This window comes from Streptomyces sp. V4I2, from assembly GCF_030817655.1.
In the GTDB taxonomy this organism is placed as follows: domain Bacteria; phylum Actinomycetota; class Actinomycetes; order Streptomycetales; family Streptomycetaceae; genus Streptomyces; species Streptomyces plumbiresistens.
This window is the reverse complement of the sequence record NZ_JAUSZM010000003.1, coordinates 9,072,715-9,129,606: the sequence shown is the minus strand read 5'-3', so window position 1 is coordinate 9,129,606 and position 56,892 is coordinate 9,072,715. Positions and strand designations below refer to the sequence as shown.

49 protein-coding genes, 1 tRNA gene and 1 pseudogene (2 of these 51 cut by a window edge) are annotated in these 56,892 nt (G+C 70.8%); 16 read left to right on the top strand and 35 right to left on the bottom strand.

Features of this window, described 5'->3' with window-relative positions; all coding sequences use genetic code 11:
- From QFZ76_RS42625 to QFZ76_RS51975, 5 genes are all read right to left on the bottom strand, one after another.
- A protein-coding gene (locus QFZ76_RS42625) for an NtaA/DmoA family FMN-dependent monooxygenase (protein WP_307678696.1) crosses the window boundary here: on the bottom strand, positions 1–1,067 show its 5' portion. The gene continues 301 nt to the left of window position 1, outside the view; the window shows 1,067 of its 1,368 coding nt (coding positions 1–1,067); the start codon lies at positions 1,065–1,067; the stop codon falls past the left edge of the window.
- 20 nt (positions 1,068–1,087) lie between these two features.
- Positions 1,088–2,329: an LLM class flavin-dependent oxidoreductase gene (locus QFZ76_RS42620; RefSeq protein WP_307678695.1), complete on the bottom strand. Its 1,242-nt coding sequence runs from the start codon at positions 2,327–2,329 to the stop codon at positions 1,088–1,090.
- A gap of 76 nt (positions 2,330–2,405) precedes the next feature.
- Positions 2,406–2,507 (bottom strand): putative leader peptide, encoded by a 102-nt coding sequence (locus tag QFZ76_RS51980; protein ID WP_373464565.1) that lies wholly within the window; start codon positions 2,505–2,507, stop codon positions 2,406–2,408.
- A gap of 189 nt (positions 2,508–2,696) precedes the next feature.
- Positions 2,697–3,563, bottom strand: coding sequence for a glutathione S-transferase C-terminal domain-containing protein (locus QFZ76_RS42615; protein WP_307678694.1), 867 nt, complete (start codon positions 3,561–3,563; stop codon positions 2,697–2,699).
- A 122-nt stretch (positions 3,564–3,685) separates the two neighbouring features.
- A complete protein-coding gene (locus tag QFZ76_RS51975; protein ID WP_323186290.1) occupies positions 3,686–3,808 on the bottom strand; it encodes a putative leader peptide in 123 nt (40 codons plus the stop codon).
- Between the two features lie 461 nt (positions 3,809–4,269).
- On the opposite strand from QFZ76_RS51975, the gene QFZ76_RS42610 reads away from it, so the two are divergent.
- Complete coding sequence (locus tag QFZ76_RS42610) at positions 4,270–4,557, top strand: DUF1905 domain-containing protein (protein WP_307678693.1); 288 nt, start codon at positions 4,270–4,272, stop codon at positions 4,555–4,557.
- Between the two features lie 34 nt (positions 4,558–4,591).
- Here the strand turns inward: QFZ76_RS42610 and QFZ76_RS42605 are convergent, their stop codons facing one another.
- From QFZ76_RS42605 to QFZ76_RS42570, 8 genes are all read right to left on the bottom strand, one after another.
- On the bottom strand, positions 4,592–5,857 hold the full coding sequence (locus QFZ76_RS42605; protein ID WP_373464564.1) for an aminopeptidase P family protein: 1,266 nt from the start codon (positions 5,855–5,857) through the stop codon (positions 4,592–4,594).
- Positions 5,858–5,933: 76 nt separating this feature from the next.
- A complete protein-coding gene (locus QFZ76_RS42600) occupies positions 5,934–7,226 on the bottom strand; it encodes an alpha/beta fold hydrolase (protein ID WP_307678691.1) in 1,293 nt (430 codons plus the stop codon).
- Entirely contained in the window at positions 7,223–8,044 is an 822-nt protein-coding gene (locus QFZ76_RS42595) for an ATP-binding cassette domain-containing protein (protein ID WP_307678690.1), read from the bottom strand. The genes QFZ76_RS42600 and QFZ76_RS42595 overlap by 4 nt, the downstream gene beginning before the upstream one ends.
- Positions 8,041–8,925, bottom strand: a complete 885-nt coding sequence (locus tag QFZ76_RS42590; RefSeq protein ID WP_307678689.1) for an ABC transporter ATP-binding protein — start codon at positions 8,923–8,925, stop codon at positions 8,041–8,043. Before QFZ76_RS42590 ends, QFZ76_RS42595 begins: the two co-directional genes overlap by 4 nt.
- Positions 8,922–9,911, bottom strand: coding sequence for an ABC transporter permease (locus QFZ76_RS42585; protein WP_307678688.1), 990 nt, complete (start codon positions 9,909–9,911; stop codon positions 8,922–8,924). Before QFZ76_RS42585 ends, QFZ76_RS42590 begins: the two co-directional genes overlap by 4 nt.
- Positions 9,911–10,864, bottom strand: a complete 954-nt coding sequence (locus QFZ76_RS42580; protein WP_307678687.1) for an ABC transporter permease — start codon at positions 10,862–10,864, stop codon at positions 9,911–9,913. Before QFZ76_RS42580 ends, QFZ76_RS42585 begins: the two co-directional genes overlap by 1 nt.
- Positions 10,865–10,871: 7 nt before the next feature.
- Positions 10,872–12,557, bottom strand: a complete 1,686-nt coding sequence (locus QFZ76_RS42575; protein WP_307678686.1) for an ABC transporter substrate-binding protein — start codon at positions 12,555–12,557, stop codon at positions 10,872–10,874.
- An 88-nt stretch (positions 12,558–12,645) separates the two neighbouring features.
- Positions 12,646–14,511 (bottom strand): glycoside hydrolase family 127 protein, encoded by a 1,866-nt coding sequence (locus QFZ76_RS42570; RefSeq protein WP_307678685.1) that lies wholly within the window; start codon positions 14,509–14,511, stop codon positions 12,646–12,648.
- Positions 14,512–15,138: 627 nt separating this feature from the next.
- Here QFZ76_RS42570 and QFZ76_RS42565 point away from each other — a divergent pair.
- On the top strand, positions 15,139–15,717 hold the full coding sequence (locus tag QFZ76_RS42565; RefSeq protein ID WP_307678684.1) for a hypothetical protein: 579 nt from the start codon (positions 15,139–15,141) through the stop codon (positions 15,715–15,717).
- An 869-nt stretch (positions 15,718–16,586) separates the two neighbouring features.
- Here QFZ76_RS42565 and araD read toward each other — a convergent pair.
- From araD to QFZ76_RS42530, 7 genes are all read right to left on the bottom strand, one after another.
- Positions 16,587–17,294, bottom strand: a complete 708-nt coding sequence (gene araD, locus QFZ76_RS42560) for an L-ribulose-5-phosphate 4-epimerase AraD (protein ID WP_307678683.1) — start codon at positions 17,292–17,294, stop codon at positions 16,587–16,589.
- Between the two features lie 32 nt (positions 17,295–17,326).
- A complete protein-coding gene (gene araA / locus QFZ76_RS42555; RefSeq protein WP_307678682.1) occupies positions 17,327–18,844 on the bottom strand; it encodes an L-arabinose isomerase in 1,518 nt (505 codons plus the stop codon).
- Between the two features lie 48 nt (positions 18,845–18,892).
- Positions 18,893–20,575, bottom strand: coding sequence for a ribulokinase (gene araB / locus QFZ76_RS42550; RefSeq protein ID WP_307678681.1), 1,683 nt, complete (start codon positions 20,573–20,575; stop codon positions 18,893–18,895).
- A gap of 102 nt (positions 20,576–20,677) precedes the next feature.
- Positions 20,678–21,697, bottom strand: a complete 1,020-nt coding sequence (locus tag QFZ76_RS42545; RefSeq protein ID WP_307678680.1) for an ABC transporter permease — start codon at positions 21,695–21,697, stop codon at positions 20,678–20,680.
- Positions 21,694–23,289 (bottom strand): sugar ABC transporter ATP-binding protein, encoded by a 1,596-nt coding sequence (locus tag QFZ76_RS42540; protein ID WP_307678679.1) that lies wholly within the window; start codon positions 23,287–23,289, stop codon positions 21,694–21,696. The genes QFZ76_RS42545 and QFZ76_RS42540 overlap by 4 nt, the downstream gene beginning before the upstream one ends.
- A 2-nt stretch (positions 23,290–23,291) precedes the next feature.
- Complete coding sequence (locus QFZ76_RS42535) at positions 23,292–24,431, bottom strand: substrate-binding domain-containing protein (protein ID WP_307678678.1); 1,140 nt, start codon at positions 24,429–24,431, stop codon at positions 23,292–23,294.
- Positions 24,432–25,059: 628 nt separating this feature from the next.
- Positions 25,060–26,091, bottom strand: coding sequence for a substrate-binding domain-containing protein (locus QFZ76_RS42530; protein WP_307678677.1), 1,032 nt, complete (start codon positions 26,089–26,091; stop codon positions 25,060–25,062).
- A gap of 597 nt (positions 26,092–26,688) precedes the next feature.
- Between QFZ76_RS42530 and QFZ76_RS42525 the strand changes: the two genes are divergently transcribed.
- Both QFZ76_RS42525 and QFZ76_RS42520 read left to right on the top strand, forming a co-directional pair.
- Positions 26,689–28,152: an arabinofuranosidase catalytic domain-containing protein gene (locus QFZ76_RS42525; RefSeq protein WP_307678676.1), complete on the top strand. Its 1,464-nt coding sequence runs from the start codon at positions 26,689–26,691 to the stop codon at positions 28,150–28,152.
- A gap of 648 nt (positions 28,153–28,800) precedes the next feature.
- On the top strand, positions 28,801–31,422 hold the full coding sequence (locus tag QFZ76_RS42520) for a LamG-like jellyroll fold domain-containing protein (RefSeq protein ID WP_307678675.1): 2,622 nt from the start codon (positions 28,801–28,803) through the stop codon (positions 31,420–31,422).
- A gap of 209 nt (positions 31,423–31,631) precedes the next feature.
- Here QFZ76_RS42520 and QFZ76_RS42515 read toward each other — a convergent pair whose 3' ends face one another.
- The 3 genes from QFZ76_RS42515 to QFZ76_RS42505 all read right to left on the bottom strand — a co-directional run bounded on the left by QFZ76_RS42515 (position 31,632) and on the right by QFZ76_RS42505 (position 33,681).
- On the bottom strand, positions 31,632–31,796 hold the full coding sequence (locus QFZ76_RS42515; protein WP_373464441.1) for a hypothetical protein: 165 nt from the start codon (positions 31,794–31,796) through the stop codon (positions 31,632–31,634).
- 275 nt (positions 31,797–32,071) lie between these two features.
- A tRNA-Pro gene (locus QFZ76_RS42510) sits at positions 32,072–32,145 on the bottom strand.
- Between the two features lie 93 nt (positions 32,146–32,238).
- Positions 32,239–33,681, bottom strand: a complete 1,443-nt coding sequence (locus QFZ76_RS42505) for an MFS transporter (RefSeq protein ID WP_307678674.1) — start codon at positions 33,679–33,681, stop codon at positions 32,239–32,241.
- A gap of 284 nt (positions 33,682–33,965) precedes the next feature.
- Here QFZ76_RS42505 and QFZ76_RS42500 point away from each other — a divergent pair, with 284 nt between their 5' ends.
- Positions 33,966–34,544 (top strand): TetR/AcrR family transcriptional regulator, encoded by a 579-nt coding sequence (locus tag QFZ76_RS42500; RefSeq protein ID WP_307678673.1) that lies wholly within the window; start codon positions 33,966–33,968, stop codon positions 34,542–34,544.
- Positions 34,545–34,643: 99 nt separating this feature from the next.
- Complete coding sequence (locus QFZ76_RS42495; RefSeq protein ID WP_307678672.1) at positions 34,644–35,585, top strand: alpha/beta hydrolase fold domain-containing protein; 942 nt, start codon at positions 34,644–34,646, stop codon at positions 35,583–35,585.
- A gap of 174 nt (positions 35,586–35,759) precedes the next feature.
- Here the strand turns inward: QFZ76_RS42495 and QFZ76_RS42490 are convergent.
- From QFZ76_RS42490 to QFZ76_RS42455, 8 genes and pseudogenes are all read right to left on the bottom strand, one after another.
- Positions 35,760–36,397: pseudogene (locus tag QFZ76_RS42490) on the bottom strand (Ldh family oxidoreductase); the annotation flags it as partial.
- Between the two features lie 303 nt (positions 36,398–36,700).
- A complete protein-coding gene (locus tag QFZ76_RS42485) occupies positions 36,701–37,651 on the bottom strand; it encodes a catechol 2,3-dioxygenase (RefSeq protein WP_307678671.1) in 951 nt (316 codons plus the stop codon).
- Positions 37,648–38,760, bottom strand: coding sequence for a 4-oxalomesaconate tautomerase (locus QFZ76_RS42480; RefSeq protein WP_307678670.1), 1,113 nt, complete (start codon positions 38,758–38,760; stop codon positions 37,648–37,650). The genes QFZ76_RS42485 and QFZ76_RS42480 overlap by 4 nt, the downstream gene beginning before the upstream one ends.
- Positions 38,757–39,461, bottom strand: a complete 705-nt coding sequence (locus QFZ76_RS42475) for a 4-carboxy-4-hydroxy-2-oxoadipate aldolase/oxaloacetate decarboxylase (RefSeq protein WP_307678669.1) — start codon at positions 39,459–39,461, stop codon at positions 38,757–38,759. Before QFZ76_RS42475 ends, QFZ76_RS42480 begins: the two co-directional genes overlap by 4 nt.
- Positions 39,458–40,207: a PIG-L deacetylase family protein gene (locus QFZ76_RS42470; protein WP_307678668.1), complete on the bottom strand. Its 750-nt coding sequence runs from the start codon at positions 40,205–40,207 to the stop codon at positions 39,458–39,460. The genes QFZ76_RS42475 and QFZ76_RS42470 overlap by 4 nt, the downstream gene beginning before the upstream one ends.
- A 171-nt stretch (positions 40,208–40,378) precedes the next feature.
- A complete protein-coding gene (locus QFZ76_RS42465) occupies positions 40,379–41,029 on the bottom strand; it encodes a GntR family transcriptional regulator (RefSeq protein WP_307678667.1) in 651 nt (216 codons plus the stop codon).
- Between the two features lie 126 nt (positions 41,030–41,155).
- On the bottom strand, positions 41,156–41,866 hold the full coding sequence (locus QFZ76_RS42460; RefSeq protein WP_307678666.1) for a response regulator transcription factor: 711 nt from the start codon (positions 41,864–41,866) through the stop codon (positions 41,156–41,158).
- A gap of 53 nt (positions 41,867–41,919) precedes the next feature.
- Positions 41,920–42,426, bottom strand: coding sequence for a MarR family winged helix-turn-helix transcriptional regulator (locus tag QFZ76_RS42455; protein ID WP_307678665.1), 507 nt, complete (start codon positions 42,424–42,426; stop codon positions 41,920–41,922).
- Between the two features lie 324 nt (positions 42,427–42,750).
- On the opposite strand from QFZ76_RS42455, the gene QFZ76_RS42450 reads away from it, so the two are divergent.
- From QFZ76_RS42450 to QFZ76_RS42440, 3 genes are all read left to right on the top strand, one after another.
- Positions 42,751–43,788 (top strand): zinc-binding dehydrogenase, encoded by a 1,038-nt coding sequence (locus QFZ76_RS42450; RefSeq protein WP_307678664.1) that lies wholly within the window; start codon positions 42,751–42,753, stop codon positions 43,786–43,788.
- A gap of 93 nt (positions 43,789–43,881) precedes the next feature.
- On the top strand, positions 43,882–45,261 hold the full coding sequence (locus QFZ76_RS42445; protein ID WP_307678663.1) for a sensor histidine kinase: 1,380 nt from the start codon (positions 43,882–43,884) through the stop codon (positions 45,259–45,261).
- Positions 45,262–45,392: 131 nt separating this feature from the next.
- Complete coding sequence (locus QFZ76_RS42440; protein ID WP_307678662.1) at positions 45,393–46,874, top strand: MFS transporter; 1,482 nt, start codon at positions 45,393–45,395, stop codon at positions 46,872–46,874.
- 68 nt (positions 46,875–46,942) lie between these two features.
- On the opposite strand, the gene QFZ76_RS42435 is transcribed toward QFZ76_RS42440, so the two are convergent.
- Complete coding sequence (locus tag QFZ76_RS42435; RefSeq protein WP_307678661.1) at positions 46,943–47,455, bottom strand: hypothetical protein; 513 nt, start codon at positions 47,453–47,455, stop codon at positions 46,943–46,945.
- Positions 47,456–47,496: 41 nt separating this feature from the next.
- Here QFZ76_RS42435 and QFZ76_RS42430 point away from each other — a divergent pair, with 41 nt between their 5' ends.
- The gene (locus QFZ76_RS42430; RefSeq protein ID WP_307678660.1) at positions 47,497–47,628 is read left to right on the top strand and encodes a hypothetical protein; all 132 of its coding nucleotides are present in this window, start codon (positions 47,497–47,499) and stop codon (positions 47,626–47,628) included.
- Here the strand turns inward: QFZ76_RS42430 and QFZ76_RS42425 are convergent.
- Positions 47,618–48,622 (bottom strand): LacI family DNA-binding transcriptional regulator, encoded by a 1,005-nt coding sequence (locus QFZ76_RS42425; RefSeq protein WP_307678659.1) that lies wholly within the window; start codon positions 48,620–48,622, stop codon positions 47,618–47,620. The genes QFZ76_RS42430 and QFZ76_RS42425 overlap by 11 nt on opposite strands.
- Before the next feature lie 109 nt (positions 48,623–48,731).
- Here QFZ76_RS42425 and QFZ76_RS42420 point away from each other — a divergent pair, with 109 nt between their 5' ends.
- Positions 48,732–49,895 (top strand): Gfo/Idh/MocA family protein, encoded by a 1,164-nt coding sequence (locus QFZ76_RS42420; RefSeq protein WP_307678658.1) that lies wholly within the window; start codon positions 48,732–48,734, stop codon positions 49,893–49,895.
- A gap of 122 nt (positions 49,896–50,017) precedes the next feature.
- Entirely contained in the window at positions 50,018–50,683 is a 666-nt protein-coding gene (locus QFZ76_RS42415) for a hypothetical protein (RefSeq protein ID WP_307678657.1), read from the top strand.
- A gap of 38 nt (positions 50,684–50,721) precedes the next feature.
- Here QFZ76_RS42415 and QFZ76_RS42410 read toward each other — a convergent pair whose 3' ends face one another.
- Complete coding sequence (locus tag QFZ76_RS42410) at positions 50,722–51,756, bottom strand: LacI family DNA-binding transcriptional regulator (RefSeq protein WP_307678656.1); 1,035 nt, start codon at positions 51,754–51,756, stop codon at positions 50,722–50,724.
- 123 nt (positions 51,757–51,879) lie between these two features.
- On the opposite strand from QFZ76_RS42410, the gene QFZ76_RS42405 reads away from it, so the two are divergent.
- From QFZ76_RS42405 to QFZ76_RS42390, 4 genes are read left to right on the top strand one after another with little or no spacing between them, the layout of a single operon-like run.
- Positions 51,880–53,046 carry a phytanoyl-CoA dioxygenase family protein gene (locus QFZ76_RS42405; protein ID WP_307678655.1) on the top strand — a complete coding sequence of 389 codons (1,167 nt, stop codon included), beginning with the start codon at positions 51,880–51,882 and terminating at the stop codon, positions 53,044–53,046.
- Between the two features lie 15 nt (positions 53,047–53,061).
- Positions 53,062–53,838 (top strand): SDR family oxidoreductase, encoded by a 777-nt coding sequence (locus QFZ76_RS42400; protein ID WP_307678654.1) that lies wholly within the window; start codon positions 53,062–53,064, stop codon positions 53,836–53,838.
- Between the two features lie 59 nt (positions 53,839–53,897).
- Positions 53,898–54,902 (top strand): Gfo/Idh/MocA family oxidoreductase, encoded by a 1,005-nt coding sequence (locus tag QFZ76_RS42395; protein WP_307678653.1) that lies wholly within the window; start codon positions 53,898–53,900, stop codon positions 54,900–54,902.
- On the top strand, positions 54,899–55,921 hold the full coding sequence (locus QFZ76_RS42390) for a Gfo/Idh/MocA family protein (protein WP_307678652.1): 1,023 nt from the start codon (positions 54,899–54,901) through the stop codon (positions 55,919–55,921). Before QFZ76_RS42395 ends, QFZ76_RS42390 begins: the two co-directional genes overlap by 4 nt.
- 64 nt (positions 55,922–55,985) lie before the next feature.
- Here QFZ76_RS42390 and QFZ76_RS42385 read toward each other — a convergent pair whose 3' ends face one another.
- Positions 55,986–56,892, bottom strand: partial view of a Gfo/Idh/MocA family protein gene (locus QFZ76_RS42385; RefSeq protein ID WP_307678651.1) — the 3' portion only. 122 nt of this gene lie beyond the right edge of the window; only the last 907 of its 1,029 coding nucleotides appear in the window; the start codon falls outside the window, past its right edge; its stop codon occupies positions 55,986–55,988.

Sequence of the window (56,892 nt, the reverse complement as noted above, 5' to 3'; positions counted from 1 at the left end):
TCGCGCCACTCGCAGGCGGTGGCCAGCGGGTCGCGGTACATCCGCACCTGGGCGCGGCCGCGGGCGATGTGGTGCTCGCCGAGGTCCGGGTCGATGTCGGGGAGCGGGCCGTCCGGGTCGTACGAGGACAGGTCCCGGTTCCAGACGAACTCCAGGTGCTTGAGGGCGGTGGCGCCGCTGACCTGCTGGCGGCGGACGTGCCTGGCGATCTCCTCGGCCTCTTCGTCGGTGTCGCCGAGGACGAAGCTCGCGGCGGGCAGGATCTTGAGCTGGTCGTGGCTGCGGCCGTACTTGGCGAGGCGGTTCTTGACGTCCGTGTAGAAGGCCTGGCCCGCGTCGAGGGTGGCGTACCGGCTGAAGATCGCGTCGGCACTGGAGGCGGCGAACTCGCGGCCCTCCTCGGAGTCGCCGGCCTGGAAGACGACCGGCCGGCCCTGCGGGGAGCGCGGGACGTTGAACTGTCCGTGGATGTCGAAGTGTTGCCCGGTGTGCACGAAGGAGCCTGCCTTCGCGTCGCGCAGGAAGGTGCCGGTGGCCTGGTCGGCGAGGATCTCGTCGCCCTGCCAGGAGTCGAAGAGCTCGTTCGCGGTGGCCAGGAACTCCTTCGCCCGGGAGTAGCGCTCGTCCTGCGGGAGGAAGCCGCCGCGGCGGAAGTTCTCGCCGGTGAAGGCGTCCCAGGAGGTGACGACGTTCCAGGCGGAGCGGCCGCCGGAGAGGTGGTCGAGGCTCGCGAACTGGCGGGCGACCTCGTAGGGCTCGTTGAAGGTGGAGTTGATGGTGCCGGTCAGGCCGAGGTGCTCGGTGACGGCGGCGAGCGCGGCCAGGACGGTGAAGGTGTCGGGGCGGCCGACGACGTCCAGGTCGTAGATCCTGCCGCCCTGTTCGCGCAGCCGGAGTCCTTCGGCGAGGAACAGGAAGTCGAACTTGGCGCGTTCGGCGGTCCGCGCGAAGTGGGCGAAGGAGCCGAACTCGATGTGGCTGCCGGCCGCGGGGTCGCTCCAGACGGTGGTGTTGTTGACGCCGGGGAAGTGGGCGGCCAGATGGATCTGCTTCAGGGGCTTGCTCATGGGTCTGCGGTCCTTCCGGCTCAGGCGATGGGGGTCCCCCCGGGCTCGAGCGAAGCCGAGAGCCTGGGGGAGTAGCGGTTGGCGGGGCGGGCCAGGCCCAGCAGTCCGCGCAGGGTGTCGGCCTCGTAGGCCCGGCGGAAGGCGTCACGGCGCTGGAGTTCGGGGACCAGGCCGCGGGTGATCGCCGGGAGGTCGTGGCCGAGGACGGCGGGACGCAGCCGGAAGCCGGTCAGGCCCGCCGACGCTAACTCCTGCAGAAGGTCGCCGAGTTGGGCAGGCGTCCCGGTGAAGATGCGGGCGTCGCTGGTGTACGGCTCCCCCGCGAGGGCGTCGAGCCGGTCCCGGCGGGCGGCGGCCTCGGCCGGATCGTCGTCGAGGAAGACCACCAGGTCACCGAAGACGTGCAGGAGTTCGTCGGCGCGGCCGGCCGCCGCCTGCTCGGCGCGGATCTCGGCGACGATCGCGCGGGCCTGGTCGGTGTCGTGCGGAGTGACGTGGCCGACGTCGGCCGCCCGGGCCACCAGGCGGTACGGGACGGTGTCGTGCGCGAGGGCGCTGACCAGTGGCTGGCCCTGCGGCGGGCGGGGCGTGATGGAGGGACCCTTGACGCTGAAGTGCCTGCCCTCGAAGTCGATGTAGTGCAGTTTGTCGCGGTCGACGAAGCGGCCGGTGGCGACGTCCCGGATCTCCGCGTCGTCCTCCCAGCTGTCCCAGAGCCGGCGCACGACCTCCACGTAGTCGGCGGCCTCGTCGAAGAGGTCGGTCAGCAGGCCCCGGGCGCCTGGGCTGTCGTAGGCGTCGATTCGGGGGATGGTGCGGCGGCCGAAGTGCGCGGCCTCGTTCGGGCGGGCGGTGATCTGCACCCTGAGGCCCGCCCGGCCGGTGCTCACGTAGTCGAGGGTGGCGATCGCCTTGGAGATGTGGAACGGCTCGGTGTGCGTGACCACCGCGGTCGGGACCAGACCTATGTGCCGGGACAGCGGGGCGATGCGTGCCGCGATCAGCACGGCGTCCAGACGGCCGCGGACCTGGTCGGTGCGCTCGTCCGGTTCGATGGGGCGGGAGGACTGCGGGCCGAGGCCGTCCTCGATGGTCACGAAGTCGAGCAGACCGCGTTCGGCTTCCGCGACCAGGTCGGCCCAGTAGCCGGCGGTGAACAGCTCGCGGGGACGGGCCACCGGCTCGCGCCAGGAGGCCGGGTGCCAGCCGGTGCCGTCCAGGGCGACGGCGAGGTGCAGGGAGGAAGAGGGAGACGGGGACACGGGTGGGTGCCTTCCTGAAGGGTCCGTACGGGATCACCGGCCCTCATCGGGGAGGGCACGGGTGGCGGGCGACGGGTCAGGAACAACAGAGCGCGCCGGCAACGCGCTGCAGGTCGATGTGCGGCCGGGAATGGAGGAGGACACAGCGGCGCGGGTTCAGGACACGGGGGTGGGGCATGCGGGGCATGTCCTCCACCTCCGTCCGGTGCGCCGGGGTCGTCGTGCACGTGTAGTCGTGCACGTGTCGTTGTGCACATGTCGTCGTGCACGTGTAGTCGTCAGTCACAACGGCCCGGCCATGCGGTCTGTTCCGGGTCCGGCGGCTCTTCTCGAGGAACGGTCAGGCGCTTCGGCTCTCAGGGCACGGTCAGGCACTCCGACCGGCGTGGCCCGCCCAGTCCAGGATCTGTACGGCCGATCCGGCGGCCTCCAGGCCCTGGCAGTGGGCGTGGTGCCGGCGGGCGATGCCGTCGAGGTCGAGGTGGACGCCGAAGGCCGGGTGGGCGGCCAGGCGGCGGGCGTAGGCCCAGAGGACGGGGTGGTCGGCGATGCGGTGCACCACAGCGGCGTCCAGGTGGTGGCGGTGCACGGTGTCGAGTTGGACCAGGGCGACCCACAACTCGACGTCGGCGGCGGTGATCTGGTCGCGGATCAGGTACTCGCGGCCGACGAGCCACCGCTCCAGCGAACCCAGCGTCTCCAGCAACCTGTCCAGCCCCTCGCCAGGCGCCAGTTCCGGACCCACCGTCCCGGCCGCCTGTGCGGCCTGCTCGATGCCCTGTCCGCACATCCGCTCCACGGCCTCGATCTCCGACTCCGCCCCGCACGGGTACGGCGCCGTACGGCCGCCTCCGAAGTGCCGGGCCAGGTCGCGGGTGATGTCGGGCGCGTGGGTGCTGACGATCCGCCCGGACCAGTCGTCGCTGAGCACCGGTCCGACGGCCGCCCCGGCATACCGGTGCGCGCTCGCCTCGTACAGCGGGCGCAGCACGGAGTGTCCCCCGTCGGGGCCGTCGGGGACCGCGTCCAGGAAGGTGACCGGACAGGCGTCGTCGAGGCCGAGCAGGCTGTGCACGACGGCGATGCGCAGCCCGTTCGGACAGGCGGGTGCGAGATGGAGTCGGTAGCGGCGCGGCACGGCGTAGTGCCCGCTGCGCGCGTCCCGGCCGATCCTGCCCCGGAACGCGGGAGCGGGCTGGGCGGAGCGGACGGTGGCCAGCGGTGTGACGGACATGGTTCTCCCCGGGGTGAGTGCGTGGACGTACGCGCGGCGGAAGCGACGTCGGGCGGTGAGCGGGCGGCCCTCCCCTCGGGCGACGGCGACGGCAGCCGTCGGGGCGCGGAGGTGGGCCGGGCTCAGCCCAGGGGGCCGATCGCGCTGCACACTCGCAGCAGATCGATGTGACGGCGGGAGGTCAGAAGGGGTGACGGCCCGGACGTACGGCTCGCATCGGCGGTGACCGGTCCAAGGCGTCCCATGTTTCCCTACCTGTTCACTAGGATTCCTGTCTGGAGTGTCGGGCGAGCTCCGGTCGACGTCAAGAGGGTGTCCACGGGGCGGGCGTCCCCAACCGCTCCGCGCCCGCGACGGACGTGACCCTCGTTTCCACTCACCGGGACAGAACCTCGCCGCCTCCTGCGAGCCAGTCCGTCGGCGATGGGACGAAAGCGCAGTACCCCACCCAGATCTGCGACGTCACGCCGGAGATCGTCGAGCACCACGAAAGCTTCGCCAGCTGATCAGCCACCGTGTGCCCTTCGCCGAGGTCGAGCGGGCCTTCGCACTCGCGCTGACGCCGGGGGCCGCGGAGAAGGTCGTCGTCACCTTCGACGACCCGGGGTAGGCCGTGGCGGAGGACCGACGTCGGCCGTTGCTGCCGCGCGCACCGCAGGTACGCTGAGCGCGAGCTGACCGTCCTCGACGAACGGGCCCTGACCTCATGCAACTCGCCTTCACCGGCCGGGTGATCGAATGGCGCGGGCCGGCGCCGTACTACTTCCTGCCGGTGCCGGACGAGGAGTCCGCCGACATCCGTGAGGTGGCCGCGATGGCCACCTACGGCTGGGGCGTGATCCCGGTCGAGGCGAGGATCGGCGAGGTCGTCTTCGAGACGTCGCTCTTCCCCAAGGACGGCCGTTACCTGCTGCCGCTCAAGAACGCGGTGCGCAAGCCGCAAGGTCTCTCGGCAGGTGACGACGTGACCGTACGGATGACTGTCCGCCTCTAGGGTCGGCCGTGAAGCCGGTGCAATGTCACACTGCCTATCGGGTCGTCATCCATTTCTCCAGCCCGGCAGCGTCCAACGGCAGCACGTCGGACAGGACTTCCGGCCCTTCGGAAGTGATCAGGATGTCGTCCTCGATGCGCACGCCGATCCCCCGCAGCTCCGGGGGCACGGTCAGGTCGTGGGCGTGGAAGTACAGGCCGGGTTCGACCGTCAGCACCATGCCGGGGGCCATCGCGGCGCCCTGGTAGGCCTCGTCGGTGGCCCGCGCGCAGTCGTGCACGTCGAGGCCCAGATGGTGGCCGATGCCGCACACCAGGTAGCGGCGATGGTGCTGCCCGGTGTCGGAGAGCGCCTCGTCCACGGAGACCGGCAACAGCCCCCAGTCGGCGAGGCCGTGCGCGATCACCTCCATGGCGGCGTGGTGGAAGTCGGTGAACCGGCGGCCCGGGCCCACTGCCGCGAGGCCGGCCCGATGGGCCTTCTCCACCAGGTCGTGGACCTGCCGCTGGGCGGCGGAGAACCGGCCGGAGGCCGGGAACGTGCGGGTGACGTCGGCGGTGTAGTGGCTGTCGACCTCCACGCCCAGGTCGAGCAGGAGCAGTTCGTCCGGGAGGACCGGGCCGTCGCACCGTACCCAGTGCAGCGTCGGGGCGTGCTTGCCGCTGCCGACGATCGACGCGTAGCCCGGGCCGTTGCCGTACGCGCGGGCGTACCGGTCGAAGGTGCCCTGCAGCCAGCGCTCCCCCGGGCCCTCGATCGCGGCCGGGATCTCGCGGACGACGGCGGCGAAGCCCTCGACCGTGCGGTCCACGGCCCGGCGCAGTTGGGCGACCTCCCACTCGTCCTTGTACATGCGCAGTTCGGCCAGGGTTCGGCCGGCCTCTTCGTCGGCTCTCACGTTCTCGCGCAGGTCCGAGAGGGGGCGTACGTCGATGCCCAGGGCCCGTGCCCAGTCGTCGAGGCCCGGTGCGGCCCCGACCCACAGCTCGCCGTACTGGGCGTCGCGCCAGAAGGCCTGCTCACCGGGGTGGGCCGGGGGCGGCAGGTAGAGCGTGGCGTCGCCGGCCCGCAGCACGACCACGGCGTTCTCGACCGCGCAGCCCGTCACCCAGTAGAAGTCGCTGTCCGGGCGGAAGTCGTACGTCGTGTCGTTGCTGCGGACAGGGGCCTGGCCGGCACTCAGCACGACCGTCCTGTCGGGCAGCGCGGCGGCGAGCCGGGCCCGGTGGTCGGCGGCGGCCTCGGCGGCGCCGGGGACGACGCGGGGCGTGCGGTCGGGGGTTCCCCAGCCCGTGCCCATGTAGGCGTTGAACGCGGGGATGTCGGTCAGTTTCGGGAGCTTGCCGTGAGGGAGCTTGCCGTGAGGGAACGTGCCGTCACGCACCGGTGATTCCTCCTCCTGCGTCCTGCACCAGTTCGGTCAGCCGGTCGAAGACCCGCTCGTCGCCGATGCCGTCGTGTTCGTACTCGTTGGTGACCCAGGTCCGGACGTTGCCGACGCGGGAGGCCGTGTCCAGTTGCAGGCCGGCGTCCACGTACATGTCGTCGTAGTAGACGGCGGCGGCGACCGGCACCTCGTTGGCGGCCAGCCGGTCGAGGTCGTACAGCGGGGGCCACTTCTCGCGCTCGGCGAGCACCTCCACCGCGCCCTGGAACGGGCGTAGTTCGGCGATCTCCCGGAACATCCAGGGGTAGATCATCTCACCGGTGAACAGCAGGGGCCGCGCATCCTCCGTGAATTGCGGGTGCCGGGCCCGCTCGGTCTGTGCCGCCCACGCGCTCGCGCCGGCGCCGTGCCCGTAGATGCTCTCCTGCAGCGCCGCGAACAGCGGGTTGTCGCTGTACGAGGTCCGGGCCAGCACCTCGTACAGGAACGCCGTGGACAGTTCATCCCCGTTGAACGCCTCGTCGAGCAGCCAGTGCAGGCGCTCATGGCCCGGCTTCATGCCGAAGTCGATGCCGAGTGACTGCAGCCGCCGGACGGTCAGCACGTCGCCGTCGGGCAGCCGTGCATCGCCCTCGGACAGCCGGTCGGCGATCCGGGCGACGTGTGCGACCTGCTGGGGGTAGCGGCGGTAGAACATCTCGTTCTTCGCCTCGACGCGCGGATACGTGCGCCGGTAGACCTCGGCGGCCGAGGGCTCCAGGCCGGGCAGTCCTCCGGCGACGTAGCAGGCGCTCAGCGCCTCGGGGGCCTGGGACAGGTAGGTCAGGGTGAGGAAGCCGCCGTAGGACTGTCCGAGCACGGACCAGCGTCTGCCGCCGAAGAGGGTCTTCCGCAGGTGCTCGTGGTCCGCCACGATCGAGTCGGCCCGGAAGCACGCGAGGTGGTCCGCGCCCTCCCTCGCGGTCGCGAACGCGCTCATCCGGCGCCCGTCGATCCGCGTGCTGCGGCCCGTGCCGCGCTGGTCGACCAGGATCACCCGGTACGTCTTCAGCGCCTGCCCGAGCCACCCGCTCCGGTCGAGCGGGCGAGGGCCCTTTCCGCCCGGACCGCCCTGGAGGTAGACCAGGCAGGGCAGGTCCTCGTCCCTGCGCGCGGAAGCGGTGAGGTCGCGGGCGAAGAGCTGGATCGTGCCGCGTGCCGGGTCGGTCCGGTCGAGCGGGACGTCCACGAGGTGCTCGCGGACGTGCATGCCGGGAATCGTGTAGGAGACGGTACGGGTCATGCGGTGGCGGCCCTTCTTCGGCGGTCCCACTCGGGGTTGATGCGGGGGATCGCGGCCAGCAGCGTCCGGGTGTACGGGTCACCAGGGTCGTCGAAGACCTGGGCGCACGGCCCCTGTTCGACGATCTTCCCCTCGTTCATGACCGCCACCCGGTGCGCGATCCGCCGGACCACCGCCAGGTCGTGGGCGATGAAGACGTAGCTGAATCCACTCTCCCGCTGGAGGCGCAGCAGCAGTTCGACGACCTGTGCCTGGACGGACACGTCCAGCGCGGAGACCGCCTCGTCGCAGATCACCAGTTTCGGATTGACGGCCAGCGCCCGGGCGATGCCGATCCGCTGGGCCTGGCCGCCGGAGAACTGCGCGGGATAGCGCTGGGAGTGGCCGGGGTCGAGGCCGACCCGTTCCATCAGCTCCCTGGTGTACGTCCGCCGGCCTCCCGGGGGTGCGATGCGCTGGTAGTCGAGCGGTGCCATCAGGATGCGCTCGACGGTGTGCCGGGGGTTGAGCGAGGAGAACGGGTCCTGGAAGACGACCTGTACGTCGGCGCGGTAGCGGGCGAGCCGCGCGCCCGTGGCGTGGGTGATGTCCTCGCCCTCGAACTCCAGGGTGCCCGCGCTCGGTTCCATCAGCTTGGCGACGATCCGCGCGCTGGTGGACTTGCCGCTGCCGGACTCCCCGACCACCGCGAAGGTCTCGCCCCGCCGTACGTCGAAACTGACGCCGTCCACGGCGGTGAACTCGCTTTTGCGGCCGTACACTCCGCGGACGGTGAACCGCTTGGTCAGGTCGCGGGCGCTGAGCAGTACGTCGCTCACGCGATCACCTCGTCGGTGGGAAGGTCGCCGGCGGGAAGGTCGTCGGTGACACGCGGGCTGCTGTCCAACAGCTTGCGGGTGTACGCGTGTTGAGGCGCCGAGAAGATCTGCTCCGCGGTGCCGTACTCGACCTGCTCGCCCTGGCACATCACGAGCACCCGGGTCGCGATGGAGCTGATCACGGCGAGGTCGTGGGTGATGAAGACCATCCCGGTGCGGGTCCTGCGCTGCAATTCGGCGAGCAGGCGCAGGATCTGGGCCTGGACGGTGACGTCCAGGGCCGTGGTCGGTTCGTCGGCGATGAGCAGCGCGGGTGAACAGACCAGCGCCATCGCGATCATGACGCGTTGCCGCTGTCCGCCGGAGAACTGGTGGGGGTAGTGGCCGGCCCGCCGCTCCGGTTCCGGGATGCCGACCCGCGCGAGCGCCTCGACGGCGACCTTCCTGGCCTCCTTCCGCGAAGCGCCCCGGTGCGCCCGGTACGTCTCCTCGATCTGCAGGCCGACCGTGTAGTACGGGTTCAGCGAGGAGAGCGGATCCTGAAAGATCATGGACGCCTGTGCGCCCCGGATCCGGCGCATCTCGCGGTCCGTACGGCCGAGCAGTTCGAGGCCGCCCAGCCGGACGCTGCCCCGCGTCACGGCCCCGCGCGGCAGCAGGCCCATGACGGCCAGGCTGGTCATCGACTTGCCCGAGCCGGATTCGCCGACGATGCCGACGGTCTCGTTCCTGCCGACCGTGAACGACACGTCCTTGACGACGTCCACGGGGCCGCGCGTGGTCGGCAGGGTCACGGTGAGGTTCTCCACGACCAGCAGCTCGCCCGTCGGATCCTCGACCGGCACCTCGCTCCTCGGATCCTCGACCACTGACTCGCTCATCGGATCCTCACTCGCGGGTCGAGGGTGGTGTAGACGAGGTCGACCACGACGTTGCCCACCACCACGAAGAAGGCCGCGAGGAGCGTGACCGCCATGATCACCGGCTGGTCGTTCTTGGCGATCGAGTCGGCGGCCATCTTGCCGATGCCGTTGAGTCCGAAGACCGTCTCGGTGATCAGCGCGCCGCCCAGCAGCGCGGCGAAGTCCATGCCGAAGATCGTGACGATCGGCGTGAGCGCGGGCCGCAACGCGTGCCGCCGCATGGTGAGTACGGGGGCCAGGCCCTTGGAGCGGGCGGTCCGGAAGAAGTTCTCGGCCAGCGTGTCGATGACGTTCGCCCTCGTCAGCCGGGCGTACAGACAGGCGGCGCCGGTGGCGAGGACGATCCACGGCATGAGGTACGACTGGAACCACAGACCGGGGTCGTCCGTGAAGGCCACACTCGACGGGAACGGCAGGACCTGCAGCTTGACCACCAGGACGTACTGGAGGGCGAGCGCGAGCACGTAGTTGGGGACACTGGCGCCGCCCAGGGCCAGGTTCATGGCGGCCTTGTCCCACCAGGTGCCCTCCTTGACGGCGCTGAGCAGTCCCGTGGTGATGCCGGCGAGCAGCCAGAGCGCGGCCGCGCCGATCGCGAGGGTGGCGGTGACCGGGAGGCGGCTCAGGACCATCTGCCACACGGATTGGTTGGTCTGGAACGAGTAGCCGAGGCAGGGTGCCGGGCAGTGCACGAGGTTCGCGCCGGAGCCGTAGTCCCGCCCGGCGAACAGCCCGCTGAGGAAGTTCCAGAACTGGGTGAGGAACGGCTGGTCGATGCCGAGGATCGTGCGGATCTGCGTGACCCGTTCCGGTGTGCAGGTCTTGCCGCAGATCATCACCGCGGGGTCCGGCGACAGCTCGAAGAAGATGAGGTAGGTGAACAGGCAGACCAGGAAGAGGATCAGCACGAGCCCGGCGATCCGGCCGGCGAGGTAGCGGGCCATCAGGCGGCCTCCCCCGCGTCGGTGGCGGCCCGGATCCGGTCGCCGAGCACGGTGAGGGACAGCACGGTCAGGAAGAGGAAGAGTCCGGGGACGGCGAAGTACAGCGGGTCCACCGCGTACCAGCTGACCGAGCTCGCGATCATCTGGCCCCAGGAGGGCGTCGGCGGACTGACGCCCACGCCGAGGAACGACAGGCCGGCCTCGGTACCGATGTAGCCGGGCACCGCGAGGGTCGTCATCACGATCAGCGAGCTGCGCAGGTTGGGCAGGATCTCCTTGAACACCAGGTCGCGCCGGGAGGCACCGGAGGCGCGGGCCGCCTCGACGAAGTCCCGGTTCAGCAGGGTCAGCGTCTGGCCGCGCACCACGCGCGCGAGATAGGGCCAGCCGAACACGCTGATCACGGCGACCAGCAGGAACGACCGGTTGCCCGCGGGCAGCGACGACAGGATGGCGATCATGAAGATGAGTGCCGGAAAGGCCATCAGGAAGTCCATGACCCGGGAGATGACCTGGTCGACCCAGCCCCCGTAGAAGCCGGCGACCATGCCGAGGACCACGCCGAGCAGGGTGGTGAGGACGGTCGCCGACGCGGCGATGAGGAACGACACGCGGGCGCCGTACGCGATGCGCGCCAGGACGTCGCGGCCGTTCAGCGGTTCGACGCCCAGCAGGTGATCGGCGCTGATCCCGCCGAAGTCCCCCTTGGGCAGGCCGCCCGCGTCGACGTCGATGGCCGCCGTGTCGAACGCGGTGGGCCCGTGGCCCGTGAGGGCGGTGATGAGCGGTGCGCAGATCGCCATCAGCAGCATCAGGGCGATGAACCCGGCGCTGAACAGGGCGCCACGGTCGTGCAGCAGCACGCCCATGATCCGACGGCCCGCCGTGGTGGGGGCACCGGGTGCGCCCACCGGCGGAGCGGGCTGCACGTCGTGCACGAAGGCAGTCGTCATGAGCCGCCTACTTTCCCGAGTCCTTGAGGCCCACGGAGACCAGGTCGATGCCGCCGCTGAACGACGCGGACAGATAGGCGCCCGCTATGTTGGAGCCGGTGACGGTGATGGTCTTCTCGTAGGCCAGCGGCACCACCGGGGCCTGGGTCATGATCTGCTTGTCCAGTGCGCCGTACGCCTTGTTCGCGGCGGCCACGTCCTTCATGGCCGCGATCTCGTCGATCCGCTTGTTGATGGCATCGTTGTCAATCTGGGCGATGTTGGTGTTCGCGGTCGGGGTGATCCTGCGGCCGTCGAACAGGGGCGGCAGGAAGGTCGAACCGGAGGCCCAGTCGGGGCACCAGCCGGTGATGGCGAGATCGTTCTGCTTGGCGGTGGTGCCGATGACCTCGTAGTACGACGAGGTGTCGATGGTGTTGATCTTCACCTTGATGTTCAGCGGCTTGAGAGCCTCCTGGATCGCCACCGCGAGCGCCGTGTTCTTGGCGTCCGGGCGGTTGTCCAGGGTGAGGGTGAAGCCGCCCGACAGCCCCGCCTCGGCGAGCAGTTGCCTGGCCTTGGCCACGCTGTGCGGGTAGAGGTCGTAGTCGGTGCGGCCGAGCATGGTCGGCGGCTGGATCGCGGTCGCCTTCGTGGCGAGCCGGGAGCCGCCGAGCGCGGCGACGACCGTGTCCTTGTCGACCGCGAACTCGATGGCCTGGCGCACCCTCAGGTCGGAGAGGTGCGTGCGGGACGTGTTCATCCCCATGTAGGTGGTGCAGCCCCCGTACCCGGACAGCGTGCGCGCCTTCAACTGCGGCGTCTGGATCCGCGAGAGGGTCGCCGGCTGAATGCTGCTGGTGGTGTTGACGGCGTCGGCGTCCGCGCCCTGTCCGGCGAGCATGCGCTCGTCGATGGTGGCGCCGTCGAGCCCGAAGGTCCACTCGAAGGCGTCCGGCCTGGCCGCGCGGACCTTGTCGGTCGACGCCTTCCACTCCGGGTTGCGGACCAGCTTGAGCGAGGTGCCGTGGACGTAACTCGCCACCTTGTAGGGGCCGGAGGCCACCGGCTTGGTGTCGAAGGCGTGCGCCGCGCCTGTCCCCTTGGGGAACGGGGTGAAGTTGGGCATGGTCAGCGCGCTGGGGAAGTCGGGGAAGGACTTCTTCAGACGGAAGACGACGGTCTTGGCGTCGGGCGTCTCGATCGAGTCGAGGTCACCGGACCGGTACGGCCCCTTGTAGTCGGCCGGCGCCTCGATCAGCTCCTTCGGATACGGCGAGCCGCCCATCTCGGGGTCCCAGGCGCGCTCGATGCCGAACTTCACGGCCGCGCTGTCGATGGGCGACCCGTCCTCGAAGGCCAGGCCGTCCCTGAGGTGGTACGTCCAGGTCTTCGCGTCGTCCGTCGGCGTGCCGAGGTCGGTCGCCAGATCCGGGACGATCTTCGTGCTCTCGGCGCCGGGGCCGGCGCCGACCGTGGTCAGGCCGCGATAGATGAGCCGGTAGAAGTTGTTGACGCCGCCGTCCCAGCCGAGCCCGGGGTCCAGATGGGAGAAGTCCGCGGCGGCCAGGACGTGGACGGTGCCGCCGGTGGCCGGGGCCGACGAGGATCCGGTACCGGTGCCGTTGGACGAGGTCCCCGAGGCGCCGGTACAGGACGTGAGTGTCAGCGTGCTGAGCAGCGTGACGCCGATGACGGCGGTTGATCTCCTCATGAGGCTCTCCTTGGGGCGATGCGGGTCGACTCGGGTGGAGGCGGGTCGACTTGAGGGGGTGGTCGGTCGATGAGTTCGATGGACGCGGTCACTGCGCCCTGACCCACACGCGCATGGCACCGGGCCTGCGGTTGCCCCACAGGAAATAGGGCACGAGTGCCACGGGTACCGTCGAGGTCGCCTCAGGGGTGCGGGGTTCGGTGGTGAACTCCGGGTAGAGCTCCGGCGATTGAGCGGGCCGGACATCAGCCGTCAGCCGGAGGACGACGGCACCGAGCAGTTCCTCGATCGGCGAGGAGACCTCCGCGGCCGCGATGCGGTCGGGCGACAGGACCAGGTCGTCCACGGGGGCCGGTGAGTCCTGCTGCTCGACGCAGTAGACCAGCGGGCCGCGGGCGACGCCGACCGCGCCGCGGGTCGCGTCCAGGTGTGGGTGGGAGGCGTGGCCACGGACCGGCATGGGCAGGTGGAGACGGATGCTGTCGCCCTCGGTCCAGTTCCGTTCGACGGTCAGCCAGCCGTCCTCGGCCGTGACGGGCACGCCGTCGAGCGTGCTGTCGCGCGCCCAGGCGGGGATGCGGAGTCTGATCGCGTACGGCCGGCGGGGCGCGCGCTCGATCGTCAGCCGCACGTCCCCGTCCCACGGGTAGGCGGTCTCGACGTTCACCGTGAGGGCGTCCGTCTCGATCCGGCTCTCGGCGTACAGGGCGACGTACAGGGCGTCTTGGCGTTCGGCGGCCATGTGGTCGCCGAGCTGTGCCATCCAGCGGACGATGTTCGGCGGACAGCACGGGCAGGTGAACCACGGCCGCCGCAGCGGCTCGCCCCCGGCCTCGGCCCCGCTGCGCTGCTCGTGATCGGGGCGGCGCTGGAGCGGGTTGTCGTAGAAGAAGGCCGTCCCGTCGGCGGACAGGCCCACGGCGTAGGCGTTGAAGAGGACGCGTTCGAAGACGTCGAGGTACTTCGCGCCGCCGGTGGCCACGAACATGCGCCAGGCCCACTGCATGGTGGCGATGGCGGCGCAGGTCTCGCTGTACGCGCGCTCGGACGGCAGTTCGTAGCGGTCGCCGATGGCCTCGTCCGAGTGCCGGCTGCCGAGCCCGCCGGTGAAGTAGAGCTTGGTGGCGACCATGTCGTCCCAGAGCCGGTCGAGCGTGTCGAACAGGGTCCGGTCGCCGGTCTCCCGGTAGAGGTCGGCCGCTCCGGCGGCCAGGTAGGCCATGCGGACCGCGTGTCCGGTGACCGAGGGCAACTGGCGGAAGGGCAGGTGGTCCTGGAAATACTCCGGGGGAAAGACGCTGTGCTTCAGATGCCCGTGGCCGCGCCGGTCCAGGAACAGGCCCGCCTGGGTGAGGTAGTCGCGGTTGCCGGTCTCCCGGTACAGCTCGACCAGGGCCATCTCCACCTCGGGGTGGCCGCAGGTGGCCTCTTCGCGGCCCTCGCCGAAGCGCCGTACGGCCAAGTCGGCGAATTTCACGGCCACTTCGAGCAGGCGGCGGTCGCCCATCCGCTGGCCGGCCGCGACGGCGGCCTGGATCAGATGACCGAGGTTGTACAACTCGTGTCCCCAGGCCAGGTCCTCCCAGGGCTTCTTGGCCGCTTCCGGGTCCTGGAAGAACGAGTTCAGGTAGCCGTCCTCGGCCTGCACCCGCTCAAGGAGGCCGACCACCTCGTCGAAGAACTCCCGTACACCGTCGTCCGCTTCGCCCGCACCGAGCTCGTACGCCAGACCTTCGAGCGTCTTGTACAGGTCGGTGTCGAGGAACGGATAACGCCCGCGATAGGCCGGAGGGTCGTTCACGAGCAGCCGGCTCAGGTTGTCCACGTTGCCCGCGGCGCGCAGTTGCCCGATGGCGTGCGGAACGGTCGACCGCCGGTTCCGGTCCTGCCAGTGCCGGAGCAGGCCGCCGGTGATGCGCACGGTGGACAGCGGGATGACCTGCTCTGATGTCATGGAAACCCCAGTAGTATGTGCTATTGCACAGTGCAATAGCACTGCTGGCTTTGCGCTGACGTTAGGGCTTCGACCGGGCGGACGGCAATGGGGGTTTCATGGAATTAACGTGGGGCTTTGTGCGGCGCGCGAGGCTTCGAGGAGCCGGCCGCACTGCCGTCTGACGCTCTGTCCGACGTACGCGACCGCCCGGATCTCGACGCGCATCGCCGGGGTGGCGAGTCCCGGACGATCAGGAGTGACGCGTAGGAGTGCTCGTCGAGGAGCCGGGGTGCGTGCTGGGAGAGCCCGACGTCGCGGGCACGCATAAGGCGAGCACGGCTCGCGGTCAACCGCCGTACGAGGTCGACCCAAGTGGCCTGTAGGCGCGTGATGGGCACTCGGTCCTCCTCGCGCAGATGATCCGCCGCTTCGAAGCTCAAGCGAGCAGCCCACCACGCCGCATGCGGGGCCTCGACACCCGCGAGTGCTGCCGCGCATCCAGACTGCCGTCCACCCACATGTGAGTACGGTCATAATCCCAAGCCTGCCAGACCCTTGCGAGGAGGGTCCGCGACTTATTACCGTATGATCGTAATTCAAAAGGTCGGGGAGGTCCATCAGCTCCCTCATCCGAAGGGACATCCCATGAAGTCGCTGGTCTCGCCGAAGCCGGGGACGACTGACCGGGCCCGGGATGAGGAGCGAACGGCGACCGACCCCGCCGCGGCACGACGGACCCCGGCCGCCGCCGGCCCGCTCGCCTCCTTCACCCGGTTCGTTCTGCTCGGCGGCGGAGTCGGGGTGGCTTCCAGCGGCGCCGTGCCGGTGCTCGCCGCCCTGATGCCCTGGACTGCGGCGAACGCGCTGATCACCGTCGCCTCCACGCTGCTCAGCACAGAGCTCCACGCACGCTTCACCTTCGGGGCAGGGCATGCCGGATGGCGCCAGCACTGGCAGTCCGCGGGGTCGGCCACGGCCGCCTACGTGGTGACCTCCACCGCGGTGCTCGTCCTGCACCTCGTGCAGCCGTCGGCGGGAGTGCTCTACGAGCAGGTCGTCTACCTCACCGCCGCCGGGCTCGCCGGTATCGGGCGTTTCCTGGTACTGCGCCTGTTCGTCTTCGCGGGCAGCCGGACCCGGACCACGGTGCGGGCCGTGAGCTCGGCGCCGACTCGGGAAGCGGGCGCGAAGGTATCCGTGCTCTTCCCCGTTCCGGCGCTGTGAGCGAGGGGGCACGCCGACCCGTCCGTAGGCGGCCGTCACGCCCTGGTGGCCGTGCTGCCGTCCACCCACTCTCTGGCCGCCCAACGGACCCTGAACCTGGCGCAGTTGGCGGAATCTCCCTTCGTGGTCCTACCCCGCACGGTCGGCCCGCAACTGCACGACCAGATCACCCGCCTCCGCATCGCAGCGGTTTCACACCTCAAGTGGCCCAGCACGCAGTGGAGTGGCAAACGGTGTGCGCCCTCGTGGGAACCGGCTCGCTTGGCGAAAAGACGAGCAAAACCCCCTGGTCGCAGAGCTACTGGCGACGGCCGGCCAAGATCCGGCGGGACAGCACTCCTAGGTGTGCTGTCCCGGGGCGTTGGTGGTGTGGCTGGCTGACCTGGAAGCGTTCCGCGGCCCGCCGCAGCTGGGCAGCGAGGGTGTGTACGACCGCTCCCGCCGCCCGCACCACCGGCTCGCACGAAAAAGGGCCCCCGCAGGTGTTCACCCGCGAAGACCCTTCACACCGTCGGGACGACAGGATTTGAACCTGCGACCCCTTGACCCCCAGGAGTAGGGGGTCATCCCTTTTGTCTGCACATACGGTCAGAACCCAGGGTGCACAGCGTGCGGTGCCGTGCGTGCTGTTCAGGTGCGCGGACACCCTCAGGTCCCCAACTGGTCCCCACGGAGCATGCCGTGACGCACGCGTCCGAGGGCCGCAGCCCAGTCGAGAGGCCGGTTCGCCAGGACCCGTCACGACGTGAGCCCTCCCGGCCTCGCGCGTGAGTTCGCCGCACTTGCCGTCGAGTCGCCGTTCGGTGTCGTGCAACCGGTGAGCCGCACAGTAGTAGCCGGGAGCCGGTGAGTCTGCGTATGGCGTAGCCTCACGGGTTCCCGTAGTAAGCGTCGGGACCGTGTTTGCGAGTGTAATGGCGGTCCAGCAGGTGCTGTGGCGGCGGGGCGGTGGGGCCCAGTGTGAACGTGTGGAGGGCGATGTCGGCGACGGCCTCGCAGATGATGGCGTGTTCGAGGGACTTGCGGGCTGTGGGGCCCCAGGTGAAGGGGCCGTGGCCCGCGACGAGGGCGCCGGGGACCTCGACGGCTTTCTGTTCGTCCTCTTTCAGCATGTCCACGATGACGCGGCCGGTGTTGTACTCGTAGTCCTTGGCGCACTGCTCGGCGGTGAGGTCGGGGGTGCAGGGGACGGGGCCGTTGAAGGTGTCCGCGTGGGTGGTGCCCAGCACCGGTATCTCGCGGCGCGCCTGGGCGAAGGCCACCGCGTGGGTGGAGTGGGTGTGGGTGACACCACCGATGGACGGGAACGCCAGGTACAGGCAGCGGTGGGTCTCGGCGTCGGTGGAGGGACGCAGGTCGCCCGCGACGACAGCGCCGTCGGCCAGGCGAACCGTCACCAGGTGGTCGAGGGCGAGGTCCTTGTAGGGGACGCCGGACGGCTTGATGACGAACACCCCTGCCTCACGATCGACTGCGCTCACGTTGCCCCAGGTCAGGGTCGCGAGGCCGACCTGCGGGATGGCGAGGTTCGCGTCCAGTATCTCTTGTCGCAGGCCGTCGCGGACTCGCACGGTCATCGCTCGTTCTCCTTGCGTGGGGGATGTGGGCGTCACAGGGCCTGGGCGAGGCGGTGGTACGCGGCGTTCCAGCGGATTTCCCTGGCGAGCTGCTCGACATCGGTCTTCTCGTCGATGGTGAGCAGTTCGACGCCGGTCATCGCGGCGAAGTCCGTCAGACTCTCCCTGTCCACGGCGGAGCTGAGCACGGTGTGGTGCGGGGCGCCGGAGAGCAGCCAGCTCTCGGCCGACTCCGCCAGCGAGGGGCGCGGCTTCCACACGGCCCTGGCCACCGGCAGCCGGCGCAGTGGTTCGCTGGGGGTGATGACGTCGACGGCGTTGGCGGTCAGCCGGAACCGGTCGCCCAGGTCCGCGAGGCCGACGACCAGGGCGGGACCGGGTGCGGCGTCGAAGACCAGCCGGACCGGGTCCTCGCGGCCGCCGATGGACAGGGGGTGGATCTCGCATCGGGGGCGTGCGGCGGCGATGGACGGGCAAACCTCCAGCATGTGGGCGCCGCGGACGCGTGGGGTGCCCGGGCCGAGGTGGTAGGTGTAGTCCTCCATGAAGGTGGTGCCGCCGGGCTGTTCGAGGCCCATGACCTTCATGACGCGCAGCAGTGCGGAGGTCTTCCAGTCGCCTTCGCCACCGAAGCCGTAGCCGTCGGCCATCAGACGCTGGACGGCCAGGCCGGGCAGCTGGCGCAGCCCGCCGAGGTCCTCGAAGTTGGTGGTGAAGGCGGTGAAGCCGCCCTCGGTGAGGAAGGCGCGCAGGCCGAGTTCCTGGCGGGCCGCGTAGAGGAGCGAGTCATGGCGGATGCCGCCGGGGCGCAGGGCCGGGACGACGTCGTACGACTCGACGTATTCGGCGGCGAGTTCGGTGGCCGCCTTGTCCTCGACCTGGTCCACGACGGCGACCAGGTCGTTGACGGCGTAGGTGTTGACGGAGAAGCCGAACCGTATCTGGGCTTCGACCTTGTCGCCCTCGGTCACGGCGACGTCGCGCATGTTGTCGCCGAAGCGGGCCAGCCGCAGGGTGCGCGAGGCCTGGCGGCCGGCGGCGGCCCGCGCCCAGGCCGCGATGCGCCGGACGACCCTGGGGTCGGTGGCGTGGCCGGCGACGATCTTGCGCTCGATGCCGAGCCGGGACTCGATGTGGGCGAACTCGCGGTCGCCGTGGGCGGCCTGGTTGAGGTTCATGAAGTCCATGTCGATGCTCGGCCAGGGCAGCGACAGGTTGTACTGGGTGTGCAGGTGCAGGAGGGGCCGGTCCAGGGCGCTGAGTCCGGCGATCCACATCTTGGCGGGTGAGAAGGTGTGCATCCACACGATCACGCCCACGCAGGCGTCGGAGGCGGAGGCTTCCTGGCACAGCCTGCGGATCGACTCGGCGTCGGTGAGGACCGGCTTCCAGACGATCCTCACCGGGATCTTGCCGGGGCCGCCGAGGATCTCCGAGATGCTCCTGGACTGATGGGCGACCTGTTGCAGGATGTCGTCGCCGTACAGGCCCTGGCTTCCGGTGAGAAACCAGATCTCGTGGTTCGGGTAGGGCGTGGCGTTGGTCTCCATGAGCGTTCCTTTCAAGGGGAGATGTCCAGCCAGCAGAGGGAGCGCCGCTCAGGCGGACGCCTCGGCGCGGATGCGGCGCAGGCGGTGCATGACCTCGTTGGTGCCGTGGCCGAAGTAGTCGTGCAGGAGCCGGTACTCCTCGTACAGGCGGTCGTAGGCCGCGGCGCGGTCCGGGTCCGGCTGGTACACGCCCCGGTCGGCCTTGCCCATGGACCGGGCAGCGGCCTGTACGTCGGAGTACGCCCCGGCCGCCACCGCGGCGTGCATGGCCGCGCCGAGAGCGGGACCCTGTGTGGAGCCGATGACGCCGAGGGGACGGCGGGTGACATCCGCGTAGATCTGCATCAGCAGCACGTTCTTCGTCAGCCCGCCGGCGATGATCAACTCGCGTACCGGTACGCCGGCCGTCTCGAAGGCCTCGATGATGATCCGGGTGCCGAAGGCGGTGGCCTCCAGCAGCGCCCGGTAGACGTCCTCCGGGCGGGTCGACAGCGTCAGACCCACCACCACACCGCTCAGTTCGTGGTCGACCAGCACGGAGCGGTTGCCGCTGTGCCAGTCAAGGGCGATCAGGCCGTGCTCGCCGACCTTCTGCTCGGCGGCGAGGGCGGTGAGGTACTCGTGCGCATCGCGACCGAGCGCGGCGGCCGCTTCGGCGTACGCGGCGGGGAAGCCGGTGCGTACGAACCAGGCGAAGATGTCGCCGACACCGCTCTGACCGGCCTCGTAACCCCACAGGCCCGGCAGGATGCCGCCGTCGACGACACCGCACATGCCCGGCACCGCGCCCTGCTGGTCGGAGCTCATGACATGACAGGTCGACGTGCCCATGATGGCCACCATCTGCCCCGGTTCCACCGCCCCCGCCGCGGGCGCCGTCACATGGGCGTCGACGTTGCCCACGCACACCGCGATGCCCTCCGGCAGACCCGTCCACGCCGCCGCCTCGGCCGTCAAGCGCCCGGCCTTCGCGCCCAACTCGCCGATCGGGTGCTCCAGTTTCTCCGTCACGAAGTCGGCGAAGCCGGGGTTGAGTGATTCCAGGTAGGCACGGGAGGGATAGCCGCCGTCCTGGTACTGGCCTTTGTAACCGGCGGTGCAGGCATTGCGCAGATACGTGCCGCACAGCCGCCACACGATCCAGTCCGCCGCCTCCACCCACCGCTCCATGCGGTGGTAGATCTCGGGGTCCTCCTCCAGCACCTGCAGGGCCTTGGCGAACTCCCACTCCGAGGAGATCTTCCCGCCGTACGGCTCCAGCCACGCCTCCTTCCGCTCCGCGGCCAGTGCCGTGATCCGGTCGGCCTGCGCCTGGGCCGCGTGGTGGCGCCACAGCTTGACGTAGGCGTGCGGGCGGCCGGAGAGGCCGGGAAGCTCGCACAGCGGCGTACCGTCCGCGAGCACCGGCAGCACCGTGCACGCGGTGAAGTCCGTGCCGATGCCGATGACCTGCTCCGGCCGCACACCGGCGGTTGCGAGCGCCGCCGGCACCGCATGGCGCAGCACGTCGACGTAGTCCGACGGCACCTGGAGGGCCCAGTCCGGGGGCAGCCGGGTACCGTCCGGCAGCTCCCGGTCCAGGACAGCGTGCCGGTACCCGTGCTCGGCGGTCCCCAACTCCGCGCCGTCCCGCACGCGGACCACCACGGCCCGGCCGGACAGCGTCCCGAAGTCGACTCCTACGACGCAGGGTTCCGGGTTCCCGGCTGTCTCGTCTCCGGTGTTCACCATCAGCCTCCTCACCTTGACGTATTCGATATATCGATCACTGTTCGATCTCCTGAGGGCGCCGAGGCGGCAGCTGCGTCCGGATCGGCGGAGTCGACGGACGTGCTAGCTGCGGCTCCCGCCGAAGTAGCGGGCGCGCACCCGGTCGAGCAGGATGGCGACGCCGAGAACCGCTCCCTGCACCACCTGCTGGTCGTACGGGCTGACCTTGAGCGCGAGCAGGCCGTTGGTGATGAACTCCAGCAGGATCGCGCCGGCCGCGATGCCGGCGATACGGCCCTCGCCGCCGGAGAGTGACATGCCGCCGACCACCGCTGCGGCGATCGCGGTCAGTTCCCAGCCGGCGCCGACCGAGGGGTCGGCCACGTTCATCCGGCCGATCACCATGATGCCGACCACACCGGCCAGCGCGGCGCTGGCGACGTAGGTGGAGGTGATCCGGCGGGCGGTCGGGATGCCGGCCAGCCGGGCGGCCTCCTTGTTGCCGCCGACCGCGTAGATCTGGCGGCCGACGTAGGTGCGCTCCAGCACGAACCAGGCGATGGCGGCCGCTCCCACGAAGAACAGTGCGGGAACCGGCACTTGGCCGATGTAGTACTGACTCAGGTTGCTGAACATCGGGTCCAGGTTGTTGATGGGCGAGCCGCTGGTGATCGCGAGCGCCAGGCCCTGGGCGACGGTGTAGGTGACCAGGGTGATCACGAAGGGCGGCACGTTCAGGCGGGTGACCATGACGCCGTGCCAGAGGCCGACCCCGCCGCAGATCACGAGCGTGAGCAGCATGGCGAGGGGCGCGGGCAGGCCCTCGTTCACGTTCATCCAGGCGGCCAGGATGCCGGCCAGACCGGCCAGCGCGCCCACCGAGAGGTCGATGCCACCGGTCAGGATGACCAGCGACTCGCCGATCGCCAGGATGCCGACCTGCGACAGGTCGCGGCCCATCACCTGCAGGTTGCCCACCGCGGTGTACGTGTCCGCGTTGGCCGCGATCCCGGCGAACACCAGCACGCAGGCGATGATCACGCCGGCCTCCGGGGAGGCGGCGAGCCTGCGGGCGAGGCTCGAGACGGCCGGGCGGGAACGCGGCGCGACCTCGTCGGGTGCGAGCGTGCTCTGCGCGCTCATGCTGTGGCTCCGTTCGTCAGCTGTTCCTGGTCGGGCGTTGGCTGGTCGGGCGTCGGCTGGTTGAGGGGGGACGTTCCGGCCGCGGCCGTCATGATCCGTTCCTTGGTGGCATCGGCCCGGTCGAGGACCGTGACCACCCGCCCGTGGTTCATCACGGCGACGCGATGGCAGATCCACAGCAGCTCCTCCAGTTCGGAGGAGGCCACCACCAGCGCCATGCCCTGCTCGGCCGCACGGTCGATCAGCTTGTAGATCTCCGCCTTGGCGCCCACGTCCACGCCGCGGGTCGGCTCGTCGAGCAGGAGCAGACGCGGTTCGGCTGCGAAGGCGCGGCCGAAGATGGCGCGCTGCTGGTTGCCGCCGGACAGCGAGCCGATCGGCTGCTCCACCGACTGCATCCGCACGTTGACGTTCTCGGTGATCTTCCGTGCCTCGGCGCGTTCCCGCCCCGGGCCGAGCAGGCCCCGGGTGCTGATCCGCTTGAGCACCGAGACGACGACGTTCGACCGGATGGACGCGAACAGCACCAGCGACTGCTCCTTGCGGTCCTCGGGGATCAGCGCGATCCCGGCCGCCACGCCGTCACCCGCGCCCCGCGGCCGGTAGGGCTCGCCGCCCAGCCGCATCAGGCCGCCCGTGGAGGGCTGTGCGCCGGCGATCGTGTGGACGAGGCGACTGCGGCCCGAGCCCATCAGTCCGGCCACGCCCAGGATCTCGCCCTCGCGCACCTCCAGGTCCACGGGGCCGAGACCGTCCGCGGTCAGGCCCTCGACCTGCAGCAGGACCGGACTCGTCGTCGGCGGCGCCTTCGGCTCGCCCTGCGTGACCTCGCCGCCGACCATCTCGCGGATCAGCCGTTCCTCGGTGGCCTGAGCCGGTTCGAGGTCGGCGACCAGCCTGCCGTTGCGCAACACCAGGACGCGGTCGCTGATGTCGCGCACCTCGTCGAGACGGTGCCCGATGAACAGCACCGTGCCGCCGCGTTCGGCCAGTTGCCGGGCCAGGCCCAGCACCATCTCGGCCTCGACCGGGCCCAGGGAGGAGGTCGGCTCGTCAAGGATCAGCAGCTTGGGCTCGCGGCCCCAGGCCTTGGCGATCTCGATCATCTGGCGCGTCGGCACCGGAAGGGTGCGCACCTCCCGGCTCACCGCGATCGTCTCCGCGGACAGACCGATCTCCGTCAGCATCGCCTCGGCCTCGGCCCGCTGTGCGGCACTGTCCACCAGGAACCGCCGCTTCGACTTCCGCGGACGGCGGCCCAGCAGCAGGTTCTCGGCCACCGAGAGTTGTCCGACCAGAGGGAACTCCTGGGAGACCATGGCGATACCGAGCTGTCCCGCGGCCTCGGTGGACCCCGCGACGAGGGGCTCGCCGTCGATCAGGATCTCGCCGCCGTCCCGGTGGACCGATCCGGCCAGTGTGCCCATCAGCGTGGACTTCCCGGCGCCGTTCTCGCCCACCACGCCGATCACCTGGCCGGCGTAGAGGTCGAGCTCCGGCAGGTCGAGGACGCGCACCGGTCCGTAGGACTTGTGCACTCCCCGCAGCCGTGCCGTGATCGCGCGGCCCGGGGCGCTCTTCGTGGCCGTCATGCTCAGCCGATCCCGAGCTTCGACTGGAGGGACTGGTACGCGCTCAGGTCGGACTTGGTGACCAGACCCACGCCGGAGCTCAGGGTCGAGCCGTCCTTCTCCAGGTAGGGCTTGACGATCGCCATCGTCTTGGCCTTGCCCAGCACCTTCTCCGCGGCCAGGAGGTACGCCCCGGTGTAGCCCTGCTGGTACGGCATCTGCACGACGGTGCCGGAGATGACGCCGGACTTGATGAACTTCAGGGTCTGGGCGTCGGAGTCGTCCGACACGATGTGCACCGAAGCCGTCTTGCCGGCCGAGGTCACCGCCTGCGCCAGCGCGGGGCCGTCGTAGGAGAAGACGCCGTACAGGCCGTTGACATCGGGGTTGTTGGCCAGGATGGTCTCGGCGTCGGAGGTCGCGGTGCTCGCCTGGAGGTTGTCGTTGACCTTCTGGGCGACCGTGATCTTGGTGCCCTTGAGCGCGGCCTCGAAGCCCGCGATGCGCTGGGTGGCGTTCGACGCGGTGAGCGAGCCGACCAGGATCGCCACCTTGCCCTTGCCGCCGAGCACCTGCTTCATCGCGGTGCCCGCCTGGAACCCGGCCGTGTAGTTCGGGGTGCCGAGGTAGAGCGAGGCGGCGTCGGTGCCGGGCAGCGGCGAGTCGATCGCCAGGACGTTGATGCCCTTCTGCACGTCGGAGTGGATGGTCCCAGCAGCCGACGTCGGGTCGATCGCCGAGATCGAGTAGCCGGTGACGCCCTGCGAGCGCAGGGTCTCCAGCTCCGAGTTCTGCTCGGTCAACTTGCCGTTGGCCGGGGCGAAGTACGTGCACTTGCTCTTCGCGATGCCGAGGTCGGAGCAGCCCTTGAGGAACCCGACCTGACCGGCCTTCCAGTAGTCGGCGGCCACGTTCACGACCATCGCGATGTCGGCCTTGGACAGGTCCTTGCCAGCCAGCGCCGACTTCAGCGCCGCGTCGAGCTTGGCGAGGTTCGTCTGGTTGAAGGTGACCGAACCGGCCAGCGCGACGGGGGCCGCGCTCGAGCCGGCCGAGTTGGAGGAGTCGGAGCCGCCCGCGTTCTTGGAGCAGCCGGCAGCGGTGAGCGAGATGAGCACGGCGGTCGCGGCGACCACAGTGCGGGCTCGTCCGGTGCGAATCATTGGTGATCAGCGCCCTTCTAGGCGTGTCGGGGGGAGAGCCCACGATCGGGAACGGATGTGGGCGACTCGGGATGACTGGATCGCGGTCCCGTCCGCCGGGCCGGCCGATGGCACACCGGTACTCGGGGGCGGGCGGGGACGGTTGGGGGGCACTCGGGAGTCGTTGGCGGGCGAGTGGTCGGCCTGGTTCCAGCGGATCGCGTGGGTGGACCGGTAGATGGCGGAGGAATGCCGCCGGGGAGCCGACCGTGGTGACCGTGGCATGGGCAGCAGGTCGGCGATGCCCGAGTCGCCTGATGGCTGGTCAGAACCTGTGGACCATCGGGCCCGACGGTGGCCGGTGTGGAGCTGTCGCGGCGGGCGCGGATCGCGTGCGGTCGGCCACCACTTCGCCGGTTCCACGGCCGAAACGGCCTGGACGGCGCGGTCGTTCGGCGTACGGCACGTCACTCGTGACGGCAGCCCCTGACGATGGGGAGCTGGACGACGTGGTGTGGTCCCGCAGCCGGAGCGTTGGTGGTCACGGTAATGGGGAGCGGCCCATTTCAGGTTCCTTTCCTGTGGGCAGGCCGGTGATGCGACGGGCAACGGGCAAGACTCCGACGGCGGTTCGGCCGGTGCGCGTCGGTCAGTGTCTGGGGCGGGTCGCCGAGGTTCGCACCACCAAACTGGGCGGGATGACGATGTGGGGTGTCTCGCCGGCCGCCGGGATCCCGGCGTCGGGATCACCGACGATCTCGATCAGCGCCCGCAGGGCACGTCGGCCGAGTTCGTCGAAGTCCTGGCGGACGGTGGTCAGTGACGGGCCGAAGTACTCGGCCTCCGGCGTGTCGTCGAAACCGATGACGCTGATGTCCTGGGGCACCCGGTGCCCGGCCTTCTGCAGTGCCCGCAGCATGCCGAGCGCCATGTGGTCGTTGGCGCAGAACACCGCGGTGATGTCGGGGTCCGCGGCGATCCGTTGACCGTGCTCGTATCCGGTGCGGGCCGTCCAGTCACCGCCGACCAGCGGCTCGGCCACCGCGGCGCCCCGCTTTTCCAGGGCGTTGCGCCATCCGGCCTCGCGCTCCTGGGCGTCGAGCCAGGAACGCGGCCCGACCAGGTGGTGCACCGTGTGATGGCCGAGATCGAGCAGGTAGGAGGTGGCGAGCTCGGCACCCGCCTCGTTGTCCACGGCGACCGAGGCCAACGCGGTGTGGGTGCCGCAGCCGACCGCGACCAGGGGCACGTCCGACGGCACGTTCGCCAGTGCGCCGACCGCGGAGGTCTGCGGGGCGATGACGATGATTCCCTCGACACCCTGGTCCCGAAGCCGGTCGACGGCGTCCAGCAGCGAACGCCGATCCAGCGTGCCGACGGCGGCCACGGTGACGAAGTACTCGTGCTGTCTGGCCGCTTGTTCGACGCCGTAGAGCATGCAGGCCGGGCCGTACAGCGTGGTGTTGAAGCTGATCACACCCAGGGTGCGGGTACGGCGGGTCGCCAGGGTGCGGGCGGCGGCGTTGGGGCGGTAGCTGAGTTCGCGGACCGCCGCGAGCACACGGTCCCGGGTGGCGGGCCGCACGTTCGGACGGTCGTTGAGGACCCGTGAGACGGTCTGGTGCGAGACGCCCGCGATCCGGGCCACGTCCGCCATCACGGGTGCACGATCCCCTTCCATGATTCACCTCCTCACGCGCCGTCATGTTTCGAGCTGTGTGCTCCCGGTCGGCACCGGGAGCGCCGCGAGGAAATTGTTAGCGCACACATTTTGGATGGGTCAATCGCTCCGACTACTGTCTTGCGGAATTCTTAACCGCGTTATCAGGACACCAGAACCGCCCTGAGCTGCTCATCCGTCACCCATGGGGGGGGAGTGGGGGTGCCGACCGAGCACCGGAGCCATAGGACCGCATGACCTTTGTTTCCACACTCTTGACTGTTCAACTGTGTTGCCTGCAGTTCACCGCGGCGTAAAAAGATGGTGTCGCTAGACCGCTCGATCAGTCACCGAGCACGTGAGAACCGCGCAGGCACAACACTGCGGTCGGGCCAGCTCCAACAGAGCGACCGTCAGGCCGACCATGACCCCGTCTCCCTACAGCTCGGATGAGGGTCAGCATCTGGGGCGCCTCCATTGTTAGCGCTCACAATTCCCCCCGCTGAGCGGTTCGACCGTCCCCCTGCTCCCTGCGCACGCGGCATCGCGCCGGACAAGAACGCAAGACGGAAGAGGTTCACAGTGATAGCCAGACATCTGAGAGGACTCCGGCTGAGGGTGGTCGGCGCGGTCCTCGCACTGCTCGCCGGCATCCTGGCCGGGGTGGTGGGTACCGCAGGCACGGCCCAGGCGGCTTCGTCCCTGCCGTGCGACATCTACGCCTCCGCGGGGACGCCGTGCGCCGCGGCGCACAGCACCACGCGGGCGCTCTACGCCTCCTACAACGGCGCTCTCTACCAGGTCAAGCGCGCCTCGGACGGCGCCATCACCGACATCGGACTGCTGAGCGCCGGCGGTTACGCGAACGCGGCGGCGCAGGACTCCTTCTGCTCCGGCACGACCTGTGTCATCACCAAGATCTATGACCAGAGCTCGAACCACAACGACCTGACCATCGAGGGGCCGGGCGGCAACGGCGGACAGGACGTCGGCGCCATCGCCAATGCCCTGCCGGTCACGGTCGGCGGCCACGCGGCCTACGGCGTCTTCGTGTCGGCCGGCGTCGGCTACCGCGACAACAGCACCACGGGCATCGCCACCGGCAGCAACCCGGAGGGCGCCTACATGGTGACCAGCGGCCACCACGTGAACCACCGGTGCTGCTTCGACTACGGCAACGCCGAGACGTCCGGCAACGACACCGGCAACGGCCACATGGACGCGATCAACTTCGGCACGGAGTGCTGGTTCTCGTGTTCCGGCGCCGGATCGGGCCCCTGGGTCGAGGCGGACCTGGAGAACGGGCTCTTCTTCGGAGGAAACGGCTCGAACACGAACAACAAGGGCAACTCCAGCGAGTACGTCACCGCCATGGAGAAAAACAACGGCACGACCACCTACGCGATCAAGGGCGGCAACGCCCAGTCGGGGACACTGACCACCTGGTACAACGGGGCCCTGCCCAACCTCGGCGGATACACCCCGATGCACTTGGAGGGCGCCATCGTCCTCGGCACCGGCGGTGACAACAGCAACGGGTCCGACGGCTCCTTCTTCGAAGGCGTCATGACCTCCGGCTACCCGACCGACGCCGCCGACAACGCCGTGCAGGCCAACATCACCTCCGTCGGTTACACCACCCCGGCCGCCACCTTCCCCGTCGCCGGCACCGCCTACCGCCTGACCAACACCAACTCCGGCAAGGTCCTGGACGCGGTGAACTGCGGTACGGCCAACGGGACGTCGATCGACATCTGGTCCTCGCTCGGCAACACCTGCCAGCAGTGGAAGTTCGCCAGCGCGGGCAACGGCCACTACACCATCACCAACGTCAACAGCGGCACGGTCCTGGACGACAAGAACTGCGGGGAGAGCAACGGCACCGCCGTCCAGCTGTGGGCCTCGCTCGGCAACACCTGCCAGCAGTGGGACGTCACCAAGGCCGGCAGCCACTACAGCATCACCAACGTCAACACCGGAATGACGCTGGACGTCGCGAACTGCGGAACGGCCAACGGCACCGCGGTCCGCCAGTGGCAGCAGCTCGACAACAAGTGCCAGCAGTGGGACATCGCCCCCTGACCGAACCGACCGAGTCACCGTCGGCGGCGGCGAGCACTGCGGCACCGAGGGCGGTGCCGCCCGCCGTTCGCCGCCGGTGGAGGCCGCTCCACACGGGTGGTGACCGTCGTGGGCTCGACCAGGGACAGCGACTGGAAGGGCACCGCGACGGGCACCGAGGCGGCGAGTGCCGACGTCCCGGGGCTCCGGATTCGGCCGCGCGCAGGCACCGACATCCGCGCCCCGCACAGGCCACCAAGGCTGTTTCTCCCGCGGCAGCCTCGGAGTCAACTTCAGGGGTGTCGGCTCCGGTCTCACCGGGGACAACGGATGGACGCTCTTCCCTGGCTGCCGATTCGCCATCTTCAACCGACGCCAGCACTCGGGGACGAGGTGAGAGTGAAGCCGTCCGAACTGCCCACGCCGGCCCGGCGCAACGCACTGATCCACTCTTGGACTCCAGGCACGTGCGAACGCCGCAGTGCGCTCTCGCCCCCGCGCAGACATCATCCTGGCCATCGGTGCCAAGGCTTGCGATCACCACCGTCCGGATGCGGGCGACACACACCGCGGAACGGCAGTCACCCCCCTTCCGTCATGGTCCTCCCCCGCCACACTCCACCCCGCAGTCGCCCTGACCGACTCGTCTCTCACCAAGGAACGTCGCACATGTCTTCAGAAGCCGGGCTGCCCCGCAGGACCGTCCTCACAGCCGCCCTTGGCGCCGCGTCCCTTGCCGGGACATTCGCCGCCTCCACTCCCGCCCGGGCCGCCGAGCGCTCCGGCACGGCCGCGGACGCCCCTGCCGCGGACCTCCCCGCCTCAGCCGCGCACTGGACCTTCGACGAGGGCTCCGGTACCTCCGCCGCCGACTCCTCGGGCAACGCTCGCACCGCCGTCCTCCAGGGCGCGGCCACCTGGGACACCGGCAAGGTCGGCGCCCACTGCCTGAGCCTCAAGGCAGATGGCAACGCCGCGGCGTCCGGGCCGGCCCTCGACACATCCAAGGCGTTCTCGGTGGCCGCATGGGTCAATCTCGCTCAGACGGGCGGCTACCAGACCGCCGTCAGCATCGACGGCAAGGTCGTCAGCTCCTTCTACCTGGGGCTGCGCGACGACACCGGCACCTTCGCCTTCGCCCGGCTGAACGGGGACGCCACCGGAAACGCCGCCGTGGCGGCCGCCGCCTCCGCCCCCGCCATCGGCGTCTGGACCCATCTGGCCGGCGTCAGCGACCCCTCGGCCGGCGTCACCCGCCTCTACGTCAACGGCGTGCTGGAAGGGGAAACCGCCTACACGACAGGCTGGGCCGGCAGCGGCGACACCGCCGTCGGCCGCGCCCTCTACGGCGGCGGGCACGTCGACCAGTGGCACGGCCTGATCGACGACGTGTGGATGTTCCCGTCCGTCCTCACCTCCGACCAGGTCGCGGCGCTGGCCGGGGTGCCGGTGGAGACCACGACTCCGCTGCTGAGCGTGAACGTCGCCAACCCCGCGCACGCCGTGTCCCCCATCCTTCCCGGCCTGATGTTCGAGGACATCAACCACTCGGGCGAGGGAGGTATCTACGCCGAACTGGTGCAGAACCGCTCGATGATGGCCGGCGACACCGCGCCGGTCCACTGGTCCGCCGTCGGTGCGACGACTCTCGCGCTCGACACCGCCACTCCCCTCAACGACGTGCTCAAGCGTTCCCTCAAGGTCGTGCTGCCGAGCGGCACCGGGGCCGGAAATCGGACCGGGGTGGCCAATGACGGCTTCTGGGGAATACCCGTGCGGCCCCAAACCACGTACATCGCACGGCTGTTCGCCAAGGCATCGCGCCGGATCGGGCCCCTCACGGTGGCCATCGAGTCGGCGGACGGCGCGACGGTGTACGCGTCCGCACAGGTGCCCCACGTCGGCACCGCGTTCCCCGACCGCCCTTTCGAGCTCATCCTGCGCACCGGTCCAGGCGCCCCCGTGGTCGGTGACGCGAAACTGACCGTCACCACCGCCGACCCCGCCGCCGCGGGCGAGACCCTCTGGCTCCAGCACGTCTCCCTCTTCCCACCCACCTACAACAACCGTCCCAACGGACTGCGCATCGACCTGATGGAGAAACTGGTCGCTCTGAAGCCGAAGTTCCTGCGCTTCCCCGGCGGAAACTTCGTCGAGGGCAACACGATCGCCACTCGGTTCGACTGGAAGAACACCATCGGTCCGGTCTGGGAGCGCCCCGGCCACATGGACGACGCCTGGGGATACTGGTCCACGGACGGGCTCGGACTGCTGGAATACCTGGAATGGGTCGAGGACATGGATGCCCAGCCGGTCCTCGCCGTCTTCGCCGGCTACTCGCTGAAGGGCGAACACGTGACCGGCGACGCACTTAAGCCATACGTCCAAGACGCACTCGACGAGATCGAATACATCACCGGCCCCGTGACCAGCACCTGGGGCGCAAGGCGGGCTGCCGACGGACACCCGAAGCCGTTCCCACTCGAGTTCGTGGAGATCGGCAACGAGGACTTCTTCGACCGCTCCGGATCGTACGAGGAGCGGTATGCGGCCTTCCACGACGCGATCAAGGCGAAGTACCCACAACTGAAGCTGATCGCCACGACGCCGGTGACGAGTCGCGAGCCGGACCTGATCGACGAGCACTACTACCTCGCGCCGTCCGCCGCTCAGGCATCCACCCACAAGTACGACAGCCGAGACCGCAACTCCACGAAAGTCTTCGTCGGGGAATGGGCCGCGCAGGAGGGCCGCCCCACACCCGACCTCAACGCCGCGCTGGGCGACGCCGCATGGCTGGCCGGGCTGATCCGCAACTCCGACCAGGTCCTCATGGAGTGCTACGCGCCGCTCTTCTCCCACGTCAAGAACAACGTCTGGGCGACCAACCTGATCGCCTACGACAACCTCACTAGCTACGCCTCACCCAGCTACTGGGCACAGCACATGCTGACGAGCAGGCTGGGCAGCACAGTGCTACCTGCCGCCGCCCGTGCACTGCCGGCCGTCGCCACCGTCGCCACCCGCTCCGGGAGCCGCCTCTACCTCGCAGTCGTCAACTGCGGGACGGAGAAGGTGAATGTGCCGGTCGAACTGAAGGGGCTGGCCAAGGGTGTCAAGAGGAACGCCACCGTCACCGTCCTGACCGGACCCTCACGTACCACCACCAACACGCTGACCGAACCCACCACTGTGGTGCCCAGGACCAGCACCGTCACCGGCGCCGCAGCTTCCTTCACCAGCACCCTGCCGCCGCTCTCCGTCACCGTCCTGGAACTCACCCTGACCTGAAACGCCACTCCGGCAACGCGAAGCCTTCGCCCAGGAGCACGGCAGCGCTCCAGCTCCCCTGCTCCCGGGGTCCGTTCGCCGGCCGGCGATGATCGCGTCCCGCCAGGCAGCAGGTCGGCTTGGCGCATGTGCAGTCCTTGAAGAAGGACCCCGTTACCGCTGGCGAACTGTCGGGCGATGTGTCGAACCTTCCGAGTGGGAGCCGGAAATCACGCGCCCGGCCCCATCATCACATTCGGTAGAACAACTGGGGGCAGGCTGCGACGCAGATGAAGCGCCTCGCGGTAGAGGTGCCAGAAGGAGCCCGTGTCGGACAGCGCGCGCTCGGTGGTGTGGTTGGCGAACCACTCCGGCTGGGGCAGCCAGGGCTTCACGCCGGCGTCCGCGGGCGTGAAGCCGAACGGGGACGCCTGGCCCGCACGGGCACAGGCCGCTACCGACAGGGGCGTTGGATGGACGCGGCCGTACGGTCATCGGCCCGCAGAGGGCGGAAAGTGCGCACGTGAGCGGACCGCATGGCGCACCTTGACTGGGTCAAGATGCGCTTCAGCCCAGTCAAGTGCGCTGGTCCCCGACCGGTCCCCAAGAATGATCAAAAGGCCGTTTCAGATCTCCTCTGAAACGGCCCCTGACCTGCGACTTCGTAAAGTCGGGACGACAGGATTTGAACCTGCGACCCCTTGACCCCCAGTCAAGTGCGCTACCAAGCTGCGCCACGTCCCGGTGCGCTCTCCACAGCCGGCCGCTTGAGACCCTCCGTGTGAGCGCGCAGGTCAACCCTACCCCATGGGTGCGGGCCGACCCGCTGTGCCCGCGTCAGCCGTGCGCCACGGTCTCCTGCTCCACGGCGGTCACCTCATGGGCGGCGCGGGCCTTGCCGGTCGTACGGCCGCCGCGGCGAGTCGGCACCAGCAGCGCGGCCAGGGCGGCGGCCAGGCAGAGCAGGGCCAGCAGGGTGAAGCCGTGGGTGTAGCCGGAGGCGTACGGCAGGCCCGAGGGCTGGAGGTGGCCGGTGACCAGGACGCCGGTGACGGCGGCGCCGATGGATCCGCCGATGGTGCGGATGTTGGCGTTCATGCCGGTGGCGGCGCCGGTCTGGTCGGCGGGGACGCTGCCCACGATCAGGTTGGCCATGGAGGCGAAGGCGAGTCCGATGCCGAGCCCGAACAGGCCCGCGACCAGGGCGACTTGCCACTGCTCGTCGTGCCACAGGGCGAGGAAGCCGCAGGCCACCGCGCCGAGCGCGGCACCGGTCGTCAGGAGCGTCTTGGCGCCCAGGACCGGCTCGAGTCGGCCGCTGAGCACACCGGACAGGAACATCGCGACCAGCATCGGCAGCATGAGCAGTCCGGCGGCGGTGACACTCGCGCCGAAGCCGTACCCGGCCGACGAGGGCGTCTGCACGAAGCCCGGCAGGAAGGACCAGATCGAGTACATTCCGGCGCCGAAGAGAAGCGCGGCGGTGTTGGTGGTCCACACGGCCGGCAGTCGCATGACGCGCAGGTCGATCAGCGGGGTGCGGGAGCGGGCCTCGGTGTACAGCCACAGCGCGAACAGCGCGACGGCGGCGGCGAACAGGCCGAGCACCCGGGCGGACCCCCAGCCCCACACGCCCGCCTGACTGAGCGGCAGCAGCAGGGCCACCAGCCAGGCCGACAGCAGTGCGGCGCCGTACCAGTTGACCTGCCCCTCGGCCCGGCGGGGCGACTCGGGGACGTAGCGTACGGCGATGAGCGTGGCCAGGGCGACGATGCCGACCGGGATCCAGAACAGCCACCGGTAGTCGAGCGCGGTGACGATGGGCCCGGCGGCGACCATGCCGACGCCGCCGCCCGCGGCGATGACGGCGGACAGGTTGCTGATGCTGCCGCTCACCTCGGACGGGGCGAACTCGTCGCGGATGATGCCGAAGGAGAGGGGGAACAGGGCGCCGCCGACGCCCTGGACGACCCGGGCGACGATCAGTACGCCGATGCTGGGCGCGAGCGCGGCGAGCAGACAGCCGACGGCCACGGTCACCAGGACGGCGACGAGGGTGCGTTTCTTGCCGATCAGGTCGCCGACGCGGCCGAGGATCGGGGTGAAGACCGAGGCGGACAGCAGATAGGCCGTCATCACCCAGGTCACGGTGGACTGCGAGGTGTGCAGGGCGTGCTGGACGGTCGGCAGGGCCGGCGCGATCAGCGACTGGAGCATGGAGAACACGCCGGCACCGGTCGCGAGGACCGCGAAGGTGAGGCGGGTGGACTTGCGGGGCATGAAGAGCCTCTCCGAACACAGGGTGCGGCCGAAGCCTCTGACCGCGGTCGTCGGTGCGGACCCGGTGCGCCCTGCGGGCGGGCACGGGGACGCCGGCGGCCGCGGTGAGCGGTCGCGGAGGGGATGTATGGGCAGGAAGACGCGTGCGGCCGTGTTTGGGCAGGAAGGCGCGTGCGGCCGCACGCGTCCACGGCGAACGCACCTCGCACTGCTAAAGTGGAGGTACACCTCCACTCTAGCGGAGGCACCCCTCCGCTTCAACCGAGCCAGCCCGGGAGGCAGCCGTGACCGTCCAGCCGTTCCCCGTCAGAGAGATCGTCGCGGCCCGCCGACCGCACCGGAAGGACGCGGCCCGCAACTACGACGCCCTGCTCGCCGCCGCCCGCGAGGCCTTCGCGGAGCACGGCGCGGAGGCCTCGCTGGAGGACATCGCGCGCCGCGCGGGCGTCGGCATCGGCACGCTGTACCGGAACTTCCCCACCCGCCGCCATCTCTTCGAGAGCGTCTACGCGGACGAGGTCAACGCCCTGTGCCAGGTCGCCGAGGAGGTTGCCGACCGGGAGCCCTGGGATGCCCTGACGGCCTGGCTGGACCGGTTCGCGGGCTACATGGTGACCAAGCGGGCCGTGCGGGAGGCGCTCAACGACGAGTCGGAGATCTTCGCCGCCTGCCGCGCGTCCATGTACGCGGCCGGGGGCCCGCTGTTCACCCGGGCCCAGCAGGCCGGCGAGGCGCGCACGGACATGGACTTCGTGGACCTGCTGCGCATGGTCGCGGGCATCACCGCGACGACCTTCGACGACGACGCCCAGCGCGACCGGGTGCTGTCCGTCGCCCTCGACGGCGTGCGGACCGCCCGCTGAGACAGACACCCTAGCTTTGCATTGCCTGACTCAAGTAAATTCCTCGCGTCAGGTGCAGCCCCGCCCCCGGGCCGCCGCAGTCCCAGCGAACGGAACCGCATGTCCCTCCTGGCCCGCCCGGCGGTGGCCACCCTCGCCGCCAAGACGATGCAACGGATGACCCTGCTCGCCGACCGGCGTTCCAGCGGACGCGGCTCGGCGGCGGCCTCGCACGCCCGTTTCCCCGAATTCCCGCGCACTGTGAAGGAGTTGACGATACCCACCTCCGTCGCCGAGGCCCGGGTGACGGTGTACCTGCCCGCGCCCGGGGAGGCCGGCGAGGCGGCGCCGCCGGTGCACGTCAACTTCCACGGCGGCGGCTACGTCATCTCCCTCACGGAGATGGACGACCCGCTGTGCCGCTTCCTCGCCGCACAGGCGGGGGTCGTGGTGATCAACGTGGATTACGTGGTCGCCCCGCAGCACCCGTTCCCGGCTCCGCCGAGGCAGGCGTACGAGGTCGTCCGCTGGGTCGCCGAGCACGGCGCCGAACACGGCTGGGACGGCGGTCGCCTCACCGTGGGCGGGCAGAGCGCGGGCGGCGGACTCGCCGCGGCCGTGGCGCGCCAGGCCCTGGAGGAGGGCGGTCCCGCGATCGCGCTCCAGGTCCTGCACTATCCCCCGCTGGACCTCGCGACCGGTGCCCGGCACAAGCGCGCCGCCGTCGACCGGCCGATGCTGCGGCCCTGGATGGCCGACATCTTCGACACGTCGTACGTCCCGGACGTCCGGCTGCGCGCCGACCGGCTGGTGTCGCCCGCCCACTCCTCCGACACCGCGGATCTGACGGGCATCGCCCCGGCCCTCGTGATCACGGCCGAGTACGACCTCCTGCGGGCGGAGGCCGAGAGCTACGCCGACCGGCTGCGGAAGACGGGCTCCCTGGTAGGGCATCACGACGTGGCCGGGGCCGACCACGGGTACGACGGCTCGGACGACGAGAAGGCGCGGGAGACCTACGCCCTGATCGCCCGCCATGTGCGCGAGGCCGTCCGCTCCTGAGGAGACAGAAGCCGCCGGCCGCCCCCCTCCGACGGCCGGCGACATCCGATCCCCGCGCTCCCGTGAGGCGACCGGCGTGGGCGGGGTGATTCCGAACTTCTCGGCGTTCTCCGTGAGTTCGCGCCACACCTTGGGCGCCACCGGAATCCCTTGCCCGGCCCGCTCCACGGCCACGGCGGCGCTGCGCTCGCCCGGGTAGTGCACGCCGTCGGCGACCGGCAGGCCCTTGAGCGTGGACAGCGTCGCCTCGACCCCCTCGGTGAAGCCCTCCGCTCCGCCGAAGGCGGCCGGATCGACGGCGATGAGCAGGGCGTTCTGGCGGTGCCTGCGACCCCCCGGGTCGTCCGAGTGGAACGCGGCGAAGATCGGCGCGCCGACCAGCACACTGGTGAGCAGCTCGAACGCCAGGGAAATGCCGGACCCCTTGGCACCGCCCAGCGGCAACGGCATGACGGCCGTCGCGGGGTCTTGGTGGGGGTGCCGTCCTCGGTGGCGGCCGCTCCCTCCGGCAGCGGGATGCCGCTCGCCTTGGCCTGGCGGATCCTGCCGAGCGCGATGGTGGCGGTCGCCATGTCGAGCAGCAGCGGCGCGTGACTCGACGACGGATCCGTAGGGACGGCGATGGCGAGCGGGCTGGTAGCCACCGCGGGGCCCTTCACTCCCGTGTAGCCCATGTTCGGCATGCCGGCGACGAAGCCGAGGCCGACCATGCCCTGTTCGGCGATCTTCGAGACGTAGTAGCCGATGGCGCCGGTGTGCACGGTGCCGCGCACGCCGACCGAGGCGATGCCGGTGGTGCGGGCCCGGCTCACGGCCTCCTCGGCCGCCGCGCTGAGCGCCACCGGGCCGGGGGAGGTGCGGCAGGACCGAGCCGTAGATGAACATGTCCAGGCCGCGGCCGTCGAAGAGGACGGCCAGCCAGCACAGGCCGACGACCAGAAGGGCCAGTCTGCTGCCGCGGGCGGACAGGAGGGAGGGGGAGGAGGACATCCTTGTTTTCCGCTCGTGCGGGCGGGGTGCCCCGACGCTAGAGACCCACAGGAAGACTCGTCAACATTTTTGTCAACAATCTCATCGACAATCAAACTTCGCGTCGGGGCGACAGGCGGGGGGCGCTACGCGACCGGCGGCGTGCCGTGCGTATGGAAGGACTCGATGGTCTTCAGCCCCCAGGCCTGCCCCTTCTTCCGCTCCTCCTCGGTCCAGGTGATCAGCGGCCAGTCGGGCGCCAGCACCAGCCGCGTGAGCGGGTTGCACAGCTCGATGCGGTTGCCGCCGGGCTCGTAGACGTACAGGAAGAACGTCTGCTGGATGGCGTGCTTGTGCGGGCCCGTCTCGATGAACACAGCGTTGTCGATCGCGAGGTCCGCCGCGCGCAGGATGTCCTCGCGGCTGTCGGTCGCGAACGCGATGTGGTGCAGCCGGCCGGCCGAGCCGGTCCAGTCCGAGGTGTAGACGACGTCGTACGACTTGTTCGTGTACGTCAGCCAGCGCGCCGCGATCGTGCCCGTGTCGAGCCGGATCTGCTCGGTGGGCCGGGCGCCGAGGACGTTCTGCTGGAACTCGGCGTTGGCGAGCACGTCGGCGGCGAGGAAGTTGATGTGGTCCAGGCGCCGCACCCCCACGCCCCGGTTGGGCTTGGCCTGCGGCTGGTTCTTGAGCGCGGGCTTCAGCTCCTCGGGGGCCCGGTAGTGCTCGCTCTCCCAGTACAGGGCGTGCTCGTGGCCGTCCGGGTCGGTGGTGACGTAGAGCTTGCCGAGGCCGGGTTCGTCCTCGACCCAGTGCCCACTGCCGCCCGTCTCCTCGATCGCCTTGACCCGGCGCTGGAGGGCCTCCTCGCTGGAGGTGCGCAGGGCGAGCCGGCCGAGGCCGGGCTGCTCGCGGGCGGTGAGGACCAGGCTGTGGTGCTCGTAGTCGTCGAAGGTCCGCAGGCGGACGGTGTCGCCGTCCTGCCCGTTGACGGTCAGACCCAGATAGTCGGTGAAGAAGGCGACGCTGGCGTCCAGGTCCGGGGTGAACAGCTGGGCGTGGCCGATGTGGGCGATGTCGCCGAGCGGCGGAGTCATCGTTGACCTCCTTGGGTGTGCGGGGGAAGTGGTGCCGTCTCGGCGGACCTGGGGAAGACGGTGCCGTCGAAGATCTTGCGGGCCGTGCGGACCACGGCGGTACGACGGGCGTGGGGCAGGCCGTCGGGGGTCGCGTCGAGGCTGCTCTCGATGTCCAGGAACCCCGTGGGATGTTCGATACGGACGCGGTCACTGCCCGCGTCGAGTTCCGCGAGGTCGGCCCCCACGCTGCCGTCGATCCGCAGTCCGGCGGCGACGCTTGCCGCGCCGAGCACCCCGATGGAGGTGTGGCAGCGCACCGGGATGAAGGTGCGGGTGGTGATCGCGCCGCCGTCCCTGGGCGGGGCGAGCAGCGAGAGCTTGGGCACGGTGGCGTTCGAGACGTCGCCGAGGCCCATCAGGCGGCCCGCCTCCAGGCGGATCGTACGGAGCCGGCCGGTCAGCTCTTCGTCGGCCTCCAGCTCGGCGGGCGACTCGTAGCCGGTGACCTTGAGCGAGGCGGCCTCGATGAGGACCGTCGGCATGCCGTTGTCCACGCAGGTCACGGGTACGCCGTCGATCTCGTCGCGGACGTGGCCGGTGGGCAGCAGCGGGTTCGCGCTCGGCGGGAACCCGATCACGACCGGCGCGGCCGTCCCCGGCACACCCGAGATCTCGGCGTCCCCGGTGTAGCGCACCCGGCCGCCGGGGGTCGGGAAGGTCGCCGTCGCGTGGTCGCCGGTGTTGACCATGCGGATCCGGACGGAGGTCTCCTCCTCCCCCGCCACCACCAGCCCGCGTTCGACGGCGAACGGTCCGATGCCGGCGAGGATGTTCCCGCAGTTCTGACGGTCACTCACCTCCGGCTGGTCCACGACGACTTGGAGGAAGAGGTAGTCGACGTCGGCCCGCGGGTCGGCGGAGGGCGAGACGACGGCCACCTTGCTGGTCAGCGGGTGCGCCCCGCCCAGGCCGTCGATCTGCCGCTCGTCGGGGCTGCCCATGATCCGCAGCAACAGCTCGTCGCGCAGGGCCGGTTCGGCGGGAAGGTCGTCGGCCAGAAAGTAGGCACCCTTGGAGGTACCGCCCCGCATCAGCAGGCAGGGCACCCCCTCCGGCACGGGGGTCACGACCGCTCCTCCGCGTACTCCTCATACGTCCGGTACTCGACGCCGAGCCGCTTGAGGGTCTCGCGCAACCCATAACGGTCCAGGCCGAGTTCGCCCTCGATGAAGGCGGCGCGGGCCTTGGCCTCCTTGGCCTCGCGGGCCTCGGACGCCTCGACGGTGGCGCGTACGCGCTCCCGGGGGACGACGACCACGCCGTCGTCGTCGGCGAGGATCACGTCGCCGGGCCGGATCACCTGGCCGTCGACGGCGACCGGCACGTTGACCGAGCCGCCGGTGGCCTTGACCGTGCCTTGCGCGGAGACCGCCCGGGACCAGGCCGGGAAGTTCATCTCGCGCAGTTCCTGGGTGTCGCGGATACCGGCGTTGATGACCAGGCCGCGCACGCCGCGCCGCTGGAGCGCGGTGGCGAACAGTTCGCCGAACATGCCGTCGGTGGACGGGGAGGTGGTGGTGACGACCAGGATGTCGCCCTCGCCGCACTGCTCAACGGCGGCGTGGATCATGAGGTTGTCGCCGGGCCAGCTGAGCACGGTGACCGCGGTGCCCGCGACCCGTACGCCCTGCTGGATCGGGCGGATCCCGGGCTCGAGCAGACCTGTGCGGCCCATGGCCTCACTGACGGTGGCCACGCCGTACTGGGCGAGGGCGTCGACGTCCTTCGCGTCGGCCTTCGGCGGGTTGGTGACGATCACGCCGCTCATGCCAGCTCCTTCGCGATCTGCGGGTACGGGCGCATGAACGCCTCGGCCATGGTCTTGTGCGCGAGGCCCAGGTTCGGGCCGGCGTTCCGCTTGAGCTGGACGCCACGGCGGACGGCGAGGTCGGTGTAGTAGTCCCACAGGTGCTGCTGTGCGCCCAGGCACTCCATGGCCTGTCGCTTGGTCTCCCACACCTCGGTGATGTCGAGGAGTACCTCGGGCCTGAAGCCGCTCATCTCGGGCTGGTGCGGCTCGAAGCAGAAGACCGGCGGGGCGCCGATGATCTCGCCGGGGCCCGGGTAGCCGATGGCCTGGGCGAGGACTCTGGCTTCCAGGGCCATGCGGTTGGCGGCCGGGTGGTCGCCGTTGTACGGGTCCTCGGCCGGGTGGGTGAGCACGATGTCGGGCTGGGTGTCGCGGTAGACCTCGACGAGCCGGTCGGTGAGCTCGGGGGTGACGAGCAGCGGGTAGTCGCCGGCGTCGAAGAAGCGGACCTCGGCGCCCAGGGTGGCCGCGGCGCGCTCGGCCTCGTCGCGGCGTATCGCCTTGATCTCCTCGAGCTTCCTGCCCTCGCGCCAGGCCTTGGCGGACTCGCCGCGTTCACCGAAGGTCAGACAGGCGATGGTGACCTTCTCCCCGCGGGAGGCGGCCAGGGCGATGGCTCCGCCCGCTCTCCATACGAAGTCCCCGGCGTGCGCGGTGATGACGAGTGTCGATCGTGGGACGGCGGGCGCGCCTGGGTGCGTCATGGTTCTCATCGCTCTCTGTTCGGGCGGTTCGCCTCCGGGGTGCTCCAGCCGCCGTCGAGCCCCCGACCGTGCTCAGCCCCTGAGGCCTTCGCGCGGTCGCGCTCTCGACACCGGCGCGCCCCTTCGGCTCACTCGCCGGGAGTGGACAGGTGTGCGCCCGCCTCGCGCGGCTCAGCCGCGCAGCGCCTCGATCACGCTGGTGAGGTGGGCGCGGACGGCCGTCTCGGCCGCCTGCGGGTCCCTGGCCCTGATCGCTTCGATCATCGCCAGATGCTCATGCAGGGACTCCTGCGGACGCCCGGGCCTCAGCGCCAACTGGAAACGGTGGCGCACCAGTTGGGCGTTGAGCCGCTCCAGGAGTTCCAGGGCGGTCTGCTGTCCCGAGAACTCCTGGATCCTGGTGTGCAGTTCGTGGTTGAGGTCGGAGTAGGTCACGGGTTCGCCGTCGGCCACGGCCTTGGTCATCGCCGTGCCCAGGTCCGTCAGTTCGGCGAGCTGCTCGTCGCTGGCCGCGACGGCCGCCTTCGCCGCGCACAGTCCTTCGAGGACCATGCGGCACTCGGTGATGGCGACCGCTTCCTCCACGCTCACCACCCGCACCCGCGAGCCGCGGTTGCGGATCCGCTCGACGAGTCCCTGGGACTCCAGATCGATCAGTGCCGCCCTGATGCTGGCCCGTGTCACACCGAACTGCTCGGCGAGCTCGTTCTCCACCAGCCGCTGTGCCGGTGCCATGTCGCCGTGCAGGATCGCCTGCCGCAGCTGCGCGAACGCGTGCTGTTTGGCCTGCTCTCCGGTGCTCGGACGGGCTTCTTTCGGCATCGTTGCCCTCCCTGAGTGAGTGCCTGTCAAACCTAAATCTAGCCAAACAAGATTGTCAACAATTTTGTCCGCTGTATTGCAGGGCAGGTTTCTCACAGAATGTCCCACAGGACCCTCCGCGCAGGTTCAGCGGGAGGCGCAGCCCAGCCAGTAGCCGAAGCCGCGGCGGGTGTGAATGAGGTTCGGGTCCTCCTGGTCCACCTTGCGCCGCAGCCGGGAGACCAGCTTCTCGATGGCCTGGTCGGCGCGGTACTCGCCCCAGACGTGCCGGCAGATCTGCCCCTTCGACAGCACGTGCTCGGCGTTGGCCAGCAGGTGGTACAGGAGGCGGTACTCGGCGGGGGTGAGGTCGAGGGGGCGCGGCCCGCGGCTGGCGCGGCACGTGGCGTCGTCCAGGACCAGATCGCCGTAGCAGGGCATGCCCGTGGGCGCCGCGGGGCGTCGGCCGCGCAGCAGGACCTGGACGCGGGCGAGCACCTCGGGGATGCGGACGGGCTTGGTCACGTAGTCCTCTCGCCCCGGGCCGAGTTCGGGGACGAGGTGGTGCAACGCGTCGCAGCTGGCCAGGAAGAGCAGCGGCGGGCGGTCCGCCGGTGCGGTTGGGCGGCCTCGGGCGAGCTCCCTCAGGCCCGGCAGTCCGGTGTCCCACACCACGAGGTCGAACCGGTGCCGGGCGAGGCGGGCCATGCCCTCGGCGCCGGTGCCCGCGGTGCCGACCCGGTAGCCGGCCAACTCGAGCGTGGTGGCGAGCAGTTCGGTGTCGCCGGGATCATCGACGACGACCAGGAGGTGCTGACCGTCCCCGCGGGGAGGCCGCGTGCCGGTAATCCCGTACATGGCGTGACCATTCGTATGGGGAGTGCGTTGCAGGGCCTCGGCCGGGGGCCGGTTCAGCGCGCGACGGGCGGGAGGTCGAGCCGGTCCTCGGCCCGGGCCACAAAGTCGTCGACCATTCGGCGGAAGAGCGCGGCGAGATGCCCGAGATCCCCCTCGGACCAGTCGGCCAGGGCCATCTCCATGCCCCGGCGGCTCACCTCACGGATGCGCTCGACCGCCGCCGCTCCGGCGTCCGTGAGCTGGACGCGCTGGGCGCGCCGGTCGTCCGGGTCGGCGACCCGGATCACGTACCCGCCCTGCTCCAACTGCCGTATCTGCCGGGTGACATGGGACGCCTCCACCGACAGACGCACGGCCAGCACGCCGGGACGCAGCGGCTCACTCTCCCCGATGTGCCGCAGGATGGCCACGGCGGCCCGGTCGAGCTCCAGTCCGGCCGTCGCCATCAGGCGCTCGTGCTGCCGGGCGCGTCCGGCGAGGTACGTGACGCGGGTGAGGACGCTCTCGATCTCGGCCACGTTCGCGGAGACGGGCGCTGCGGTGGACGGCTGTGCGGACATGCGATCACCTTAGAGGTAGTTGCCTAACTTAAGCAATATGGAGATGGTTGCTTGACTTAAGTAATGCGCTTGTGCTTGCCTAAGTCAAGCAAGACGACCTCGGACCGGGGCCGCCCCGAGCGGAGGCGGCTCCTTTCGCGCCGAGCCTGTGGGGACAGGCGCGGCGCGGTCGACGGGCCGGCAGGCGGAGCACTTCCCCCGTCCGCCGCCGGCCCGGCGCCGCAAGCGGACCGCCGGTCGGGTCACTGCCCTCCCCCGCCCGTCAGACCTCGCACCAGCCCGGCAACTCCTGCCACCCCGCACCCTCAGAAAGTGAGACCCTCCATGGCCACGATGAAGTCCGTCCTGACCGGCGCCCAGAACAAGATCGACGTGGTGGACGTCGAGCGCCCCGTCCCCGGCCCCAAGGACGCGCTGGTCCGGATCCGCGCCTGCGGTATCTGCGGCACCGACACCTTCTTCCTGCACATGGGCGGCATGCCGGTCGATGCCAAGGGCTCGATGCGCGCCATCCCGCTGGGCCACGAGCCCGCCGGCGAGGTCGTCGAGGTGGGCGCCGAGGTCACGGACCTGAAGGTCGGGAACCGCGTGGTCGTCAACCCGCAGGGCGCCCCGACCGGCATCATCGGCTGCGGCGGCGACCTCGGCGGCATGGACGAGTACCTGCTCATCCGGGACGCCGAGGTGGGCAAGAGCGTCGCCGTCTTCCCCGACCACGTCCCCTTCGCGGTCGCCGCGTTGAACGAGCCGATGGCGGTCGCCCGGCACTGCGTCAACCGCTCCGAGGCCAAGCCCGCCGACAAGGTCGTCGTCTTCGGCGCCGGCCCCATCGGACTCGGCGCCACCATCTGGCTCAAGCTGCGCGGCGTGGAGCACGTCGTCGTCGCCGACGTCATCCCCTCACGTCTGGAGAAGGCCCTGGCCGTCGGCGCCGATGCCGTCATCAACTCCGCCACGGAGAACGTCACCGAGCGCCTGACCGAACTGCACGGCCAGGCCGCCAACGCCCTCGGCCAGCCCCGCGCCGGCACCGACATCTACATCGACGCCGCAGGCGTGCCCGCCGTCTTCCAGGCCGCCGTCGACTCCGCGAAGTGGAAGGCGAAGCTGGTCATGGTCGCTGTACAGAAGAAGGGCTCGGACATCGACCTCGGCGGCATGCTCCGCAGCGAACTCACCCTCGTCGCCTCCCAGGGCTACCCGACCGAGATCTTCGAGGTCACGGCGGAGCTCGCCGAGCACAAGGACCTCTTCGCGAAGCTGATCAGCCACAGCGTCCCGTTCTCCGACGTCGACCGGGCCTTCGAGCTCGCGCTGACGCCGGGCGCCGCGGAGAAGGTCGTCGTCACCTTCGACGAGTGACGGACCCGCCCGGGCTCCTGCCGCCACCCCCGGCAGGCAGGGGCCCGTGGTGGTCCGCACCGCGGTGACCGCACCGGACGGAACGCCCACACCATGATCGACAACCTGCAACGCCTGCCCTCGGCCCGCCCCCACGCCGTCGACGCCGGACTCGCCGCCGCACTCTTCGCCTGCTCGCTGCCGGGCAGCCTGGTCACGCTCCCGGGCCACGACCCCGGCATACCGTGGTGGCCCGGGGTCCTGCTCACCGGGGTCGCGTGCGCCGCGCTGCTGTGGCGCCGCGGCCGGCCCCGCACGACGACGGCGGTGACCATCGTCTGCGCGACGGCCGTGGCGGCGCTCGGCTACATCCTCACGGTCCTGCTGCTCGGCCCCCTCATGGTCGCGCTGCACTCACTGGCCGTCCGCACCGACCGCAGGACCGCGAACACCTTCGCCGGCACCGGCATCGCCCTGCTGGTCGGCGCCTCCCTCCTCGTCGGCCCCGGCAACGAACCCCTGGTCCTCAAGCTGCTCGGCCCCACCGCCTGGCTGCTGCTGCCCACCTCCCTGGGCACCGTGACCCGACTGCGCGGCGCCTATCTGGAAGCCGTGCAGGCGCGCGCCGAGCACGCGGAGCGCACCCGGGAGGAGGAGGCACGACGGCGCGTCACCGAGGAGCGCATGCGCATCGCCCGGGACCTGCACGACGTCGTCGCCCACCATCTCGTCCTGGCCAACCTCCAGGCCGGCGCGGTCGCCCGGATGCTGCCCGCCCGGCCCGACGAGGCCGAGCGGATCGTGCGGGACCTGTCCGGCACCACCTCTTCGGCACTGCGCGAACTCAAGTCCACCGTCGGCCTGTTGCGGGACCAGGTGGACCCGCCGATCTCCTCCACCGACGCCGAGGACCGTGCGGCCCACCCGGCCGACGGCCAGGACGGTACGACCCACTCGCCCGGTGCTGGAGACCGTACGACCCACTCGCCCGGTGCCGGAGACCGTACGGCCCAACCGTCCGGCGCGGGAGACCGTACGGCCGACCCGTCCGACACCGGCAAGCCGCCGGCGCCCACCCCCGGCCTCGCCCAGCTCCCGGACCTCGCGTCCTCGTTCCAGCACGCCGGCCTCACGGTCAGCCTGGCCACCGACGGCGACCCGCGTCCCCTGTCCGCCGGTGCCGCCCTCACGGCGTACCGGATCGTGCAGGAGGCCCTGACCAACGTCACCAAGCACGCCGTCACCGGCTCGGCCGAGGTACGGCTCGCCTACACCCACGACCGGCTGGTCGTCACGGTCGTCAACGCCGACGCCGTGAGACGGTCCGACTCCTCCTCCCCCGGCGGCGGCGGTTACGGCCTCATGGGCATGCGCGAGCGTGCCCACTCGGTCGGCGGCCGCATCCGGATGGGCCACCGTCCGCAGGGCGGCTTCGAAGTCGTCGCCGAGCTGCCGGTGCAGCCGTACCGGCTGGAGGAACCCGCGGCCACCTGAGGCCCCGCCCCATCCTGGCGCTCGCCACACCCCGATTCAGCTTGCTTAAGTCAATCAATTACGATTAACTTGAGTAAGTCAAGCAACACGGTTTGTCCCCACCCCCTTGTGCCCTGACGGAGGCTCTTGCCATGTCCGACGCCCTTGCCCGACCCACCGCGGCGGTGAAGCCCGCCCCGCCGAGGTCGAACACCGTCGTGGCGGTGCTGGCCTTCGCCGGCATCGTCGTCGCGTTGATGCAGACGCTCGTCATCCCGATCGTCCCCGAGCTGCCGAAGCTGCTTGACGCCTCGGCGTCGAACACGGCCTGGGCGGTCACCGCCACCCTGCTCGCCGCCGCCGTCGCCACCCCGGTGGTCGGCCGGCTCGGCGACATGTACGGCAAGCGGCGGATGCTGCTCGTCAGCATCGTCCTGCTGATCGCCGGCTCCGTCGTCTGCGCGCTCAGCGACTCCGTCATCCCGATGATCGCCGGACGCGCCCTGCAGGGCCTGGCCGCCGGTGTCATCCCGCTCGGCATCAGCATCATGCGCGACGTACTGCCCAGCGAGCGGCTCGCCGGGTCGACCGCCATGATGAGCGCCTCCCTCGGCGTCGGCGGCGCCCTCGGCCTGCCCTCCGCGGCCTTCATCGCCGACAAGTGGGACTGGCACCTCCTGTTCTGGACCTCCGCCGCCCTCGGCGCCGTCGCCTTCCTGCTCGTGCTGACGGTCGTACCCGAGTCCAAGGTGCGGGCCGGCGGACGCTTCGACCTGGTCGGCGCGCTGGGTCTGTCGGCCGGACTGGTGACCCTGCTGCTGGCCGTCTCCAAGGGCGGCGACTGGGGCTGGACCAGCGCCACCACCCTGGGCCTCGGCCTGGCCTCGGTCGTGATCCTGCTCGCCTGGGGCCTTTACGAGCTGCGCAGCAGCCAGCCCCTGGTCGACCTGCGCACCACCGCCCGCCCCCAGGTGCTCTTCACCAACCTCGCCTCGATCGCGCTCGGCTTCTCGATGTTCGCGATGTCCCTGGTTCTGCCGCAGCTGCTCCAGCTGCCCGAGGCCACCGGCTACGGCCTCGGCAAGTCCATGCTCACCGTCGGCCTGGTCCTCGCCCCGCAGGGCCTGGTGATGATGGCCATGTCCGCCGTCTCCGCGACCATCACCAAGGCCAAGGGGCCCAAGCTCACCCTGATGATCGGCGCGCTGATCGTGGCCTCCGGCTACGCCCTCAACATCGTGCTCATGTCCGAGGTCTGGCACCTGGTCCTGGTGTCCTGCATCATCGGCGGCGGCATCGGCTTCACGTACGGGGCCATGCCCGCCCTGATCATGGGTGCCGTCGACCCCACCCAGACCGGCGCCGCAAACAGCCTCAACACCCTGATGCGCTCCCTGGGCACCAGCTTCGCCAGCGCCATCGCCGGCGTCATCCTCGCCCAGATGACCACCGACTACGGCGGCTTCCCCCTGCCCTCGGAGAACGGCTTCAAGGTCGTCATGGCCATCGGCGCCGGAGCCGCCCTGCTCGCCCTGCTCTTCGCCACCTTCATCCCGAAGCACCGCGCCCCGCAGCCCGCACCGGCCGCCGACGGCCCCGCCGAGAACAAGGAGGCCACCACGGCCAAGGTGTGACCAAGCCGACGAGAACCGAGGCGGCCACCACCCGGACGACGGGAGGCGGCCGCCGTGTGCGTCGCCCGCTAATGGATGAGCGCGTTCGCCACCACGACGACCACGCCGAGCAGTGCGTCCACGACTCCGATGAGGACCGCCAGGGCCCACGTGCGGTGCGACCACCTGGCCGTGACCAGGCCCAGCGTGAACAGCAGCACGATGTTCAGGATGAACGCCGGGTACTCCACCCCGTCGGCCGGCCACCAGCCCCAGCCCGCACCCGCGAGGACGACCACGGTCGGCAGCACGGCCGCGACCAGGGGCCACTCGTCCACGAGGGTGCGCAGGACGTCCCAGCGGCGGTGCTGGGCGCGTTCGGCGACGAAGTGGGCGTAGCCGTGAGCGAAGGCGGAGGCGAATGCGGTCACCAGTAGCCACAGGGCGTCGTATCGGCGGCTGTCCTCGGAGGTGTGGCCGTACTGGGTGAGCGCGGCGACCATGGAACTCGCCAGGACGGCGCCGTAGACACCGCCGAACAGGACAGCCTCGCGCGTGTCGTGCCGGGGCGGCACGGGGGCGGCCGCCGGGATGTCCGCCATGCCCCCACGATCTCCCGGGCCCGGCGGAGCCGCCAGTCGGCGTGCCCTCCCACCTGGGCCGATCCCCCCACAACCTGTCGACGGCCGGATCCCGGCCCGCACTGCGCGCCGACGACCGTACGACGTGGACGGTGTACGAGACGCTGCGGAAGGTGTACGCGATCAGTCTGTGAGCGGCGGGGCCGTGGTGCCGCGGATCTCCAGTGTCGGGGCGGCCAGGTGGAGCCGCCCCGCTGCTCCGGCCGACTCGAAGCGGTCGAGGAGGCAGCGGGCGGCGCGGCGGCCGACCTCGTGGCCGGCGTTGTCGACGGTGGTGAGCCACAGGTGGCGCAGCCGGGAGATGCTCGTGTCGTCGTAGCCGGTGACGGACAGGTCGTGCGGGACGCGCAGGCCCAGTTCCGCGGCCGCCGAGAGCACGCCGACGGCGGTGATGTCGTTGACGGCGACGACGGCGGTGGGCCGCCCGGGCCGGCCGAGCAGTCGTACGGCGGCCCGGAACCCGCCCTCCTCCGTCATGTCGCAGGTCTCGACGAGTGCCCGGTCGGCGAGACCGTGGGCGCGCATGGCCGCCTCGAAGCTGCCGCGGCGCAGGTCGCCCACGGCGCCATAGCCCGCGATGTGCGCGATGCGGCGGTGGCCGAGGCCGATGAGGTGCTCGGTGACCAGCCGGGCGCCCTGCTCGTCGTCGCCGGCGACCACGTCGACGCCGGGCGGGACGGGCTCGCGGGCGCCCGCGACGACGACCGGTATCCGCTCCGCGACGGTGCCGAGTGCGGCCGGGTCGGGCAGGGTGCCGACCACGACCAGGCCGTCGGCCTGGAGGTCCAGGAAGGGCCGGGCGAGGTCCTGGCCGGTGCGGCGGTTGAGGCGGGCGTCGCCCAGCAGCATGTGCAGGCCCTGGTCGTGCAGGAGGGCGTTCAGGCCGTCGAGCAGGTCGATGAACCAGGGGTTGCGCAGGTCGTTGAGGAGGACGCCGACCGTGCGGGTGCGCTGTTCGCTGAGGCTGCGGGCGGCGGCGTTGGGGCGGTAGCCGAGTTCGCGTACGGCCCGCAGTACGGCGTCCCGCTTCTCGGGGCGAACCTGGTCGGAGCCGCGCAGCACGAGCGAGACCAACGACTTGGAGACGCCGGCCTGCTCGGCCACGTCCCGGATCGTCGGCTGTCTCATGCTCTGGACCGTTCCATGTGACGCGCCGCCTTGTCAAAGGGGTTGACACCTGTCGAAAGCCCGCTCAGGGTGGCTTGGACAGTTCATGGACCGGTCCAAAGAGGGGCTCATGGTGGATACGCTCGGTGTCGCCGTCGTCGGATTCGGCTGGATGGGCCGGGTGCACAGCCAGGCGTATGCCCGCGTCCCGCATCACTACCCGAAGCTGGGCCTGCGCCCGGAGCTGGTGACGGTCGCCGACGATGTGCCGGGGCGGGCCGAGGAGGCCGCCGCTCGGTTCGGGTTCGCCACGGCCGTCCGCGACTGGCGCGAGGTGGTCGCCGACCCGCGGGTGCGGGCCGTGAGCATCACCGCGCCGAACTTCCTGCACCGGGAGATCGGTGTCGCGATGGCCGAGGCCGGCAAGCACATCTGGATCGAGAAGCCGGTCGGTCTGACCGTGGCGGACGCCCGGGCGGTCGCCGAAGCGGTCGCGAAGTCGGGTGTGCAGGGCACGGTCGGCTTCAACTACCGCAACGCGCCCGCCGTGGAATCGGCCCGGCGGCTGATCGCCGACGGCGGGATCGGCACGGTCACGCATGTCCGCGTCCGCCTGTTCAGCGACTACGCGGCCCACCCCGAGGGCGCCTTGACCTGGCGGTACGAGCGGGAGCGGGGCGGCAGCGGAGTGCTGGGCGACCTGGCCTCGCACGGCGTGGACCTGGCCCGCTACCTGCTCGGCGACATCGCCTCCCTGACCGCCGACACGGCGGTCTTCGTCCCGGAGCGGGCCCGCCCCACCGGCGCCACGGCCGGTCACAGCCGTGCGTCGGGCGGCGAGCTCGGCCCGGTCGAGAACGAGGACTACGTCAGCTGCCTGCTGCGGTTCGCCTCCGGCGCGCGCGGTGTCCTGGAGGCCTGCCGGGTCTCGGTCGGCGAGCAGAACAACTACGGCTTCGAGGTGCACGGCACCAAGGGCGCGGTGTTCTGGGACTTCCGCCGGATGAACGAGCTCGGCGTCAGCCGCGGCGACCGCTACCAGGACCAGCCGGTCAGCACGGTGTACATGGGTCCCGGCGAGGGCGAGTACGAGGCCTTCCAGCCCGGTTCCGCCAACGCCATGGGCTACGACGACCTCAAGGTGATCGAGGCGTACCGCTTCCTGAGCTCGATCGCCGAGGGCACCCCGCACGGGGCCACCCTCGCGGACGCGGTGCAGAGCGCTGCCGCACTGGACGCGATGACACGGTCCGCCGAGAGCGGTGCCTGGGTGGACGTACACCGGGGAGGGTGACCGTAGGACCACCCCCGATCCGGCGCTCAGGCCCAGGGACGGCGCGCCCCCGGGACGGCAGGCTTCTGGGTGTCGGCACAACCGCCGACGCCGAGTCCGCCCACCGACACTCGGGGGAACCCATGAACGAGACCTTCGCCAGGCGCCTGACCGGCCTCGCGGGCATCGCCGCCGCGGCCGCGCTCATCGTCCAAGTGCCGCTGTACTTCGTCTACTCGGGCCCGCCGCCGGACGCGAACGTCCTGTCCCGGCTGCTGGTCGGGATCATCGCGCTCGCGCTCGTGGTCGTGTTCGTGACGGCCTTTCGCGAGCTGGTCCGGCGGGTGAGCCCCGCCCACGAGTGGGTCGGCTCGATGGCCTCCGCCACCGGACTGGTCTACGCGACGATCACCCTGGTCTCCATGGGTCTCGAGGCGGGCGCGGTCATCGCCGCCGACCGGCCGATCGATCCGACCATCGACGTCAGCGGCACGTACGTCCTCTACGGGTCGATCTCCCGCGTCATGCTGGCGCTGTTCCTCACCGAGTTCGGCTACGCCGTCTCCCGCACCCGGCTGCTGCCCCGCTGGACCGGCCGGTCGGCGTACGTCCTCGCCGCGATCAACCTGGCCTTCGTGCCGTCCCTGTTCTTCGGCAACACGCCGGCGGACTTCTACGCGGCGAACGGCTGGGGCACCACCGCGCTGATGGGCGCCGTCCTCAGCTACTGGCTGCTGGCGGTGGGCATCTGCGTCCACCGCAGTGCCGGACGGGTCGCGTCCACCGGATCTCCCGCGCTGCAGCACTGACAGACCCCCCTTTCGGGGCCCGCCCCAGGCCGCCGGTGTCAGCCGGTCGTCGCCTGGGGCGGCATGTTGTACGGCGTGACCACCTGGATCGCGGACGGCAGAATGGGCCCGGCGGGCGGCAGGGCGCCGTGGGCGCGCATGACGAGGCGGCAGGCCTCGCGCAGGTCCTGGCGCAGGTCGTGGTGGAGCACGGCGGACAGGCGGTGCTCGCGCAGCAGCCGGGTGTTGTCGTGGTCCAGGTCGTGGGCGACGAACACCGCGCACTCCCGCCCCGCGTCCGCGAAGGCGCGCAGGGTCGCGATGTTGCCGCCGCCGATCGAGTAGACCGCGCGGATGGCGGGGTCGCGTTCCAACGCGGCCCGTACGAGGTCGTACTGGGTGGCGTCCAGGCCCTGTCCCTCGGCGATCTCGACCAGGCTGTGCTCCGGGTGGTGGGTGCGCATGGCACCGCGGAAGCCCATCTCGCGCTCCTCCTCGTTGCGGAAGAAGCCGCTGCTGAGGCTGGTGAGCACATGGCCGGGGCGGTCGCCGAGCCACTGGCCCACGAGGTACGCGGCGGTCGCGCCGGCCGCGCGGTTGTCGATGCCGACGTAGCCGAGGCGGGCGGTGGCGGGCAGGTCGGTGACCAGGGTGACGACGGGGATGCCCGCCTCCACGAGCCGGCCGACGGCCGCGGTCGCCTCGGGGACGTCGGGGGCCTTGAGGACCACGCCCTGGGAGCCGCGCCGGGCGATCCCGTCCAGGGTCCGGGCGAGCTCCTGGACCGGCCCGGTCTCGCGGAAGTGGAAGCGCGAGCGCACGACCGCCGGGTGCAGGGACGGCAGCTCGGCCTCCAGGGCGGCGCGGACGGCGGTGGAGAACCGTTCCGGTGCCTGCATCACGATGTCGATCATGAAGGTACGGCCGACCAGGCGAACCTGGGTGCGCTGCCGGTCGAGGTCGGCGATGGCCTGCTGGACCTCCCGGGCGGTGCTCTCGCGCACGCCGCTCCTGCGGTTGAGGACCCGGTCGACGGTGGCCTCGCTCAGGCCCGCCTGACGTGCGATCTCCCGGATCGGGAAGGGATGGCCCACGTGAGGCTCCTTGAAGGGTTTTTGATGGCTCGCTGCCGGTTGTTCGAGGGGTTTGTACTGACAAGAATGACAGCGCCGGGTCGCCCCTGTCACCGAGCCGCTTCCTCGACCGAAAGGACGACGATGTCCTTCACCTCCGTACAACGCCGTGCCTGGCTGTCCGAGCAGGACTGCGACCTCGCCGGTCTGCGCGCGCTCGTCGAGCGCTCGACGGACCTCGCCGACTACCCGTACGCCGCTTCCGTGGAGCGCAACGTCCTGATCTACGACGGTGCGCGGCTGCGCGAGGCCGAGGACCGGCGTGAGGTGCAGGCCGAGCTGGTCCGCGCGCTCACCGACGGTCCCGGCATCGTGGTCTTCCGGGGCGCCTTCCCGGATCCGGCGGTCGTCGACCGGCTCTCCGCCGTGTTCGACGCCCTGATCGCCGAACAGCACGCCTCGGGCGCGACGGCCGGCGACCACTTCGCCGCGCCCGGCGCCAACGACCGGGTCTGGAACGCCCTGGAGAAGGCGGCCCTGTACGACCCGGAGGCATTCGCCGACTACTACGCCAACGACCTCCTGGCGCTGGTGTCGGCCGCCTGGCTCGGTCCGGGCTACCAGGTCACCTCGCAGGTCAACGTGGTCAACCCGGGCGGCGCGGCGCAGACCGCGCACCGCGACTACCACCTGGGCTTCCTGTCCAACGAGGTCGCGGCGGCCTACCCCGCGCACGTGCACCGCCTCTCCCCCGTGCTCACCCTCCAGGGCGCGGTCGCGCACTGCGACATGTCGGTCGAGTCCGGGCCGACGCTGTACCTGCCGTACTCGCAGACCTACGAGCCCGGCTATCTGGCGTGGCGACTCCCCGAGTTCCAGGCGTACTTCGACGAGCGGCACATCCAGCTCCCGCTGGCCAAGGGCGACGCGGCCTTCTTCAACCCGGCGCTGTTCCACGCCGCCGGCACCAACCGCTCCACGGACATCCGGCGCACGGCCAACCTCCTCCAGGTGTCCTCGGCGTTCGGGCGGGCGATGGAGACGGTGGACCGCGAGGCGGTCGCCAACGCCGTGTTCCCCGTGCTCCTCAGGCGCCGGGCCGAGGGCGCGGGCCAGGAGTGGCTGGAGAACGTGATCGCGGCGAGCGCGGAGAGCTACCCCTTCCCCACCAACCTCGACAGTGATCCGCCGGTCGCGGGCCTCGCCCCGCCGTCACAGGCGGACGCGGTACGGCGGGCGCTGCGCGAGACGTGGACGCCCGAGGGCCTGCGGGACGAACTGCGGGCCGGCGCCGAGCGCCGCTCAAGCTGAAAGGACCCGAAAACCATGGGACTTCTCGACGACAAGGTCGCCCTGGTCAACGGCGGCAGCCAGGGCGTCGGCGCCGCCATCGCGCGGGCCGCCGTCCGCGCGGGCGCGGTGGTCGCCGTCACCGGCCGCCGCCCGGAACCCGGCGAGGCCCTGGTGGCGGAGCTGGCGTCCGCGGGCGGCAAGGCCATGTTCGTACGGGCCGACCTGGCCGACGCCGAGCAGGCCAAGGCCTCCGTCGCACAGGTCGTCGCGGCGTACGGCCGCGTCGACTGCCTGGTGAACTCGGCCGGCCTGACCTCGCGGGGCACGCTCCTGGACACCACGCCCGAACTGTTCGACCAGCACATCGCGATCAACCTCAAGGCGCCCTTCTTCGCCATGCAGGCCGCCGTCGCCGACATGGTGGGCCGGGGGGCGCCCGGCACGGTCGTCAACATCATCACGTCCTCGGCGCACGGCGGGCAGCCGTTCCTCGCCCCGTACGTCGCCGCGAAGGCCGGACTGATCGGCCTGACCCGCAACGCGGCGCACGCCCACCGCTTCGACCGGGTCCGCATCAACGGCCTGAACATCGGCTGGACCGCCACCGAGGGCGAGGACGCGACACAGAAGGCCTTCCACGGCGCCGGCGACGACTGGCGCGAGCAGGCCGCGGCCCGGCTGCCGATGGGCAAGCTGGGCCAGCCGGACGAAATCGCCGACTTCGTGGTCTTCCTGCTGTCGGACCGGTCCGGTGTGGTCACCGGCTCGGTGATCGACTGGGACCAGAACGTGCTCGGCGGTCTCGACTGACCTTCCCCTCCCCGCACCACATCCGCTCAGGCATCCGCACCCAAGGAGCAGCAATCCCCATGCGCATCGGAATCCTCGGCCTCGGCCGCATCGGCGCCTTCCACGCCGAGACCCTCTCCGGACTCGACGCCGTCGCCTCGCTCGTCGTCGCCGACCCGTTCGCGGACGCCGCCAAGGCCGCCGCCGAACGGTTCGGCGCCGAGGTCGCGGACTCCCCCGAGGCCGTGCTGGCCGCCGGGGTGGACGGCATCGTCGTCGCCGCGGCGACCGACGCCCACCCCGCGCTGATCCGCGCCGCCGTGGAAGCGGGCGTGCCCGTGTTCTGCGAGAAGCCCGTCGCTCGCACCATGCGGGAGGGCGTCGAGGTGCTGAAGTCCGTCCAGGGCAGTGCCGTGCCGATCCAGATCGGCTACAACCGCCGCTTCGACGCCGGGTTCGTCGCCGCGCGGGCCGCTGTCCAGACCGGCGAGCTGGGCAAGCTGCACACCGTACGGTCGACCACGCTGGACCCGGCGCCGCCGCCCGCCGCGTACATCGCCGCCTCCGGAGGCATCTTCCGCGACTGCTCGGTGCACGACTTCGACATCATCCGCTGGGTGACCGGCCGCGAGGTGACCGAGGTGTACGCCGTCGGCGGCAACCGGGGCGCCGACTACATCAAGGAGGCGGGCGACGCCGACACCACCGGCGCGATCCTCACCCTGGACGACGGCACGATCGCGGTGGTCTCCAGCTCCCGCCACAACGCCCGGGGTTACGACGTCCGCATGGAGATCCACGGCTTCACCGACTCCATCGCCGTGGGCCTGGAGGACAAGCTGCCGCTGCGCTCGGTGGAGCCCGGCGTGACCTTCCCGGCCGGCACTCCGCACGACTTCTTCATGGACCGCTTCACCGAGGCCTACCGCGCCGAACTGACCGCGTTCACCGAGGTCGTGGCCGGCACCCGCACCTCCCCCTGCACGATCGAGGACGCCCTGGAGGCCGGCTGGATCGCCGAGGCGTGCACACTGTCGCTGGGCGAGCACCGTCCCGTGACGATCGAGGAGGTACGGCAGGCATGAGCGAACCGGGCCGGGAACCACTGCGCATCGGAGTACTGGGCGCGGCACGCATCACCGAACGCGCCCTCGTCGACCCGGCCCGGGCGAGTGGCCACCGCCTCGTCGCGGTGGCCGCCCGCGACCGTTCCCGCGCCGAGGCCTTCGCCGCGGCGCACGGCGTGGAGCGGGTGGCCACCTCGTACGCCGACCTGATCGCCGACCCCGAGATCGAGGCCGTCTACAACCCGCTCGCGAACGGCCTGCACGGGCCGTGGAACCTCGCCGCCGTCGCGGCCGGCAAGCACGTCCTGACGGAGAAGCCGTCGGCGAGCAACGCCGAGGAGGCCGCTGAGGTACGGAAGGCGGCGGAGAAGGCCGGGACCGTCTTCATGGAGGGCTTCCACTACCTCTTCCACCCCCTCACCCTCCGCCTGCACGAGATCCTCGCGAGCGGCGAACTCGGTGAACTGCGGCGGGTGGAGACGCTGGTCGCCATCCCCGCCCCGGACGACTCCGACCCGCGCTGGTCGCTGCCGCTGGCCGGCGGAGCGGTGATGGACCTGGGCTGCTACAGCCTGCACTTCGCGCGGATGCTGGCTCCCTGGGCGGGCGGTGCACCACGGCTCGTCTCCGCGCGCGGCGGCGAGCGCGCGGCCGCTCCCGGCGTCGACGAGTGGCTGGACGCCGAGCTGGAGTACCCGGGCGGCGCCACCGCGTCGGCCCGCTGCCACATGGCCTACGCCGAGCTGGAGATGAGCTGCCGGATCATCGGCACCCGCGGCGAGGCGAGCGCCCCGAACTTCGTGCTGCCGCACCTCGACGACCGGGTCGTGGTGCGTACCCCGGAGGGCGAGCGGACGGAACGGCTCGGGACGCGGTCGTCGTACACGTACCAGCTGGAGGCGTTCGCGGACCGGGTGCGGGAGGGCACGCCGTTGCCGCTGGACGCGGACGACGCGGTGGCGACGATGACGCTGATCGACGCGTGCTATCGGGCGGCGGGGTTCGAGGTACGGCCCCGGATGACGGCCGGGCGTTGAGGCACGAGGCTGCACGCCCGCCCGCGGAAACGGCGGGCCGGCGTCGCCGCCTTAACGGCTTCGGTCACCGGTACAGCGCGGGCCTCTCCACAAGATCGACCTCCACCCGGCCGCCCTCCTCCAGCGCCCGCACCCCCGCCTCGCACACCGCCGCCGCGGCATAGCCGTCCCAGACGCTCGGGCCGGTGATCTCGCCGCGGCGGGTGGCGTCGACCCAGGTCTGGATCTCGCGGTCGTAGGCGTCGGCGAAGCGCACGGTGTAGTCTTGGTCGATGGTGCCGCCCCAGCGGCCGGCCATGTTGGTGACCACGGCGTGGCCGTCGCCGACGCGGGCGGTGCCGCGTTCGCAGACCACCTCGGCCTGGACCTGGTAGCCGAAGCCGCAGTTGACGAAGATCTCGACGTCGGAGACCGCCCCGCCGTCCGTCTCGAAGACGACGAACTGCGGGTCCTGGAGGGCGTCCGGTGCGCTCGCGGACGGGGTCGGGCGCCACACGGTGACGGCCGTGATCTCGTGGCCGAGGAGCCAGCGGGTCACGTCCGTCTCGTGCGCCACGGAGTCGCTGATGAGCATGGCGCTGGTGAAGCCGGGCGGGCTGGCGACGTTGCGGTGCCGGTTGTGCAGCATGAGCGGGCGGCCCAACTGGCCTGTTTCCAGGAGCGCCTTGAGCCTGACGTACTCGGCGTCGTAGCGCCGCATGAAGCCGACCTGGACCAGCCGCCGGCCCAGCGTCCGCTCGGCCTCCAGCACCCGCAGCGCGGAGGCCGCGTCGGGGGTGAGGGGCTTCTCGCACAGCACCGGCAGGCCGCGCTCGAAGGCGTCCAGCAGGGCGGCCTCGTGGGCGGGACCCGGGGAGGCGATCAGGACGGCGTCGACGTCGGCCGCCGCCATCGCGGAGGCCGGGTCGGTGTACGCGGTGCAGCCGTCGACGCGGGCCGCGACGGCCTTGGTGCGCTCCGCGTCGACGTCG

Bases quoted from the DNA above. Each gene is read 5' to 3' on its own strand.
- QFZ76_RS42540 (WP_307678679.1), bottom strand. From the start codon at position 23,289: ATGACGGCCACGAAGAGCGCCCCGGGCCGCGCGATCACGGCACGGCTG.
- QFZ76_RS42505 (WP_307678674.1), bottom strand. From the start codon at position 33,681: ATGCCCCGCAAGTCCACCCGCCTCACCTTCGCGGTCCTCGCGACCGGT.
- araD (WP_307678683.1), bottom strand. From the start codon at position 17,294: ATGACCGTGCGAGTCCGCGACGGCCTGCGACAAGAGATACTGGACGCG.
- QFZ76_RS42575 (WP_307678686.1), bottom strand. From the start codon at position 12,557: ATGAGGAGATCAACCGCCGTCATCGGCGTCACGCTGCTCAGCACGCTG.
- QFZ76_RS42475 (WP_307678669.1), bottom strand. From the start codon at position 39,461: ATGAGCGGCGTGATCGTCACCAACCCGCCGAAGGCCGACGCGAAGGAC.
- QFZ76_RS42570 (WP_307678685.1), bottom strand. From the start codon at position 14,511: ATGACATCAGAGCAGGTCATCCCGCTGTCCACCGTGCGCATCACCGGC.
- QFZ76_RS42565 (WP_307678684.1), top strand. From the start codon at position 15,139: ATGAAGTCGCTGGTCTCGCCGAAGCCGGGGACGACTGACCGGGCCCGG.
- QFZ76_RS42435 (WP_307678661.1), bottom strand. From the start codon at position 47,455: ATGGCGGACATCCCGGCGGCCGCCCCCGTGCCGCCCCGGCACGACACG.
- QFZ76_RS42400 (WP_307678654.1), top strand. From the start codon at position 53,062: ATGGGACTTCTCGACGACAAGGTCGCCCTGGTCAACGGCGGCAGCCAG.
- QFZ76_RS42455 (WP_307678665.1), bottom strand. From the start codon at position 42,426: ATGTCCGCACAGCCGTCCACCGCAGCGCCCGTCTCCGCGAACGTGGCC.
- QFZ76_RS42530 (WP_307678677.1), bottom strand. From the start codon at position 26,091: ATGGAAGGGGATCGTGCACCCGTGATGGCGGACGTGGCCCGGATCGCG.
- QFZ76_RS42405 (WP_307678655.1), top strand. From the start codon at position 51,880: ATGTCCTTCACCTCCGTACAACGCCGTGCCTGGCTGTCCGAGCAGGAC.
- araA (WP_307678682.1), bottom strand. From the start codon at position 18,844: ATGGAGACCAACGCCACGCCCTACCCGAACCACGAGATCTGGTTTCTC.
- QFZ76_RS42440 (WP_307678662.1), top strand. From the start codon at position 45,393: ATGTCCGACGCCCTTGCCCGACCCACCGCGGCGGTGAAGCCCGCCCCG.
- QFZ76_RS42445 (WP_307678663.1), top strand. From the start codon at position 43,882: ATGATCGACAACCTGCAACGCCTGCCCTCGGCCCGCCCCCACGCCGTC.
- QFZ76_RS42605 (WP_373464564.1), bottom strand. From the start codon at position 5,857: ATGGGCACGGGCTGGGGAACCCCCGACCGCACGCCCCGCGTCGTCCCC.
- QFZ76_RS42485 (WP_307678671.1), bottom strand. From the start codon at position 37,651: ATGACTCCGCCGCTCGGCGACATCGCCCACATCGGCCACGCCCAGCTG.
- QFZ76_RS42535 (WP_307678678.1), bottom strand. From the start codon at position 24,431: ATGATTCGCACCGGACGAGCCCGCACTGTGGTCGCCGCGACCGCCGTG.
- QFZ76_RS42395 (WP_307678653.1), top strand. From the start codon at position 53,898: ATGCGCATCGGAATCCTCGGCCTCGGCCGCATCGGCGCCTTCCACGCC.
- araB (WP_307678681.1), bottom strand. From the start codon at position 20,575: ATGGTGAACACCGGAGACGAGACAGCCGGGAACCCGGAACCCTGCGTC.
- QFZ76_RS42420 (WP_307678658.1), top strand. From the start codon at position 48,732: ATGGTGGATACGCTCGGTGTCGCCGTCGTCGGATTCGGCTGGATGGGC.
- QFZ76_RS51980 (WP_373464565.1), bottom strand. From the start codon at position 2,507: ATGCCCCACCCCCGTGTCCTGAACCCGCGCCGCTGTGTCCTCCTCCAT.
- QFZ76_RS51975 (WP_323186290.1), bottom strand. From the start codon at position 3,808: ATGGGACGCCTTGGACCGGTCACCGCCGATGCGAGCCGTACGTCCGGG.
- QFZ76_RS42465 (WP_307678667.1), bottom strand. From the start codon at position 41,029: ATGCCGAAAGAAGCCCGTCCGAGCACCGGAGAGCAGGCCAAACAGCAC.
- QFZ76_RS42590 (WP_307678689.1), bottom strand. From the start codon at position 8,925: ATGAGCGAGTCAGTGGTCGAGGATCCGAGGAGCGAGGTGCCGGTCGAG.
- QFZ76_RS42450 (WP_307678664.1), top strand. From the start codon at position 42,751: ATGGCCACGATGAAGTCCGTCCTGACCGGCGCCCAGAACAAGATCGAC.
- QFZ76_RS42415 (WP_307678657.1), top strand. From the start codon at position 50,018: ATGAACGAGACCTTCGCCAGGCGCCTGACCGGCCTCGCGGGCATCGCC.
- QFZ76_RS42545 (WP_307678680.1), bottom strand. From the start codon at position 21,697: ATGAGCGCGCAGAGCACGCTCGCACCCGACGAGGTCGCGCCGCGTTCC.
- QFZ76_RS42390 (WP_307678652.1), top strand. From the start codon at position 54,899: ATGAGCGAACCGGGCCGGGAACCACTGCGCATCGGAGTACTGGGCGCG.
- QFZ76_RS42495 (WP_307678672.1), top strand. From the start codon at position 34,644: ATGTCCCTCCTGGCCCGCCCGGCGGTGGCCACCCTCGCCGCCAAGACG.
- QFZ76_RS42610 (WP_307678693.1), top strand. From the start codon at position 4,270: ATGCAACTCGCCTTCACCGGCCGGGTGATCGAATGGCGCGGGCCGGCG.
- QFZ76_RS42585 (WP_307678688.1), bottom strand. From the start codon at position 9,911: ATGGCCCGCTACCTCGCCGGCCGGATCGCCGGGCTCGTGCTGATCCTC.
- QFZ76_RS42600 (WP_307678691.1), bottom strand. From the start codon at position 7,226: ATGACCCGTACCGTCTCCTACACGATTCCCGGCATGCACGTCCGCGAG.
- QFZ76_RS42470 (WP_307678668.1), bottom strand. From the start codon at position 40,207: ATGACGCACCCAGGCGCGCCCGCCGTCCCACGATCGACACTCGTCATC.
- QFZ76_RS42425 (WP_307678659.1), bottom strand. From the start codon at position 48,622: ATGAGACAGCCGACGATCCGGGACGTGGCCGAGCAGGCCGGCGTCTCC.
- QFZ76_RS42615 (WP_307678694.1), bottom strand. From the start codon at position 3,563: ATGTCCGTCACACCGCTGGCCACCGTCCGCTCCGCCCAGCCCGCTCCC.
- QFZ76_RS42520 (WP_307678675.1), top strand. From the start codon at position 28,801: ATGTCTTCAGAAGCCGGGCTGCCCCGCAGGACCGTCCTCACAGCCGCC.
- QFZ76_RS42580 (WP_307678687.1), bottom strand. From the start codon at position 10,864: ATGACGACTGCCTTCGTGCACGACGTGCAGCCCGCTCCGCCGGTGGGC.
- QFZ76_RS42460 (WP_307678666.1), bottom strand. From the start codon at position 41,866: ATGTACGGGATTACCGGCACGCGGCCTCCCCGCGGGGACGGTCAGCAC.